This is a genomic window from Lonsdalea britannica, assembly GCF_002111595.1.
Lineage (GTDB): Bacteria > Pseudomonadota > Gammaproteobacteria > Enterobacterales > Enterobacteriaceae > Lonsdalea > Lonsdalea britannica.
Map to the genome: position 1 here is coordinate 115,343 of NZ_LUTN01000006.1, position 57,671 is coordinate 173,013.

Sequence of the window (57,671 nt, forward strand, 5' to 3'; positions counted from 1 at the left end):
TAAGTGTTATGTCGCCGCGGATATCTGTGATTTAGTCAACAATCTGCAGCAGGAAAAAGAGCAGGTTTTTCTCATTGAAGTATTGCACGACTGTTCCATCATCTCCTCGCTGGTCGACGTAATAAAATACGTCAATAGCGGTAACAAGATTGTCCTCTTTAAAGATAGTCAGCCTGACCGGATGTTTCGCTATATCAATTACGATGCGATCATCGATTTAAAAAGTCCGATTGTTGAAATCATCTCCAAGATACAAGACGTCACGCACCACGCATCAGGCCCTTCCTGGGACGTGCAACTGCAAAAGCTCTCTCCCAGAGAGCAACTGGTGCTTCAGTATCTGTTGAAGGGGAAAAGCAACAAGGAAGTCTCTGGCCTTTTATGTTTGAGTGAAAAAACGATTAGCTGCCACAAGCAAAGCATGCTGCGAAAACTCAATATTAAAAGTATTATGGAAGCGTCTCAGCGCAGATAATTATTTATGTCTATAAGCGAGTGATTTATTAGAGCCGACAACTACTCATATTCATATACACGCCAATAAAACGTTTTTCATCGGGTGTCAGTTAACTCTCCTTGTTTAGCTAACGTGACATTTTATTTACAATGTTTTTATAAGCGTGGAAAATAATATAATTAAACATTATCTGTTCTATTTAAATGGATATTTTTTATCTTTTACTTAAATGTATTGATGGTGTTGAAATAATTAACTAACAAAAATGTTATGGTGTCACTTTAGGTTTTAAACATACGCCCGGTTGTAAGAGATGTGGTCAGGTTAATCAGACTTTCACATCTTATTCATACGTAACGAAAAATCCGTTCCTCTCGACCTATCCGAAGCGACAACACGCCGACGACATTCCATCGTCGGCGTGTCGCAGAGGGCTATCGCTGCATTCCCCAACGTTTGATCGTCACGCGTTCGATGGTGGCGAAGATCAGTGTTTCTACCAATAGCCCAATGATAATCACCGATGCCAGACCGGCGAAAACGCGGTCGGTGTACAGTTCGTTGCGGTTCTGGAATATGTACCAGCCCAGTCCGCCTTGCCCGCTGGAGGCGCCAAAAACCAGCTCGGCGGCAATGAGCGTACGCCAGGCGAACGCCCAGCCGATTTTGAGACCGGAAAGGATAGAAGGCAGCGCCGCCGGGATCAGAATATGCCAGACGTAGCGCAATCCTTTCAGTCCATAGTTGCGCCCGGTCATGCGCAGCGTCTCCGAAACGCCCAGAAAGCCGGAATAGGTATTTAATGCCATCGGCCATAAAACCGAATGTATCAGTACGAAAATGAGACTCTGGGTGCCTAGCCCAAACCACAGCAAGGCCAGCGGCAACAGCGCGATGGCGGGGAGAGGGTTCAACATTGAGGTCAGCGTAGACAGCAGATCGCGTCCCAATCGGGTGGAGACGGCCAGAGCGCTGAGCGCCAACGCCAGCGCAGTCCCAATCAGATAACCTTTCACCAGCGTACTCATGGAGATGGCGATCTTGGCGGGCAATTCACCGTTGCGGATATCCTCGACGAAAGCAGACGCCGCCTGAGTAAACGTAGGCAGCAGCAAATCGTTATTTTGCCAGCGAGCGGCGCCTTCCCACACTAATGCCAGCAGGATCAGCAATAGAGACTTGCGAACGGCGCTCAGATTCCACAGGCGGTTAAGCAGTGGCAATGGCTGGGCGACATTAATATCGGTCAGCGGAGCCAGCTCTCTCTGGTACTCCGGGCGAACAGGGGGAAGTTGACTCATCGTAAAACCTTTCATGTTATGAAGAGAAACATCAGCGCGAGTGTTGTCCGGCCAGCGCTCGAACGGGCGAGTGCGTCGACGAGGCCGGCGCCGGGGCTATTGGATGACCCGCCGGAAACAGCAGATCGTGAATGCGCCGCGCCGCCGCCTGAAACTCCTTGCCGCCCTCATCATGGTGGGAGAACTGATGACAATTCAGCTCTGCGCGCACCCGTCCCGGATGTGGTGAGAGCAGGAGAATACGATTACCGACCACCAGCGCTTCTTCAATGGAGTGGGTGACGAACAGCAGGGTAAAACGCACCTCCTCCCAGAGCTCAAGCAGCTCCTGCTGCATTTTGCGGCGAGTCAGCGCATCCAGCGCCGCAAACGGTTCGTCCATCAGCAGCACCTTGGGTTTCATCGCCAACGCGCGCGCAATCGCGACCCGCTGCTTCATGCCACCGGAAAGCGTATGCGGCCAGGCGTTGGCGAAGTCCGCCAGTCCCACTTTTTCCAGATAGTACATCGCCTGATCGCGCGCTTCAGCGGCGGAGAGTTTGCCGGTCACACGCAGCGGAAACTGCGTATTTTCGAGCACGGTTTTCCATGGCGGCAGTTGGTCGAACTCCTGAAAGACCATCATCCGTTCCGGACCCGGCTGCGTAATCGCCTTTCCTTCCAGCAGGATACGGCCGTCAACCGGCGGCAGAAAACCGCCGACGGCCTTCAACAGGCTGGACTTACCGCAGCCGGAGGGGCCGAGCAGAATAAAGCGTTCGGCCGGGAAAATATCGAAGCTGACGTCATGGGTCGCGCGTACCCGGCGCTCGCGGGTGGCGTATTCCAGTCCGACGCTCTCCACTTGTAACAGTGGGACGTCGGGGTGGATCGCGGCGTCACGATCCTGCGATAAATGCAAAGACATCTTGGTTTCCTCTCGTTGTTGTCCATCGCCGCTAAGGGCGTTGACCCCGCTTCGTTGCCCACATACGCCCGCCTGATCGCAAGGGTCGGGAGGGCGTAGACAGACGCCTCGGCAGCTTTTAGCTTCCCGAAGCGACGTGGGGATCGTCGAAGAAGTAATCCTTAACCGACTCAGGATTATTTTTCAGCGCGCCGACGCGGTACATGAACTGGCCCAGAGACAGCGTATTTTGCGGCGTGATGCTGAATTTGGATTCAGGGCTTTTGAGAATGCTGAGTAGCAGTTTGCGGTCAATTTTTGACTTGGTGATGCGGATAAAAGCGTCTGCCGCCGCTTCCGGATTTTTGGCGGTGAAATCCGCCGCTTCGGCCAGCGCATCGACAAAAATCTTGTACGTGCGCGGGTTCTCTTGGCGGAATTTTTCCGTGGTGTAAAGCACGACCGGCGACGTCGGCCCGCCCTGAACGTCATAGGAGTTCAGGACGATATGGGCTTTGGGATTGCCTGCCAGCTCCTGCTCCTGAAAAGGCGCGTTGGCGAAGTGGGCGGAAATCTCGGTGCCGCCACTGATGATCGCGGCGGTGGCATCCGGGTGCGGTACGGCGACTTGCAGTTTATCCAGACGGTTATACGCCTTGTCGCCCCAGAGTTTGGCTGATGCCGCCTGGAGGAAGCGAGACTGCACGGAGACGCCAACGGCGGGGACGGCAATGCGATCTTTATCCGTAAAGTCGGCGATCGTTTTGACGTTGGGGTTGGTGCTCACGAGATAGTAGGGGAAGCTGCCGGTGGCGAGCACCGCTTTGACGTTTTGCCGATTTCTGGTGCGGTCCCACAAGGTAAACAGCGGGGCGATGCCCGCGCCCGCGATATCGACCGATCCTGACAGTAACGCATCATTCACTGCCGCGCCGCCGGAGAGTTGTAGATAATCCACTTTGACATCCAGCCCTTCCGCTTTGGCATGTTTCTCTATCAGCTGTTTATCCTGCGCCACGTTCAGCAGGAGATAAACGATGCCGAATTGCTGTGCGATACGCAGCTGTCCTTCCGCCTGTGCCTGTAAAGGGATGGCTAGCGCTGACGTTAACAGCGCGACTGTGGTGGTCAAACCCTTAAACGTGCGGGAAAAACGCCGGGGGCGGCGAATATGAGTCCTCTGGTTTTTCATTCTCTGTATCCATTAAAAGTGTTTATGCCCTTCGGCCGAATGCACCCGTTTTCAACGGCGCAGACTGGGTAAAATAGCGATGGCCAGACGTCATTATTCATTCCGTCGTCGCGCCGATAACCGTCATTTTATTCAGTCTGTGAATCTGGCCGGTATAATGGTTTTAATTAAATGTTTTTATTACTTTAGTTTAATATACCCCGTTTTTATTAAGGTATAAGGCGCAGCATAAATGACCGTCCCCGCCTCGCTAAATCGCGTTTTGTAATAAGCTAGAGGCAATGGTTATTTCCTGCGGGAAAGTCTGTTTTGAGAGTGAATGAACCTATTTGTTTTGAACAGAGCCGATGTTTTATCAGCAGGGCTTCTCGTGATAACAATTTTATTGCTATGAAATTTAAGGGTTTTATATCTTTTCTCTGATGGCAGAAATTTAAAGGAGCGATATTCTGGTTGTATGACGGTCGCTAGTGTTGCCTTTATCGACATTCATAAAGGTATTTGCTTATTTTGTTTTTAGTTATCTATATTCCGGCATTGAAAATAGCCGCAATACCTAATCGAGCATGGCTAGCTATTTTTACGATCAAACTCGCCGGTCATGACGCCTGAAGCGAAATAATGAAGGTGGGGCAGGCGAAGATTTCTGAGCGTCGGTAATGAAAATGGATTTTAGGTTTAAACGATGCATTTCCGCCTCGCCGGTCTTTATGCTTCCCCAGCCTGACTATAGACGGCTGTTTCAATAGAAGTCCGCTTAATCACGTCGGAAGGGGGAACAAATCAAAATGCAGACAAATATTTTCTCCGACTACGCAATCGCTTTATACGCAAGCATCACTCGCAGACAAAAATAAAAGCCATTTTTTAATCTCTAACTAGGACGAACTGATTCCGATAATTCAATATTCATCACGTCTAAATAAGCTCGTGTTTTTTTCGCCTCCGTAGAAATAAAAATGAAATAATAACCATGTGTAAACATCTTTTATTTGTGTCTAAGCTTTTATTTTTAAACGAAAGTTAAACCAATAGCTTTTTATAAGTTATCAACCTACGGTCATCTGAAAAAAAACGGGAGATTGCACGAAGTTATTTTACTAGAGGGGGATTGTTTCGGAGCGTTATTTAAGTTTGAAAGTGTAACGCAATATAAATAGGAAGTGTAAGGCGGAAATAAATTCTTAGGCTACGAAAATGTACATTTCAGAAATTAAAAACGCATGAAAATGCGATTAATCCCGTTGCTTTCAGGCTTTTGCCCCTGAGTCAGCGCGGTGGATAGAGAGTGGTGATTCGTTTGTTTTTATATAAAGAATTGAATTTATTGAATTAATTCAAGAGTGGCTTAAGTGGAAATATTCGCTGATCTGGATATTAATCAGATGCGGGCAATATTAAAAAAAAGGTGTTTTCGTAATAGAACAATCGCCGGTAATTAATGGTTTTCCAATATGGACTTTTATTAAAAATAATCAAAAATAAAATTTGACGATACTTTAATCAGGCATTCTATTTGCTCTTGCTTAAATAAGTTTTTTATACCTATCATAGAAAAATAAAAATGAAGGAGCATTGTTTCTTACCCCTTGGGTATTATTGTTTATGAGATTTCCTCGTGAAATTATTACACCGGGCTTTTAACTCCAAGTTATTAAGCTACATCAGTGGCGAAAATTGAGACCCATTAAAAACTAATTCCGTGACGAAATTAATGGGTGGAATCTGCGTGGTAATTAGAAAGAGGAATGTTTTATGCCTGAAAAGGAACCCTGTCCACTGAGCGCTGCCCAACAGGAAGTTTGTTTCGCGATCGCAAAAGCCGAGCATAATTTTAATTATCATCTTTGTGACGTGCTCGAATTTAAAGGGCAGCTTAATAGTGCCTTGCTTGTTCAAACCATCAATACGGTGTGCCGGGAAGTCGATACCACGCACACCCAATACGAAATAGACCCTGCTTCCGGGCAATATGTCCAATATATCGTGCCTTGCCTGACACACGAGTACGTCCAGTGTGTCGACCTCACCGCGGAAAGCGACCCTGAGCCAGCCTATCAGGCGCTGTTGGATAATCTTTTGGATCACGATATGGACCTGTCTCATGCGCCCCTGATCCGCTATTGCCTCGTTAAAATCGCTGACGACCAGCATCGTCTTATAGAGATGGGAACGCACCTGATTCTGGATGGCTACAGTCATGGCATATTGTTCCGCCTGTTGGCCGAACATTACGGACAGCTGTTGCGCCACGAGACGCCTGCGCCACTGGTGCTGGAACCGTTGAAACGGGTGTATGAAGTGGAGCAGGTTTACCGCGGAAGTACGTCCTATCTGAAGGATCAGGCATACTGGCGCGCATATTGTCTGGATTTACCCGAAGTCACGCAGCTGGTGCCGGGCAGCGTGCCGCTGTCCAAGCTCAACCGCCTGCGTAATCGCTACACCGGGGAAAATCTGGACCGCCTGAGAACCGTAGCCGCCGTCGAATATCCGGAATTACGTTTATCGAGCATCCTTATTGCAGTCTGCGCAGCCTACCTACATAAAATGACGGGGGAGGACGAACTGGTTGTCGGTATGCCTGTCGCCGCCCGAAAAATGAAAGCGCTGCGCAACGTGCTGTCTATGGTCGCCAACATTCTGCCATTACATATCTCTTTCGACGCCGATTCCACGATCGTCTCTGTCGCCGCGGCTGTCCAACGGCAGCTGCGCCACCATTTGTTACACCAGGGTTACCGTTCGGAATCCATGATCCGCGATCTTTACGCCGAGCGCGGTCATAAGCCGCTGTTTAATACCTTGATCAATGTGATTGCCTATGACCAAAGCGCCCATTTCGACGGCTGTGAAATGTCGGTGGATAATGTGGCCTGCGGGCCGGTAGAACATCTGAGTTTCAATATATTCGACCGTAACAGCGACGGACACCTGGACTTTGGGTTCGACGCCAATGCGGATTTGTATTCGATGGAAGCTCTCGAGCTGTATTACCAACGGCTGGTTTCTTTGCTGGAGCAGTTTGTGGACGCGCCGGAAACGCGGGTCGCGGATTTCGACCTGCTGTTGCCCGGAGAGCGTGAACGCGTCTACCCTCTGCCGCCCCGTCCGGATGCGTTGCCGCTGTTCCCCGAAACGTTTGCCGAGTCTGCCCGCTCTCATGCCAATGAGATTGCGTTGGTGCAGGATAAACGTCAGGTCAGCTACGCCGAGCTGGACGAGGCTTCGCATCGCCTGGCCGCGTATTTGCAGGAGCGCGGCATTCGATCCGGCGACGATGTCGCGGTCATTGTCGCGCGTAGCGTTGAATGGGTAGTGACGATGGCGGCTCTGTTCAAACTGGGCGCCTGCTATATTCCGATTGTGCCGGAGTTGCCGGAAGGGCGTATCAGCTACATTCTGGCCGACGCCAAACCGGCCGCGGTGATTGTGGTGTCGGACAGTCCGCTGAACGCCGACGTCGATCCGTCTATCGTACTGCGTTTAACGACGGAAAAATTAGCTTCGCTGCCGCCGGCGACGCGTCCTCTGGATCGTTTCGATCCCGCAACGCTGGCCTACCTGATCTACACCTCCGGTTCAACCGGTAAACCGAAAGGGGTGGAAGTCACCCATCGTAATCTGGTGTCGATCGCGGGATCGGCGATTGCCGCGGCAAAACTACAGCCCGGCGTTCGGGTGCTGCAGTTCATCGCGGCAGGGTTCGATATGTCCGTACTCGAAATCTTCATGACGCTGCTTTCCGGCGCGACGCTGGTGATTGCGGATAAGGTTTCCGCCACGCCGGGCCGGGCGTTGGCATTGCTGATCAAGAGCAAAAACATCCACGCTTTGGTCATGACGCCGAGCTTACTGGCCTATCATCAGACGGAAGATTTCCCGCAGGGCATGACGTTGCTGCTGGGCGGGGAAGCTTGCACGTTAGCGCTCTTGGCGCGTTTCTCTCACTGCCGGTTGCTGAACGTCTATGGCCCGACGGAAACCTCGTTCGCCACCTCGATCAACGCCCATTACGGCTCCGGCGATCTCTCCATCGGCGAACCGACGGCCAATACACGCCTCTATGTCGTCGACCGGAATCAGCATCTGTTGCCGCCGGGCGCCTGGGGTGAGCTGTATATCGCCGGGCCGGGCGTCGCCAGAGGCTACCGCAACCGTCCGGATCTCACGGCGGAAGGTTTTGTTCCCGATTTGCAGGACGCCGAACGCCGAATGTATCGAGCGGGAGACCGCGTCTTCTTCGACCATCAAGGGCTCATCCACTATCAGGGCCGGAAAGATAATCAGGTTAAACTGCGCGGTCTGCGCATCGAGCTGGATGAAATCAAGAATGCGCTGCTGAGCTGTCAGGGCGTGGAAGATGCGGTGGCGATGCTCAAAGAGCTGGCCTATGGTCCGGCGATTGTCGCCTACGTCGCCAACAGCCAGCTGGAGCTGGACAGCGAAACGCTGAAGCTGGCCGTCGGCCGTCAACTGCCGCAGTACATGGTGCCTAGCGTGATTATGGTGGTCGAGTCGTTCCCGCTGACGCCCAACGGCAAGCTGGCCGTCCGCGAACTGCCCGAACCTATCATGCAGGATAACGTTGAACTGTCGCCGCCGCGCACATCGGAAGAAGCGTCGCTATGCCGCCTGTTCGCCGAGATCCTCGAATGCGACAAGGTTTACGCCAACCAGAACTTCTTCACGCTCGGCGGGCATTCGCTGCTGGGACTTCAGTTGATTAACCTGATCCGCGACGAGTTCGGAGTGCAGTTGGGCATCACCGATTTTCTCTCTTCGCCGACGCCGCGACAGCTGGCGCAACGCCTGCGAATCGCAGGCTGCGCCGCCGACCCGTTCGATCCTATTCTGCCGCTGCGCACGATGGGCGACCGTCCACCGCTGTTCTGCTTCCATCCCGGCGGCGGGATTGGCTGGGCGTTTGCCGGTCTGCTGCCTTATCTGCCGGACGACCAGCCGGTCTACGCGTTGCAGTCGCCGATCCTCCAGGATCCGACGCGAGTCATTCATTCCATAGATGAAATGGCGGTCGAATATCTGCGACGGATCCGGACGATCTGGCCGCACGGCCCGTATCAACTGGCCGGGTGGTCGGTGGGCGGCAACGTCGCGCTCCGTGTGGCTAATCTGCTACAGGCGGCGGGTGAGGAGGTGAGTTTCCTGACGATGTTCGACAGTTATCCGCTGCAAAACGGGAGAGACTCGCTGAAACTGGATGACGAGACCATCATTACGCGGATGACCCGAGCTATCTGCGGCGCGGCGAGGGGCGGGATGAAAGGCTTGAAGAGCGCGATGGAAGAGGCGCTCGGCGATCGCAGCATTCGCGAAACTTTCCTGACGCGTCTGATCGGCGATGCCTCGCTGATGCTGGACCTGCTGGAGAAATGTCGCTATCAACCGTTCCATGGCGACCTGCTCTTTATTCGCGCCTCGACCGATGTGTTGAGATCGCAGGAGCAACAGCCGGATCTCTGGTGCCCGTACGTCACGGGAAAACTGATCCAGTACGATGTGGATGCGACCCATGAGTGCCTGATGCAACGTCAGTACCTGCAACAATTCGGGCGTCAGTTCGCCGACGAGCTGTTAAAACGTCAGAACTGCACTGCCTGAGACTTTAGGACCCGAGATCAATAAGGCTCGCGCCGTTCAGGTCTATACGATCTGAACGGCGCTTTTTTTAACGTTCGCCGGAGAAATGGACCACCGGCTTTTTTTCTCTCAGTTACTTAAGTCGATCATGCTTGCCGACGAACACCACACAGCGTCAGGTTCCAACGAGCCTGACGCTTTGCTTATTAGTGGCTCTTCATTCCTGCCGCGGTCATCATCATGCGAAACAGCAGTGAGACCACGCCTAACGCCAGAATGCTCCCCGACCAGATAAGTACCATCCACAGCAGTCGTTGCCACAGCGGCGCACGAGGAGGAGCGGTGTTAGTTTCAGCCATATTGCCTCCGTGATTCTGTCAGTGATAACCCGCATCCGGTTTAATTTTTCCCCGGAAGACGTAATAACTCCAGAAGGTATAGATCAAAATGATCGGGATGATGACCAGCGCGCCGACCAGCATAAAGCGCTGGCTCTGCGGCGGCGCGGCGGCATCCCACAGGGTAATGGACGGGGGAATGAGATGCGGCCAGATACTGATGCCGAGTCCGCTAAAGCCGAGAAAGATCAGCCCCAGCGTGAGTAAAAACGGCGCGTAGTGCGCGTGTCCTTTCACTGCGCGGACAATCCCCCATGAACAGGCCAGCACCAGCAAGGGAACCGGCAGGAAGTAGAGCAGATTCGGCATGACAAACCAGCGTTCGGCGATCGCGTGATGCTCCAGCGGCGTCCACAGGCTGATAATGGCGATGATGACCAGTAGCGCGGCTACCAGCGGCGTCGCCAGCGCGGACATTTTACGATGCAGCTCATGCTCCGTTTTCATAATCAGCCACGTACAGCCAAGCAACGCATAGGCGACGACCAGACCGACGCCGCAGAACAGCGGAAACGGCGCCAGCCAACCTAACGCCGGACCGCTGTAGGCGCGTTCCGTGACGGCGAATCCGTCGAGGAATGCGCCGACGGCGACCCCTTGACTGAAGGTCGCGAGCAGGGAGCCTGCGATAAACGATTTATCCCAGAAAGGGCGGTGAGCGGGGGTGGCCTTAAAGCGAAACTCAAAGGCGACGCCGCGAAAGATGAGTCCGATCAGCATAGCCGTCAATGGGATGGCAAGCGCATCGATAATCACGGCGTAGGCGAGTGGAAAAGCGCCAAACAGCGCCGCGCCGCCCAGCACTAGCCACGTTTCGTTACCGTCCCACACCGGGGCGACCGTGTTGACCATCATGTCGCGCTCGCCGGCATCCTGATTAAAGGGAAACAGAATACCAATGCCGAGATCGAAGCCGTCCATCACGATGTACATCAGGGTGGCGAACACAATAATGGCGAACCAGATAAATGGAAGATCGATAACCACGCTATTTCTCCTCTTCGGACGTTAACGGTTCACGACTGGCCGACAACGGCCTTGACGGCGTTTGCGGTTTGCCCGGTCCGCCTTCCGGCGTATGAGTGCCTTCACCCGGCTGCGGCCCTTTTTTGATCAGGTGCATCATGTAGACGTAGCCGATGCCGAAGACTGAGCAATAGACCGCGATAAAGGCGAGCAGACTGATGCTCATATGCAGATCGCCGTGCGCGGATACCGCCGCCGAGGTGCGCTGGAGACCGTAGACTACCCACGGCTGACGCCCGATCTCCGTGGTAAACCAACCCGCAAGAATGGCGAGCAGTCCCGAAGGCCCCATCAGCAACGTAAACCAGAGAAAAGGACGCGACTGATAAAGACGGCGTTTAACGCGTAGCCACAGGCTAATCACCCCCAGCAGGATCATCAGCAGGCCCAGCGCCACCATGATCCGGAACGACCAGAAAATTACCGTGGAATTGGGGCGATCCGCTTTGGGAAAGCTTTTTAACGCCGGTACTTGTTTGTCCAGGCTGTGCGTCAAAATCAGGCTGCCCAGATAGGGGATTTCCAGCGTATATTTCGTGCGCTCTTCGTTCATGTCCGGCAGGCCGAACAGGATCAGCGGGGTGGCTTCGCCCGCCTGATTTTCCCAGTGGCCCTCGATGGCGGCGATCTTGGCAGGCTGATATTCCAGGGTGTTGAGACCGTGCATATCGCCCAGCATCGCCTGAATCGGCGCGACGATCAGCGCCATCCACAGCGCCATCGACAACATAGTGCGGATGGCCGGGGTATCGTTGCGGCGCAGCAGATGCCACGCGGCCGAAGCGCCGACGAAAAAGGCGGTGGAGAGGAAGGCCGCCGTGGTCATATGCAGCAGCCGGTAAGGGAAGGACGGATTGAAGATGACCGCAAACCAGTCGACCGGTACGACGACGGTATTAATGATCTGGTATCCCTGCGGCGTATGCATCCAACTGTTCGACGCCAGTATCCAGAACGTGGACATCAGCGTCCCCAGCGCCACCATGCAGGTGGCGAAAAAGTGCAGCCCCGGTCCGACGCGGTTCCAACCGAACAGCATCACGCCAAGGAAACCGGCCTCCAGGAAAAAGGCCGTCAGCACCTCATAGGTCAGCAACGGGCCGGTAATACTGCCCGCATATTCGGAAAAACCGCTCCAGTTGGTGCCGAACTGATAGGCCATCACCAGCCCGGAGACCACCCCCATCCCGAAGTTGACGGCGAAGACTTTCGACCAAAAGTGGTAGAGATCGCGATAGTCCTCGTTGCGGGTTTTGAGCCATAGCGCTTCCAGCACGGCCAGGAAGCTGGCCAAACCGATAGTGATGGCGGGGAAAATAATGTGAAAAGATACCGTGAACGCGAACTGTATCCTTGCAAGATGAAATGCATCTAATCCAAACATGTCTCGCCTCTTACTGAATGAACATCTCCACTTCCCCCCTCTGGCCTGCGGTTTGTCCGTGAATATCCGCACAAACTGAAAGGGATGAGGGAGGGATAGCCTAATCTTAGGTCGGATTTGCCTATCCCGAGAGGGAAGTGTCTAAATACCCGTTTCAACGGTGGTATTCCATGAGCGGTAAACAAAGGCGAGGACGTGTGCGGTCAGGAAAATCGAAGCAAGTCCTGACCGGCGTGAGGCAAAAAGCTAGCGTAGAAAACGGCAGCACTCCAGATCTATATTGGGCACAATGGCGCCAGGCGAGAGAGACAGCAGCAACTGGACACAGTTCACCACATCGTCAGTCTGAATTTTGTCCTCCGCCATGACACCAGGAAAATCGCGTGTCATATCCGTGTCGACAAAGGCGGGGTTGATGTTGGAGACCTTGATGTTATACGGCAGCAGATCCAGCATCAGTGATTCGGAAAAGCCAAGCAGCGCATGTTTAGAGGCGCTGTAAGCGCCAATGCCGGGCAACGCTCTTCGCGCCGAGTTGCTGATGATATTAAAGATGTAGCCTGCCCGTTTTTTTTTCATGGCAGGCAGCACTGCCTGGATAAGCTGAACCGGCGCAAGAAAATTGATGGCGGTCAGTTCTGCCAACTGCGTAGGCGTGATCGCCTCGGTCCCGCCGTGAAATATTCCCGCGTTATTAATAAATACTTCAATATTAGGTTCGTTCTCGAGCCTTCGGCAGAGTGAAGTCACTTCCTCGCTATCCGACAAGTCCGCTTCGTGCAGTGTGATGCGACATGTCGGAGACAGACTTTCCCATTCGCGCTGTAACCGTTGACCGGCTTCGCGGTTTCGTACTATCGCGATGAGGTCATACTTCCCTTGCCGGATAAAGCGGGTCGCCAGCGTTTTCCCAATCCCGCGCGACGCGCCAGTGATGACAATGGATGAAGTCATGAACGACCTCCGTAGCTGTAACGCTGTATCCAGGATTGCAGTTGAGGAAATGCGGCCAGCAAATCGTCCTGCTGTGCGATGACGGAATCGAAGATCTCCCATCCAGGGAACACGACCTCGCTGACTAACCCGTATTCGGCATCGGCTGAGAGTTCTGTCGATTTCCAGACGCCGCCATCGGCTATCAGTTGCAACGTCTGTCCCTGTTCAATATCAGGACCCAGAATATGCTCTTCGGTCGTGCCGTTAGGGTGGATAAAACGATAAGTTAACGGTCCTCCTGAGTGATAAAAATGCATGATCGGCGATAAATTTTTGTGGAAGTAACCGATAGGACTCTCTTTGGTCAGAAGATAGTAGATGCAGGTCGACAGGTGTCTTAGGCCATCATTGTGTTCCCGGAGGGTCTTTATCCGCTCCTGACTGCGGTACGTCTCATTAAAGTAGCCGCCTTCGTCATGTTTTTTCAGCGACAGCTTTTGAATCAGCATTTTCGTGGTCATAGTGGACATGGCTGTTCTCCTGGTTAGCGCGCATGTAGCTGTCGTGTATTGGTCGAAGCCGCATCTAGCGGATAAGGCATGTCTTTAAATACCTGCTCGTGGTAAGGATGCCACCCGATGGTCTCAGCCAGAGCGCTGCGGAACGGGCGATTGCGCGCCAGGCAGTCAAGGGCATACGAGAATGTGTATTTGGGTTTCCAGTTCAGCAGCCGGACAGCTTTTTGGTTGACGTACACCCGGTCGATACGATCAAACAAGCGCCAGCCCAGCGAGTCATAGATATCGCGATAATGAGGGAACAATAAGCCGACGACCGCGTCCGCATCTTGATTGAGGCGCAGACAGTGCTCTTTGTTGAACGGGGTGCTGCTGCTTAGGATAAACGTGTCGAAGTGAGCCTTGGGCTGGTAGGTGAGGGCTGCGGCCAAATGGGCATTCACCGCATCTTCGATATCCACTCGCCGATATAACAATTCATTGACTTTGGCGTTGTCGTTGCAAAAGGTGTTGCGGACGTCGGGATTATCATCATCTTCATAGAAAAATCGAGAGACTCTGAGTACAACGCAGTTGAGCCGATAATTCCGAGAGAAAATGCGGCAGAGTTCTTCAGCGCCGAGCTTAGTCACTCCGTAGATGTTTTTGCTCAGGATCCGTTCGCTTTCATCGATCCAACTGGCGGGCGAATGGGCTTCCGGTGACAGAGTGTCGCCATACACGCTAGTCGTGCTAGAGAAAATAAATGATTTAACGTGATGGTTTTTGGCGCTTTGTAATAAATTATAAGTCCCTAAAGTATTGGTTTCGATAAATTCGCTGTGGGGGTGAGTCGCAATATGTGGCTTATGGAGTGCCGCAGTATGAAAAACGATGTCTACGTCTTTCATGCACCGGTCAATTAACGATTTATCTGTGATGTCACCGATGATATCGGTATTTTCGGATTGGCGCTTATCAAATCCAATAACGTTAAATCCTCGTTCTTTGCATTTAATTGATAAGGCTGCACCAAGATTTCCGCTACTTCCTGTAATTAAAATATTCATGCTTAACCTCAATTTTATTCTCGATAGATATCTATGAGTGATGTCTTGAAATAAGCAGTATTTCAAGATGGTAAAAATGAAGGCGTAATAAAGAGTTGATGCAGACAAGGGCGCGTGGCCAGCCCTTCTAATGTCAATAAATTTATCTTATGGCTGATTCTTATTTTATGGGTATCAGATTTATCTGAATGAATGCAACGGGATCAATTGCTGGCAAGGCTTCAATAGTGCTTCAAAAGGGGCGTTACCAGCTCTTTGTCTCTGGGTGTGAGGTTAAATGCGGAGAGTGTAAGAATAGGATAAACGTGAGTGGAATTTAAAGGTCTTGTTATCAGCTAATAAATAAAGTTTATGTGAAATAGGTATATTAAATTGATAAAAAATAAAATAACGTTTTCAATTTAAGGAGCGGAGCGGTCGAGTGCTGGGTTCTATTTTTTATTAATATATATTTGCGGATTTCATTCGACCAGTGCGATGGCGTAGTGATTAGGCACCGATATCTCCTTATGTCTTTGTTGCCTTCTACATAACCCATTATATTCACAACACAGTACTTTGGGCCTGAGAATGCCATAAGAAATCATCGGCGGGCGAGGGAATAACTTCGGAGACAGCATGCCCACGATTTATCCGTCTCAAGGACGGTAATCTTACATCTGAACGTGTCAGTGCTGTTTAACGGTATACCGCTCGCGTGAGTTCTGTGGTCAGGGGGGCTTACGCATCACAACTCCCGTGGGGATAAGCGCCAGGATCCCGATGACGCCTGCAATCAGCGCCAGCATAGAAACCCCACTTTGCGAAATGATCACCCCGCCCATTCCGCTTCCGACGCCAATGCCGATATAGATAACAGAGCTATTGAGCGCCAGCACCTGCTGGGACGCCGCGCCTGCGAGTCCCAGCAGCCGGTGTTGAATGGGAACCAGATACATATAGCTGACGATGCCCCATCCTGCGCCGATCGCGAGCGCCGCGACGGCGGACTCCCGCAGCAGGACCAGAGCGATAAGCCCGGCGGTTTGCAGGACGATGACGCTGCTGAGAACGCTGGCGGGGCCGCAACGATCGGTCAACAGCCCTGTGGCGATATTGCCGATCACCGAGCCGATGCCGTAGGCCATCAGCACCAGTGGCAACACCGGCATATCGCCAAGCCGCGTATTGGCCAGTATTACGCTGATGTAGGCGTAAACGATGAACTCCGATGTGACGACCAGCAATGTGACGCAGAACAGCCCCCAAATGGCGGGCGGAAAACGGCGCGATTTCTGGGTGACGCATAAGGTGGTGGGGTCAGGCCGGGAAGCGCGGTGTTCCAACAGGATGAATAGCAGGGCTAGCGCGACAAGGCCGAAGAATACGACGCAGTAAAACGCCCAGCGCCAGTTCAGGGCGTGCGAAATCCAGGTGGTCAGCGGCACGCCCAGCGCCTGCGACATTGTCATGCCGCCGAAGATCAGCGCCAATGCGACGCCTTTGCGTCCCGAAGGCATGCGCTGGGCGGCCAATGTGGTCGCGGTCGGCGTAAACATGGCGGCGCCGTAGGCAGACACAACGCGCCCTGCAATCAGGACGTTGAAGGTTGGACTGAGGGCGCTCAAACCATTGCCCGCGATAAAACACACCAGAGAGAGCAGCAGCACCCGCTGAGGCGGCCACGAGCGGAACCACCAGGCATTGAACGGTGCAAAGGCGGCGTAACAGAATGCGGAAATGGACACCAGCCTGCCGGCCGTTGCGGGAGAGACTGCCAGATCCTTCGCCATTTCGTGCAGCGCGCCGATGACGACGAACGTGTCCAGACCGATGGCGAACGCGCTCAGGGTTAATGCCTGCGGCAGCAGCCGAACGCGCATAGCGTCGCCGGAATGCGCGTGAGAGTCAGGAGACATGCGGCGACGCGTTCAGTTCGGGATACGGCATGGCGATTATCGATCCCCGATAGCGCGGCCGCGGACCGTAAAGCAACCACGTCGTGACCACCTCGCCTAAGGTTTCCAACAGTTCGATACAATCGGGATTCTCGGTAGCGACAAAGGTGTAGGCCAGTCCTGCGTCGTACTCGCCGGTCAGCAGTTTCGCCGCCACCACCGGTTTGGACGTTTCGAGAATAATTTCATTCCAGTCTTCGGGATTGATATAGCCGAGTGTCGGTTCCGGTAGGGCCAAATGGCGCGGGTGTTCGACGTCGCGGCGCTTGAGCAACGCCAGGGGTTGAGTGGGGAAAATAAATGTATCCACGACCGGAAGTCGTTCGCGAAAGCGCTCAGTGACTATATGCACCTGATGATGAGCGCTGCACTGTAGCAGGTAGGCATCGCCATCATCGACGGCCTGCTGGCCTGCGGCGACGAGATCGTCGACCAGGATGATCTCCGCCTCGGTCACGTTCTGGTAACGCAGATAGTTACGGAGGGCATTTTCATGGCAGGTGCCGGTGGGTCCCAGCGTGTAAATACGTATCATATTTCAAGCTTCCCTGTGGTGGCGCAAGGCGTTCAGGCTTTGATTATGGTGTCTTCCAGCCTGCACGCTTCATCAATGATGCGTTCGTAGAGTGCGACCGCAAATTCGGGGTCGAGCCCATGACGGGCTGCCCGCTCTGCACAGCGCTGTTTCACGGCGTCTACCCGTCCCGGTTGCATCATCGGGATATCATGTGTGCGCTTGTATGCGGCGACTTGGGTACACACATCAATACGCCGAGCGATGAGATTGATAATAGCGTCGTCCAGCTCGTTGATTTGGACGCGGAAGGGCTCCAACCCTCAAGCGGACTGGGTTGTTTTACCGGGGGGCGCTGGGCGGCGGGCGCACAAACGCCGTCAGCCAGCGCAAAGGCGCAGTCGGACAGGGCGTTCATGTGGTATCCGCCTTCCTGCACAAAGCAGATGGGCAGATGGGCTGCGGCAAAACGTTCGCCAATCGCGTGGAACACCTCGGGTGAAAGTTGCCAGATACCGTGAGGATCGCCCTCAATGATATCGAAACCGACGCTGACAACCAGCGAACGCGCTCCCGACGAGACGGCGTCTATTACGGCGTCATCCAACGCCGCCAGATAGGCGGCCGCATCGGGGGGCGTTGTAAACCCCGTATAGCGATGCGTCGGGTGGGCTGGCGCGATGGCGTGCTGATAAGGGAAAGTCTCTTCGCTCAAGGCATGCAGACTGTAAAAACGAATATCCGGATGATCAGCCAGTACGTCGCTCGTCCCGTTGCCGACGTGATGATCAATGTCGATAACGCAGACGGGTGACAGGCCCTCGTCAGCCAGCGTCCGTGCGGCGATGGCGGCATTGTTGAGAAAACAATAGCCGCCCAGAAAGGTCCTCCCGGCATGATGACCCGGCGGACGACACAGCGCATAGGTATAGTCCGCGTGGCCTTGCGTCAGACCACGCGCGGCAAGCAGGCTGACCAAGGCTGAAGCCTCCGCGCGGGGATAGCAGAAATTATCCAGCAGCGTGTTATGCATGATGCCCGGTGCGGTATAGCGTTGCGCCAGCGCCCTGGCGTGAGTCGGATCCCGCGGCGGCTCGACGTTGCGCAGTCCATCCAGATAGTCCGGATGATGGAGTTTCGGTAGGAGCGCTGCCAGCGTCCTCTTCGCCGCATGGATCTCCTCAAGAGACGGCGACGCGCAGGAGGTTCCCGGCTGGCGGAGCAGTCCGTCGCAGAGGAGGGCGGTTCGTTCAGACACTTCTTTGGAGGGAACGAAACGGCCGTCTGCCGTACCCAGCATCGCGACCGGCATCGGTTCCGTTTCTGGTACCTGATAAATTCGCATCGTTTTCATCGTCATCCCTGGCGTCTCCTGTAGCGCTGACCGGCGCGGGTGTAGCCCGCAGCTTGGTAAAATCGAGTCAGTTTTTCGAGGGCTGGATAGCCGTCCAGCGGCAACGTAGCTTCTATCATCGGCCATCCGCGAGACTGCGCTTCGCGGTCTATAGCCTCCAACAGCCGTTGGCCCAAACGGGCCGAACGGTATTTGGGATCGACCCATAGCTCCTGCAAAATGCCGTATTCGCTGCTGGCGCGCATCGCGTGCACTCTGGATACGGTCGCCAGTCCGATAATCGCGCGGCTGCCGGGGAGTTCGACGACGTAAGCAAAGCCCAAATCGGGAGCGGCGGTAATGCGAATCGCGGCCTGACGGGCGCCATCGTGGGAAAACTGCGGCCCCGGTCCGCCCAGCTCCCGCAGCAGTTGATATACCGCGTCCGTCATCGCCTGAGCATCGCTTGGTTCAGCCAGACGCAGCTTCGGCTCATCTGCCGGGGAGCCTGCCGCGTCGCTAGATTCACCTGCAATGGTGAAAGGCGCATCAGTCTGGCCGGTGACGGATTCGGCGATAGCGGCGAGCGGTGCCCTGGCTTTCAGCAGAATTTCGTCGAATTCAGCGACAGGATCGGAAAGCGCGACGACGGCGCCGCCGCACCCGACTGAGACGCGATTCGGCGTACAGACGATGGTGCGAATAACGATATTGAGATCCACCTCTCCCGACAGGGAAAGATAGCCAATGGCGCCGGAATAGACGCCGCGCGGGGCTTCTTCCAGCGCGTCAATGATTTCCAGCGTGCGAATCTTCGGCGCACCGGTCATGGACGCCGGGAAAACATGAGGCGATACAGCTCAGCGGGGTCTCGTGGGCGCCGAGGCGACCTTGAATGACGCTGACCAGTTGGTGAACGGTTTGATAGCTTTCAATATGCATCAGGCTAGGGACGTTGACGCTGCCGGGTTCGCAGACGCGGCCAAGATCGTTGCGCATCAGGTCAACAATCATTAGGTTTTCGGCGCGACTTTTCTCATCCAGACGTAGCGTTTCCGCAATACGGGCATCGCGAGCGGGATCTTTATCCCGCGGCGCGGTTCCCTTGATGGGTTTAGTCTCAACCATGCCGTCGCGATCGATGCGAAGAAAGCGCTCGGGGGATGAGCAGGCCACCGCCAGTTCACCGAAGCGGAGATACGCCGCGTACGGTGCGGGGTTGCGACGACGCAGCCGGCGGTACAGGTCGAGCGGATCGACATGCACCTGCGCGGAAATGTCATTGGTCAGGCAAACTTCATAGGTTTCCCCCGCCGTGATCTGTTCCAGACAACGCTCGATGTTCGCTATATAGCGTCCCGGCCCTGGCGAAGCGCGAAGTTCACCGGAGCACTGTCAGCGCCTCCTCCCGCCACGGGCGGAGCGGTCGGTAAAGTATCCAACGTCACTTTCATTTCCCTGGCCCAGATACGCGCCGCGTCCTCTTCCTGCGGGTTGTAAAGGGCGACGACATAAAGATGCTTTTTGACATGATCGAACGCCAGAAAGCGCGTACAAAACAGAAAAGCGGCGTCGGGATAAGGGGATAGAGGAGACGGGACATTGCAGGTCAGGCTTTTTAATTCATAGCCGAAATAGCCGACGTGGCCGCCAAGAAATGGGATGTCGGGTCGCGTTTGTCGTCTGTCGAGCGCGCACGCGGATCGGCTGCGTTCCAGATAGTCGAAAATAGACAGCGTCAGCGAGTCTTCACTGCAAACGGCGGGTCGTCTCACCTGAACCGCCTGCCGGTGGGCATCAAAGAGTGTGACGTTGGCGTCGGGGCCGGAGAGGTCGCCCATAAAAGACCAGCGCGACAGACCGGGGGCCAGGAGACTGCTGTCCAGCCAGAACGCATAGTCGCTGTGGCCGTAGACGTGCACAAAAACGTCCTCGGCGTCGACGGTTAGCGGCAGTGAGTCGCACAGCAGCGCGTAAGCTGTCGGTGAAGTGAACGCGGGGTCGCCGTTGTTAACACTAAACATTCAAGCCGTCCTTGTGTTGAATTGTTTTTGGGGCTGAGGAGAGGCTATGGCGTCGCAAAGAAAGTTGCTGAAGATTTCACGGCCATACTCCGAGCATATGGATTCCGGGTGGAACTGGACGCCCCAGTGAGGAAGGATGCGGTGGCGTAGCGCCATGACGATCCCGTCTTCCGTCTCTGCGATGAGTTCCAGCGCGCTTGGCAAGGCGCTGTCGGCCACCAGAGAGTGGTATCGCGTGACGTCGAAAGTTTCGGGGATGCCTCGGAACAATGGGGTGCCGTAATGATGGACGCGCCGAATGCGGCCGTGCATAGGCTCTGGCGCTGCGATGACGCGGCCGCCGTGATGCAACGTGAGGCATTGGTGACCGAGACAGACGCCGAGCACCGGTACCTCGGCATACGACAGTATGTCCATTGAGCTGCCGACATCTCGTCGCTGATACGGCGTGCCGGGGCCGGGGGAAAGGATGATACGATCATGGGGGATTTTATGAATTTCACGCCAGGAGACGGTGTTTGGCAATACAATAGCCTCTTGCCCATTCACCTCGCCGATCATTTGCGCAATATTAAACGTGAAACTGTCGAAGTTATCGATAATTAGAATGTTTTTCTGATGAAGCATCGAATATTCCTCCATGAAGATAGGAAAGGCTTGCTATCAGTTTGGACAGACTAGCTCCGCGCTGTTTGCCTAAGACGGTCCGTATTAGGTTCGTCTTATTCTAAATGATGGGCTTTAAAAGTGATGTGATGCCAAATTTTTATTCTTGAATAAATCATTCGTGATTTTTACCCATCTCCAGATGGCTTAATTACCTTACCACTTTTGTTTTGTCTTTTTGCATTATTTCTCAACTGTGCTGGAAATAATTTTTTTTGACATGGTATGGGAATCAACAAGCTTCCATTAAAAAGTGTTTTTCCTGTTGATTTTCTTTTAAATTTCTTATTTATAGTTATTTTTTATTATGTAAGGAATGAGGATTTTTCTAGAATATAAGTCAGTTTTATTGTTCGGTATAGATATCCTATGTGTAAAAATAATCCGGAAAACAGAATGTTATTAATTGCTGATAAAAAAGAATAATTATTATGTCTGTATCATTTCTTTCGTCATGGATAGAGATATTCGGTGAGCAGGTTATCGGGAAGGAATATTATAAAAAAGATTAGATAAAACAATGCCCGTCGAGAGCGTTGATTATTCATATTTGGTTTTTTATCGATTAATTTATCTTGCTCAGGGGAGAACACATCGTGATATTAGTCCCCTTTTTTTTCTTAAAAAAAGCTGTTTCTTCTTTATAAAACTGAAAGCGGCATAGTCTCGGAATATGGGTGAATAGGCGGGAGTTAAAATATGCAGCCCAAAGGGCTTACTCATTGAAAATGATTCGATAGTCGATGCTGAGTAAGAAATGGAGGTCTGGCATAAACGAAAAGAGAGATCCCTGTTCGCTGGACGAGTCCAAGCCGGGATAACACGTCAATAAGTCGTTGAGTCATGAGCTGGAGAGCGTGGCTGAAGCCGTTTCAGCGGAGGTATGTCAACCCTCGCAGGGTTGACGCTACACAAAGGCTGCTGGCGCGATAGAGATAGCGCCCGATATTTTCGGGCGTTAATGAACGTTGTCTTGCTGTGCCGTCAGCGATTTTCCAGTCCGGCTTCTTGGCGTTTGGCGCGAATTTCGGCTTCATTGTGGTGAATATAGTCACCCAGTTGCTCTAATCCTGCGCGTACCTTCTGCAATTCGGCGGCGTGCCGGGCCTTTGGCGTCACGGGGTTGGGGTGGGATGCGTCCCACGCCAGCGCCTGCTGAATAGAGGCATACCAGTTTTTGGGCGAGCCTCCGGCCCATTCGTTGATGGTCTGGCCCAGCGTAGCGTTGAGAGAAGCCATTAGCGCAGGCTCGCCGTCTGCCGGAAGGTTGGGGTTCGCCAGCAAATAGTAGCGAAAGCGCAGTTGACCGATGTAGAACCAGGTGACGGCTTTATCTCGGTCACCGGCTTCATAGAGCCGCTGGGCATACTGATAAAGTTCACTGGGATGGGCCTTCGCGAGCTGAGCGTCGGTCTCTGACTCAGCGGCGACGAGTATGGGATTGATCTCAGCGGCGAACGACGGGGGGCAGACACTGGCGGACAGCGCCGTCAAGAACAGTAAGGTGCGAATCCGATTCATGGAAACTCCTGTCAGCGCCGAATCGGCGGGGTAATTGTTATGGGCACGCGTCGGGACCTGACGCGGTAGCAATGCTGACTGAACAGTAGCAGAATTCCGTAAAAGGCACACGAGCGAGCTTCATCAATATCGATGCCCCAACCAATTAGTACCTCGAGTTTGACGCCACGTGACGTCCCGCCGATGAACAGTATGGCGATATTGGCTGCGTCTTGTGATGTCAGCTTGCAGGGCCGTGAGCAGGCGATGATCGACCCCGACAATACCTGCTTAACGCGATTGACGGGTTTCCCATTTATTCTCCGCGATCCTTCGACTCCGCTGGAACCACTGATGGCACCCAGAAGGGAAAACATCAGGTGACGTTATGGCACTCCTTGATCAGCTGAATGAAGTAGTGCAGCTCTTCCTCCTTTCGCTTTAAATAATAAATATGCGACATCTCAGCGGGCTGGTTAAGAAAAAGAGGCCGAGTCGCCAGGGGAATGTTCCGGGAGATTTCAAAGTTCATAAAAGAAGAGCAAGAGAAGGAATAACCTTTCCCGGCAGCGAGATATTCGACGACATGCGAGAAGTCGGGGAAAACATGGACTCTGGCGCGGGTATTTTCCATTCTGCGGTGCTGGATGGTTTTTTCCAGAATAGGGTGAGACAACATCGACGAGTGGGCGACGAGATCTTCATTCACGATCAGGGTCATGACATTTTCATATTTATCAATCACTTTTTGAGCACTAATGAGTGTACAGCTGTTGTTCATGAGCGGAATACAGGCAATACGTTCAAGATTATCCACGTATTTCGGGGAGGAGGAGATGAAGAAGTCGATCTCTTCCGATAACAGCTTGTTTTTGAACTCGGCATAGGAATGTTGCATGCAGAAAAGGTCGATACCTTTCTTGATTGAGTTCGAAAAAATGATTTTATAGAAACTGTCGTTGTAGGTATCCGTACCGATTTTCAGCTCACGAAAAAATTTGGTGTTTTTGGTGATCAGCTTGGTGATATTTTCGAGGTTCTCCCTGACGGGCAGCAGCTGTTGATAAAAGAAATCGCCTTCTTTCGTCAAGTTTATCCCTGAATTGGAACGATTAAATAGCCGGTATCCGAGAGAGTTTTCGAGATCGCCGATACTCTTACTGAGTGCGGGAGGTGTTACATGAATGCGTTCCGCTGCAGCTTTAAATGAGCCTAATTCCGATATGACGATAAAATGCTCAACTTTTTTTGAAAAAATCATATCCCACCTCTGTTGATTCCAGTGAATACAACTTATCTTCCTAATTGATATAAACGAAAATCTGTTCGTATAACCAGAACAGAACTTTTCTGTGTCCAGAGTGAATGAAATAGTGATTCAGTATCATCGGGTGACGAAATTTAGTGTACGTATTTTCCTTGCATTATCATAGGATTAATAGACAGCGTGTTATTGAAGGATTTTATGATCGTGAGAATAATCATGGGGGGTATTTCATCATTCTCAACTTAGTGACAAAAAATAATGCAATATGTACTCTTTCGCTCCGTGCTTAATCTCGATAGCAACATTTTGTGGCGGCATTCGGGAATATCCTGATGTTTTGTTTAGTTAAAAATAATTGTCTTTTATATTCTATACACCACTCTGAATTAATGGGCAAGCGCTGTGGCAGAGCAGGAATCTGCGGTCATACGCCCGAGCAGAATGCACATCGCTGACTTCGTGAGAGCCGCAGCGCCCGTGCTTATGGGGCGATATCGCCTGTCGTAATGCGTGCGCGGCGGCGTGAGTGTCGGCCAGCCAATATCACGGTGGTTTTATATCCGGAGACGTCAGGATGTCGCATTGGCGAAGAGATCGCTTGAGCAGGCGACATGTGTTTTGTCGCGAGAATCTTGCGCTAACACCATTTATTTCGAGAGTCTTATTTTTCGTTATGCGAGATAGTGCGATATTTTCTATTTTTTCAGGATGATATAGATGAAACTCCAGGATAGGTATCTTTATGTCAAGGCGGCAATTTATGGTGATTATTGATGACATTATAAATGGCGTAATAATGATGTTGTTGTTTTCCCAAATAATGTTTATTAATCACAAATGGAGTAAAAATAGGATATGAAATTATCGATAATAGACCGTATCTTCAGCGTTATGGAATTTATTACACTCAGGAACACGCCTTTCTATTTTCAGAAACTGGCGTGGTTTTTTTGAGCATCATGATAAAGGTTCGATGTCTACTATATTTAAATAGCAATGAATAGATATCACTCACAAGAGCATAGTGATCCCTTCAGCGTTCCATATTCGACGATGTCGACTTTCATTTCTGTCCACGTTCCAGCAGAGGAAGACGTCATTGGCTGTTTTCTATTATCCATCATAGCAACGGCATGAATGTGCCTTGGTTTTTTCAGACCTGCCGGTGGACAGGGCTAACACTCAGCGAAAGTATCCCCTTCGTACTGTTCGTTTGTCGGGACGATAGTCAGGTGGCGCGATGCAAGATCATCATCCGCTACCTAAACTGTAGGTCGTTGTATGCAGTAAATAGGGAATGCATTCCGCAGCGAACCGTGTCGTCAGAGAGGCATTGCGCATGCTGAAGCCCCCTCCAGAGGGGCTTGAACGCCTTCACTCATGTGGGCAACGTATCGTCATGGACCTTTCAGCATGTCCAGTGTCCAACATCGACGGCGTCGAGGCGAACGATGGTGAAATGCCGTCAGAATGCATTCCCTCTGGTGACTCAAACACGCAAATCACAGGAGATAGCATGAGCGTTAATACTCATCACGATCGGCGTTTGGCGGACAAAGTTGCCATCATTACGGGGGCGGCGAAAGGTATCGGACGCGCGACGGCTGAACTCTTTGCTTCGCAGGGCGCGCAGCTGATGCTCGCAGACGTGGATGCGGAGGGCGTCAAAGCGCTTGCCGCCCACCTGAGCGAGCAAGGCCATAAAGTCATCGCACAGGCCTGCGACGTACGGCATGAAGATGACATTCGCCGTACGATCGGCGCCACGGTCGCTGAGTTTGGACGAGTTGATATTTTGGTGGCTAATGCCGGCATTATTCCTGAAGCCACTCTGGAAGAGGCGACCGCTGAACTGTGGGACGAAACATTTGCCGTTGATGCGCGCGGCATGTTCCTGTCGGCTAAATATGCTGCCAGCGAGATGGTGAAAGCAGGCAAAGGGGCTATCGTTTTCCTTTCCTCTATTTCCGCTGCGGGCGGACAGCCGGGGCAGGCCGTTTATGGCCCCGCCAAATTTGTGGCGTCAGGCTTGACTAAGCATCTGGCGATAGATCTGGCGGGAAAAGGCATTCGCGTTAACGCCGTCGCGCCGGGCACGATCGATACCCCGGCCGTAGCGGGTCTGACCCAAGAAGGCATTGAAAAAGTGGTGGCGATGCATCCACTGGGACGCATGGGGAAACCCGAAGAGATCGCCTGGGGGATTTTGTTCCTGGCATCGGATGAGGCATCGTTTATCACCGGTGCCGTGCTGCCGATCGATGGCGGTTTCCTCGCACAATAAGAGACCGTGACGCGCTTCTGACGGGTTACCGCCGAGAGACGCCAGCCTCGTTCCCTTTGGGAAGCGAGGCTTTTTTATGCGCGGTTATCGAGAGTGGAGGATATAGAGCTTGTGTAAGGAGCCGCGGAAGGCAAGAGCTTTCTTCTGCCTTCTGCGGCAATGCTGGCGATGAGACAGCGCTGCTTTAGTCTGCGCCCACCCTCGAACGTTGCGTTGCAGGGCGGGACGGCGGGCGTTATTTTCCGCCGCTTTTCACTCGCGTCCAGGCGCGGGTACGAGCGCGGTCAAGCTTGGGTGACTTGTCCATGGTGATAAACAGCCGCGCGCGGACGGCATCCGACGGATAAATACCCGGATTGTTGCGCACCTCGTCGCTCAGCAGCGGCAAAGAAGCTTTATTGGCGCTGGCATAAAACACATGATCGCTGATTTTGGCAATGACGTCCGGGCGCATGAGGTAGTTAAGGAACTGATAGGCTTCGTCCACATGTTTCGCGTCCGCTGGGATAGCGAAAGTATCAAACGTGACCTGTGCACCTTCCTTCGGAATGCTGTAGCGAATATTCACGCCGTTCTTCGCTTCTTCTGCGCGCTGCGCTGCCTGCAAAACATCGCCAGACCAGCCGATAGCGACGCAGATATCGCCGTTAGCCAGATCGTTGATGTACTGCGACGAGTGGAAATAGCGGATGAAGGGACGGAGTTTAAGCAGGAGATCGGCCGCGCTTTGGCTATAATCATTTACATTGTCGCTGTTGGGATTTTTGCCCTGATAATTCAGCACGGCGGCGAAAACATCCTCCGGCGCATCCAGGAACGACACTCCACAACTTCTTAATTTTTCCAGGTTTTCCGGTTTAAATACCAGATCCCAGCTGTCTACCGGGGCATCTGCACCTAACACGGCTTTCACTTTATCGACGTTATAACCGATCCCGGTGGTGTTCCACAGATAGGGGACGGCGTATTGATTGCCCGGATCGTGTTGCGCGACCAACTTCATCAGATCGGGATCGAGATTTTTCGCATTCGGTAATCGACTCCAGTCCAACGGGCGAAATACGCCTGCGGTGCGAAGACGCGCCATAAAACTGTCCGAAGGCACGACCAGATCAAAGCCGGTGCTGCCCGCCATCAACTTACTTTCCAGCACTTCGTTGGCGTCGAACACGTCATAGATCACCTTGATACCGCTCTCTTTTTGGAAATTTTCCAGCGTATCCGGGGCGATATAATCAGACCAGTTGTAAATATGCAGGATCTTTTCTTGCGCGGACGCGATAGCGGAAACGGCTATCAGCAAGCTCGCAACCGTTTTAGAAAACCTTTTCATATAAAGGGTGAACATCCGTTGCTTCCTCCTATTGGGAGCGAATGAAACATTGACGAGCAGGATCGGAATTTTTTAACGTTGCACGACGACGGTTTGTAGGGTTTGGGCAATCAGGCCCCTTAAATACCAAGGGCGCGAGTGTCGTTTATTTTACCATAAGTAATTGTTTTAATTAATTATTTATAAGGTATTTCGTCAATAATGGAAAATAGGAAAAACAAATATCAGAGGGTGCGTTACGCCGTTACGCCTGATCCTTGAGATACCAACCCCACGGTTCTTCACTGACATATTCCGTAATCTGTTTCGTTTCCAGATAGTTGTCGAAACCCCAACGGCCGAGCTCACGTCCAATCCCGCTTTGTTGGTAACCGCCCCAGGGCGCCTGCGTGAATGTGGGCTGCGAACAGTTCACCCAAACAATGCCCGCGCGTAACGCCCGACTGACCCGTCGGCAGCGTTCTGCCTCTGTCGACATCACCGCCGCGGCGAGTCCGAAACGGCTGTCATTTGCTTGTTTCACCGCGTCTTCTTCATCGCGAAAGCGCCGAACGGCCAGTACCGGGCCGAAAATTTCTTCCGTCCACAGCGCGCTTTCCAGCGGAGTGTCTACAAAAATGGCGGGTTCAATAAACCAGCCCTGCGTCAGATGAGCGGGCCGTTCACCGCCGCAGACCAGACGCGCGCCTTCCCGTTTACCAAGTTCTATCGCCTGTCGCACTTTCTGGTACTGTTCGCCGCTGACCAGCGGGCCGAGCTGTACGCCTTCCTGCAGACCGTCACCGATACGGATGTTTCGCGTAGCGTCGATTAATCGCTCGATCAAACGTTCGTAGAGGCCTTCCTGCACCAACAGGCGCGAGGTCGCGGAACAGACCTGTCCCTGATTCCAGAAAATACCGAACAAAATCCACTCGACGGCGGCTTCGATATCGGCATCATCGAATACGATAAACGCCGATTTCCCGCCCAATTCCAGACTGACGTTTTTGATGTCCTGCGCGGCCGCCTGCATAATCGCACTGCCCGTCGGCACGCTGCCGGTGAAGGCCAGTTTGTCTACGCCCGGATGATGGGATAGGGGCGCGCCCGCTTCGCCGCCCAGACCGGTGACGACGTTGAGGACGCCGGCCGGCAACCCAGCCGCGTCAGCGATGGCGGCGAGTTCCAGCGCACCCAATGGCGTCAGCTCAGAAGGTTTGAGCACGGCAGTACAGCCCGCGGCCAGCGCCGGAGCGACTTTCCAGGCCGCCATCAGCAGGGGGTAATTCCAGGGGATGATCAGACCGGCGACGCCCAGCGGCTCGCGCACCACACGGCAGGTGAAACGGGGGTCTGGCAGGGGAATGATCTGTTCCTCGTCATCCAGTTCCTCGGCCAGTGAGGCGTAGTACTCGAAGCACCCGACGGCATCCTCGATATCCCACACGGCTTCCGCCAATGGTTTGCCGTTGTCTTTGACTTCCAGCTCGGCCAGTTCATGTTGACGTTGACGCAAGAGGTCCGCCATAGCGCGGAGGTAACCCGCGCGTTCTTTTCCGCTCATCCGCGGCCAGGGACCGTCATCAAAGGCGCGTCTGGCGGCGGTTACCGCCTTTTCGATATCGTCAGGCCCGGCAGCGGCAACCGTGCAGATGTGCGCTTCGGTCGAGGGATTAACGACCGCAAGACGGCCGCTTTGTATTGCCGGTTGCCATTGGCCATCGATGTAAAGCTGGTCATGCATCATGTTTGTCTCCCTGATGATGGTGAAGGTTCCGGTCAGCGGTAAAAGCCTCAGTCAGTCGCCATGGGGCGATGTTGCCCGTTGCGGCGAACGGCAGAAAATGACACGAACGCGTGGTGAGCGGCCGATGATAGGCGTGACGTCAATCCGCGTTTTCTGCGATTCTCTGCTGCAAATAGGATTTGGGTGACAGTCCGGTCTCCTCTCTAAAGCAGCGATAGAAGGTCGAGAGGGAGTGGAATCCGGCCGCTTTAGCGTCATCGTCGATGCGTTTGGAGGTATGTTTACCGTCATCCCATTGGGTTAACACATGACGAAGACGGAGCCGGTTAAGGTATTGGTAAAAACTGCATCCCATTACGTGATTGAGGAAAAACGAGATCTGATTGCGGGTGTAACCCGTGGCGGCGGCGACCTGAACCAGACTCAGTTCCGCATTCAAATGGGGGCGGTGCTGCGCGAAATATTGCTGGATGTCGTCGGCCATAATACTTAGCTGTCGGGCGGACAAGCCCAGCCGTTGCGAGGCCGCGCGGTGGTTCTGGTCGCTCGGCGAGTTTTTCCCTTGCGGTTGTGAAAGCAGCGAGGCGTATTCGTTGACGCGAATAATCACGCCGTCGCAGACCGTGACCACCTCACAACAGCAGATGATGGCTTGGCTATCGCTGCCGCTGAGCGGGGTCTGATATTGCAGGGTTGCCGTATCGCCATCGACACGCAGGCGGTCAGTATAATGAAGCGTATCCTCCGTCGTCGTCGACAGACAGGCGCTTAGGTAGTCGCGGAGCGCCTCGGGGGCGATGCGACATCCTTGAAAAAAGTCGTTGTACTCTACGGTGGGTGAGTAGAGGGCGAGAAGCCCGTCGAGGTCGCGTTGCCACCAGGCTTCGTAATAACGCATCATCACCTGCTGCGTGTGATGATTCGCCGTTTCGGGGGAATAGGGGGTCGTGCTTAATCGTTCAGGGGTGCGTATGCCATCATCCATAATTAATCCCATTGTAGATTCTTTCATTGAGAACCTAACCGATTTTAGAAAAAAACGCCGCCGTTTTTTGACATCTTTCAGGTGCCGTCAGGAGTCGAAGCCAATACCCAGAGCATCGAAGGTTTTCAGCAGCATATTGCGATGCCCATCCCGGTCCTCGCGGGCCAAAGAGTGAATTGCCGCCTGTACGCCGGCGAAACGCAGCGGTTCTGGTGGAAAGTGGATCGGGGCTCGGGAGAGCATGCGCAATTCGGTGCGCGGTGTTTTTTCTCCCGCGAGCTGGTCCAGCATATTCAGTGCGGCGAAACGACAGGCGGAGACGCCGAGTCCGGTATAGCCCAAGGCATAGGCAATCTTGCCGTCGGCTTCACAGCCCGTAAACATCGTCGTGCGTGCGGACGTATCGATGATCCCGCCCCAGGCGTGGCTGAAGCCGATGTCTTGAATGGCAGGGAAAACGTCGCGGAACTGTTCGGCCAGGCGGTTAAACGTTTCGGGACGTTGGGTCAGCGACTCGTCGCGGCGGCTGCCATAGTGGTAGATTGCGTCATATCCGCCCCACAGAATGCGGTTGTCCGCCGTTTTACGGAAATAGTGAAACTTATTGCCGCTGTCGGAGATGCCGTAACGTCCCGTCCAGCCGATATCGGCTAACTGTGCGTCGCTCAATGGATGCGTCACCAGCACGTAGTCGTAGACAGGGATGACCGTCGAAGCCAGATGGCGCAGCAACGGCACGGCAATGTTCGTGGCGAGTACGACCTGTTTGGCCAGCACTTCTCCTGAAGCCGTCCGCAACCGGACGTCTCCGCCGTGTTGCGTCAACGCGTTCACCTCGCTGTTTTCATATAGTTCGATGCCTTGTGACAGACAAACCCGTCGTAATTCACTGACCATTTTGGCGGGGTTGACCATGGCGTAGTTCGTTTCGAACAGGCCCGCTGTGTAGCGGGGGGAGTTCAGCTTCTCGGCCAGACTGTCGCCTTCCAGCCATTCGCACTCCAGGCCGAAGCGCTGATAATCCTGCTGCATCGAGCGTAGCCCTTCGATTTGCCAGGGCTGGCTCGCCAGATTTAATTGACCGGACAGCTCGAACTCGATTTCCATCCCAAACTCATGGAGGTCCGCTTCCAACTCTTCCAGATTGGTTTTACCCAACTCGATAAGTTTGTTTGCTTCTTTGGGCCAGCGATTGAGCGCGATGGACACCCCGTGGGAGATGCTTGGCGAGCAGAAACCGCCGTTGCGGCTGCTGGCTTCTGAGCCACAGCGTCTGGCTTCGATAATGACGATCTTTTTCTCGGGCCATTTGCGACGGGCCAACAACGCCGTCCACAGACCGGTATAGCCGCCGCCGACGATAGCAAGATCGCAGGAAACACTGTCTTGCAGCGAGGGCGCGGGCATCCCGGCGGTAAGGGTGTCCAGCCAGAACGGATAAGATTTTACGTCAGCAAATGCTTCTGGATTTGAATAGGTGGTCATGGGGGGCTCCTGAAACACAACGATTCTTTGTCTCTTTTGAGCTGAGTCTAAACACGCCCAAAAATGAAACAAAGACCACGGCTTTCCGTGCGGGTCCGCGAGAAAAAAACGGTGACACGACGGGAGGGGGAAACTGAGTCAGGAAAGTGAAAAATAGCTATCAATAATAAAGAGTTAGTGTTGCGTTAATGCCAAATAATGGCGCTATGGGGTCAACAGGAGGGGAAGCCGAACATATTGAAGAACAGGCGGTTTTGGGCTTAGTGCGACCATTAGGCAGGCAATTTTAGCACTTAGAATAAGAAATAATAAAAGGCGGATTAGTGAAAAGAAAAAGCAGGAATGGTGCGTTCTAATGGACTCGAACCATCGACCCCCACCATGTCAAGGTGGTGCTCTAACCAACTGAGCTAAGAACGCATTCCTGAAATGCTGCTGTCTGTGCGACAACGGGGACGGATATTAACGACCTGAACGGCGGCTGGCAAGGGGCAAATAAACCAAATTGCCGCCTTGCCGGTTCGATTGATGAGCTTATATCCAGTTCGCCGTTTTTTTCATCATTTCAGTGGCTTAATGCTCTGAACGCGCCAGCGTGACCGACGCAGGCTGGTTCTGTACCCAACGAATACGCAAACCCATCATAATGGCGGAAGCGGTCAGGCCAATGATAAATCCGCACCAGAATCCTGCCGGACCCATCGGCGTGACCAATAGATCCGTTAGCGCCAGCATGTAGCCGAAGGGCAGACCGAGCACCCAGTAGGCGGTGAAGGTGATAAAGAAAATAGAGCGGGTGTCTTTGTAGCCGCGCAAAACGCCGCTGCCAATAACCTGAATGGCATCCGACACCTGATAGATAGCGGCAAGCAGCATCAAATGCGAGGCCATCGCAACAACCTGAGGATTGTCATTGTAAAGCAAGGCGATCGGTTCACGCATTACAACGGTGAATATTGCCGTGCAGAGCGCCAGCGCAACGCCGCAAAAAATGCTGGTGCGGGCGGCAATGCGAGCATTAGGCACAGAGCCTTCCCCAAGCCGGTGCCCGACCCGAATCGTGGCGGCGACGCCAAGCGACATCGGCAGAACAAACATCAGCGAGCTGAAGTTAAGTGCTATCTGATGGCCGGCGACATCGATGACGCCCAGCGGCAACACGAGCAGGGCGACAACCGCGAACAGGCTGACTTCGAACAGGATCGCCAGGGCGATCGGCAGTCCAAGATTGAATAGCCGTTTGATGACGGGCCAGTCGGGGCGCAAGGGCGTGGCATAGCTGCTGATATCCTGTATCCAGCGGGCCCGGCGCATGTAGCCCGCCAGCAAAAACAGCATGGTCCAGTACACCGAGGCAGTGGCGACGCCGCAGCCGATCCCACCCAATTCGGGCATGCCAAGCTTACCGTGAATAAACACGTAGTTGATCGGGATGTTGACCAGCAGGCCGATGAAACCGACGATCATCCCCGGCTTGGTTTTGGATAGCCCTTCGCACTGGCTGCGCAGCACCTGGAAAAACAGGTAGCCCGGCACGCCCCAAAGCAGCGCACGCAGATACCCCACCGCCTTGTCCGCCAGCTCCGGCGACTCGTTGTGCATCAGATGAATGACTTTGTCGCTTGATAGAGCACGAGCATGGTGACGACGGAAACCGCGGCGGCCAGCAGAAAGGCCTGCTGCCGCTGATGCGCGATGCGTTCACGCCGGCCTGAGCCGTTGAGCTGGGCCACCACCGGCGTCAACGCCATCAATAGACCGTGGCCGAACAGGATGACCGGCAGCCAGATCGAAGTGCCGACCGCCACCGCCGCCATGTCGGTAGCGCTGTACGAACCGGCCATAATGGTATCGACGACACCCATGGATGTTTGAGACACCTGCGCGATGATGACGGGAATTGCTAGCGTTAACAGCTGACGCGCTTCGGATAGGTACTTTTGCACGCGAACACCTTTTGTAGATCGACAGTTCGTCATTCGAGATGACGCTATCATCCTATTTATTTGAAAAAAGTGGGGTATTGTAATGTTCTAACAACATTTTACCAATAACTTGTCTATATATAGCGGCTAAACCTAGCAGGTAAAACTGTCTGTCAAACTACCCATATCACACCATATCGTGCAAACTGACGTTAGCGCTTTTGTCGCGGGCCTGAGGTCTGCGACATTCTCTAATCGAATTGGATTTGTAAAGAGGCAGAATTAATGTTTACCGGTATCGTTCAAGGCACCGCGCCGGTGGTGTCTATTGATGAAAAAAGCAACTTCCGCACTCATGTCCTGCAGCTGCCGCATGAGCTGCTGCCCGGGTTACAGATCGGTGCGTCTATCGCTAATAACGGCTGCTGCCTGACGGTGACTAAAATCGACGGCGATCGGGTCAGCTTCGACATCATGAAAGAGACGCTGCGTTTAACCAACCTGGCTGATTTGCAGGTGGGTTCTTGGGTTAACGTCGAACGCGCCGCGAAATTTGGGGATGATGTGGGGGGGCATGTGATGTCCGGCCATATTATGTGTACGGCGGAGATCGTGAAGATTCTCACCTCGGAAAATAATCATCAGATCTGGTTCCGTCCGGCGGACGAAACGCTGATGAAGTATATTCTGCACAAAGGGTTTGTCGGCATCGACGGGATCAGCCTGACGGTCGGTGAAGTGACGAAAAGCCGCTTCTGCGTGCATCTGATCCCCGAAACGTTACAACGCACCACGCTAGGCAAGAAACGACTGGGCGATCACATCAACATTGAAATCGATCCGCAGACTCAGGCGATTGTCGACACCGTTGAACGCGTTCTGGCGAATCAGAACCTTTCTCTTTCCGTGGTTCCTACGCCTTCTCAGGCCTGATCGGGATAGCAGGTTGGCGGAAAATATAGCTCCGCCAACCTGAGTCCTCAACGTGGTGCGCGAATTCCGCCTTCCACGCCATTTGTGCTGAACAACACCTGCCATAACTGGATATTCCGCGCCCGGAAGGCGCCCGCACAGGCGTTCAGGTAATAGCTGAACATGCGCTGGAAACGTCCGGAATAGGCGTTGGCCAGCTCCGGCCAATGCTGATGGAAGCGTTCATGCCACGCCATCAGCGTGCGGTCATAGTCGGCGCCGAAGTTGTGCCAGTCTTCCATTACCATGTAAGGCTCGCTGGCGTGCGCGATATGCTGCACGGACGGCAGACAGCCGTTGGGAAAAATATAGCGGTCAATCCACGGGTCAACCGATAGGTCGGTTTTGTTCGCGCCGATGGTATGCAGCAGGAACAGGCCCTTGGGTTTGAGATTTTTGCGGACGACGCGGAAGTAGGTGTCGTAATTTTTGGGGCCGACGTGTTCGAACATGCCGACGGAGACGATGCGGTCGAACTGACGATCTAAATCGCGGTAATCTTCCAGCAGGATAGTGACGTCCAGATCCCGACATCGCTCTTGCGCCAGTCGCTGCTGTTCACGAGAGATGGTGACGCCAGTCACCGATACGCCATAGTGCCTGGCGGCATATTCGGACAATCCCCCCCAGCCACAGCCGATATCCAATAGCGTCATACCGCGCTGCAATTGCAGTTTTTCGCATATCATGCGCAGCTTGTTTTCCTGCGCCTGCTCCAGCGTCTCGGCTTCCTTCCAATAGCCGCAGGAGTACTGCATGTAAGGGTCAAGCATGAGTGAGAAAAGGTCATTGCCGAGATCGTAATGCTCTTTTCCGACGATCCAGGCTCGTTTTTTGGACTGTAGGTTGGTGAGACGGGCGATAACAACGCGGGCGATATCACTGACATGTTTGGGGAGCTTATTATCAAGCCCGGCCCGGAGTACGCGGTGAAAGAAAATATCCAATCTTTCACATTCCCACCAACCGTCCATGTAACTCTCTCCAAGACCGAGAGAGCCTTCTCGCAACACGCGTTTATAGAGGTCAGGGTTTTTCACCTGAATATCGAACGGGCGAGAGCCGTTAATGGCGATGTCCGCCGATGACAACATTTCTTTTACAATCTGGAACCAGGACGTGTTATGGGTGCCCAGTTCCTCCACATAAGATGAACTCATAACCTCTCCCTATCTTGCTGTTAGCGGTCAGCGCAAGAAACAGCTTAGATAATATTTACCTGTAGAAGGTGTCGGTGGACGTGATCCATCGTCTATCCCCCGAAAAAGGGACTGGGGGAAATTAAGAGAAAAGCCGGTACGAAAGGCATCTATCCGTGCCACAAAAGCCAGAGTAGGCAATATGTTATATCGGCACGATAGTAAACTGCTCAGTATGTCTTGTTCGTAGGTTATTGTCTTAGAAGACAATGACAAGTTTATGACTGCTTCAACCAGGGTACAAGCTTTAAATGGCTGAAGCAGGAGAAAAGGCGAGGGTAATTATTTCACGCGAAATAGATGTAATAACTAACGACGATAATCACGGAATGGGCCGTCAGCCACGGATCGACGCTCAATTAATCGCGGGTGAACTTCGATCACCTGAGACGTTTCCCGCTTGCTGGTAATTCGGTCAAGCAGCATGGCAAACGCGGATTGTCCTAACCGTTCTTTTGGCTGATGAATGGTGGTCAGCGCAGGGGTGAAGTAGCGGGAATGACGAACATTATCGTAGCCGATAATGGAGATATCCTGAGGCACGCGCAGCCCAAGTTCATCCGCGGCGCAGAGCGCGCCCATCGCCATGATATCGCCGCCGCAGAATACGGCCGTCGGTCTATTTTTCTGCGCCAAAATCTTCTGCATGGCTTGGTAGCCTGATTCCGGCTCGAAGTCGCCCTGTACAATCCACTCTTCACGGAGATCAATACCCGCTTCTTCGAGCGCTTTTCTGAACCCAAGATAACGGCCGCTGCCGGTATTGCGCTCCTGCAACCCCGGAATAGCCCCGATGTCCCGGTGGCCGCGTTCAATAAGGTATTGCGCGGCGAGGTATCCGCCTTCGAAAGCGTTATCGATAACAGTATCGGTGAAGTCGCTGTGTGCCTGGCCCCAGTCCATCACCACCATCGGGATGTGACGATAGCCTTCCAGCATCGACAGAAGCTCTGGCGGGTATTCCGCACACATCACCAGCAGCCCATCCACGCGCTTTTGCGCCAGCATGGCGAGATAGGCTCGTTGTTTGTCCAGATCGTTATGGGAATTGCAGAGAATCAGCGTGTAGCCTTTGGCATAGCAGCTGTTTTCGACTGATTCGATAATCTCCGCGAAATAGGGCGCTTCGCTGGATGTCGCCAGCAGGCCGATAGACTTGGTGTTATTGACTTTCAGGCTGCGTGCGACCGCGCTCGGAGAATAATGCAGTTCGTCAATGGCGGCGCGAACGGCGGCTTTAGTCTCTTCGGCGACGAATCTGGTCTTATTAATGACGTGGGATACGGTTGTGGTTGAAACGCCAGCACGTTTTGCCACATCTTTAATCGTTGCCATCTAAATGACTCCTAAACCTACTTCCTGCAGCAGTAAGTAACTTGTTAATCGTTTGCCTGCGCGAATTCTTCTCTTTCTGAAGATAGGTGTCATTCAGAAGGAGGGTGTCGACGGATATACCTGAAGATAGGAAATGATGCTCGACCAACGGAGTTCGTACAGCAGTAAACCGGCAATTCTGTCCGATCTGGCCTGAAAGTGGAAGTGTTTATTCTTATCCTGTAACGATTAACGCACCGTACTGCTGGAATGGAACAGAAAGGTCACTTTCCCATAACATTATATTCATCGTTTGAGTGCTGAACGTCGTCGGTTCCCCTATAATGAACCGGCATTGCGACCTTGTGTGTTGTGCTGAAAAATTGAGGAGAGAGTGATGGATACGAATTTGAAAATGTCGCTGTTGACGACGGTAGCGGCATTGGCGGTGATTGTTGCCTTTAGCTTTACCGCGGTATTTGGCGCATAAACTGTTCTGCCAACAATGGTGCTCACCGGACTTCTTTCGCGTGAGTACGTGGGAAAAAAGGGACTTCGGTCCCTTTTTCTATTTGCTTCAGTTCGAAAGATTGCCGCAGATTATCGGACTGTCTGAGGCATGACGACCCGACGTGCGCCTATGTAATGTTCCTGCCAATAATCTTCGCTGAGCTTGCTGATTTTAATATCTGATCCGGCGCGCGGAGACTGAATGAATTTCCCGTTTCCAACATAAACGCCGACATGATCCGCCGTCCCGCGGTGGTTGATACGGAAGAACACTAAATCACCGCTTTCCAGCTCGTTTTTCTTGATTGGCGCGGCATCACGCAGATGAAACATTTCATTGGCGGTACGAGGAATGGGGATTTTCACAATATCTTTGTAGGCGTAATAAACCAAGCCGCTGCAATCGAAGCCGGTGTATGGCGATGAACCGCCCCAGTGGTAGGGTTTGCCGATTTGGCTCATTAGCTTGTTCATCGCGGTGACTTTAGCGCGCTGCGAGCGTTGTTTATGCGCGGCGCTTAGCGTCAGACCGTCGGTTTCGACCACATCGTCTTTTCTGCTACGGGTGATACGACTGGCGGTTGTCTTTTCTTTTTTCATGCTTGCTGGGTGGGCCCGTTTCGACATTTTCTTAGTCGACGCCAGTGTGGTTAGGGGCCTGGATATTTTTTTGACGTTCTTTTGCGTGGATTGACGGGGAGAAACGTCTTTATTTGAAGTGGTGCGGGTCACTGCCGATGCATGTTTTACGCCGCGTTTGGCATTTTTGTTGTTATTGGCATCAACGGTGGTTTGAGTCTTCGGCGGTTTACTGCGGATTTTTTTCTTGTCTTGTGTGGATGTTCCGGATTTTTTAGCGTTTTTGGTTTCTTTATTTTTCTTCGTATCGGCGGCATCCGAGGGATCGACGGTGGATTTACGGGGCGTTATCGCCGGATCGTGGGGGGCCGATATCGCCTGGCTGAAAACCAAGCTGCTAAAAACCAATACGAAAAAAGTCGCAAGTAAACGCATTATAGTCTGACCGATGGTTGTTCTTGAACGTCCGATTTCCACAGTATTCCTCAAATCAGCATGATTACAAAGCGCGAATAAGCAGTTAATGAGTACAGAATAGTGAAAAATCGTTAATACGTATTTTTTTCTCGGTATTAATGCTTATTTTTGTTGATCATTTAACCGGTTACCGTTTCTAAAAACCATTCGTCGATAACCTTACAAAAGATGGCGTTTTTTGTGGTTATCGCTATCGTTAAAATGTGTCAGAGTAGTTGGGGTGAGCGTATGCCCTTTACTGATGCTATGGCTAGTGGCTTATCATTAGCCATCACGTGCTTTAAGGAAGCAATAGAATGACGACAACGACAATTGAGAAAATCCAGCGTCAAATCGCTGAAAACCCGATTCTGCTGTATATGAAAGGTTCCCCAAAACTGCCGAGCTGTGGTTTTTCTGCTCAGGCGGTTCAAGCGTTGTCGGCATGCGGCGAGCGTTTTGCTTATGTCGATATCCTGCAGAACCCGGATATCCGTGCGGAACTGCCTAAATATGCCAACTGGCCGACGTTCCCACAGCTATGGGTCGATGGTGAGCTGGTCGGTGGCTGTGACATAATAATCGAAATGTATCAGAGCGGTGAGTTGCCGAAGCTGATCAAAGAAACGGCTGAAAAGCATAATGCTCAGCAGCAGGACCAAGAGTAAGTCAGAGGTTGGGACGATGGCGGGATTGACCGCGCGTCCGGCACTGAATAGGGCGGCTTAGGCCGCCCTTATTGTGTCTAAATGAAGTTTAACGCTGAGCCTCGGCGGTATTGTCTTCTTCGGACTCATTAAGCGGCAACGGCCATCCGCCCATTTTTTTCCAACGATTAACCAGTTCACAGAACAGCAGCGTGGTGCGTTGGGTGTCATACAACGCGGAATGCGCCTGCGAAGAGTCAAACGGAATTCCGGCGGTGATGCAGGCTTTAGCCAACACGGTTTGCCCAACAACCAGTCCGCTTAAGGCGGCAGTATCAAAGGTGGCGAAGGGGTGGAAAGGGTTACGCTTGAGGCTGCAACGTTCGGCAGCGGCCATGAGAAAACTGTGATCGAAAGTGGCGTTGTGCGCCACCACGATAGCGCGATTACAGCCTTGATCTTTCATCCCTTTCCGCACCATTTTAAAAATTTCGTGCAGTGCATCGTATTCTTTGACGGCGCCGCGGAGCGGATTACTGGGATCGATGCCGTTGAAGGCCAGCGCTTCGGGCTGCAGGTTGGCGCCTTCGAAAGGTTCTACATGGAAATGTAGTGTCTGGTCCTGCTGCAACCAGCCGTTGTCATCCATTTTCAGCGTGATGGCTGCAATCTCAAGCAGCGCATCCGTTTTAGCATTGAATCCAGCGGTTTCCACGTCGATGACGACAGGATAAAACCCGCGAAAACGGGCGCTCAGTGCGTTCAGATTAATTTTCTCAGCCATCAGTCTCTTTTCTTTAGCAAAAATGCAGTGCGTATTATGGCAAACTTTTGAAGGGGATGCAGTAATGCGGAGGCGACGGACGCGGTGGCGCGCCCGTCAGTGGGATAGGTTAGTTGCCCAAGCCCTGGCCGGCATGTTTGTTTTCAATCAGCTCGATTTTATATCCGTCAGGATCTTCAACGAAGGCGATAATAGTCGTTCCGCCTTTAACCGGGCCTGCTTCACGCGTCACCTTGCCACCGTCCTGGCGAATGCGGTCACAGGTGGCTGCCACGTCATCTACGCCCAGTGCGATGTGCCCATAGGCTGAGCCCAAATCGTAGCTATCGACGCCCCAGTTATACGTCAACTCAATCACAGCGCCTTCGCTCTCTTCCGTGTAGCCTACAAAAGCCAATGAATAGCGGTATTCCGTATTTTCGCTCGTGCGTAACAGTCGCATGCCCAATACCTGGGTATAAAAGTTAATGGAACGTTGTAAGTCGCCAACACGCAGCATGGTATGAAGTAAACGCATAATTTCCTCTCATTCGGCTTTTGTCAGTCACCATCACCGTGGACCACGGAAAATAGTCTGCAAAGTATAGCGTTCATAAAACTTTCAGTCCAAATCATTATTTTTCAATGTGTTAACACTCTGTTTAATGAACGGAAACGTGCATTTGTGATTTTAGGGTTTTCATCGACAGAAGACTATCGGACCTGTTATGGTCTGCTAAGAATTGGGTTGCGGTTAGTCAATTACCTGAACTATTTTACGGATATCGGCAACGAATGCTTGCCTGCTATTGCTAACAACGGTTCAATAAAGGGATCCGATGAGGAGGTCCCGTGGCTGAGCAGCTCGAACTTTTTCCTGTACCTAATCCCTGTCGTGGTATCTGCCAAGCGAATGAACGTGGTTTTTGCCGCGGATGTTTCCGTAGTCGGACAGAACGTTTTACCTGGACTCAGATGAGCGATGCTGAAAAACAGAATGTTTTGAGGCTATGCCGACAAAGAATGAAGCGGTACGAGAGAGTAGAACAACCATTATCATCTACAGAGCCGGAACAACCGCCCTTGTTTTAATGTTTGTTGTGATGTTTAATGCCAAAAATTAAGTGTAAGATCATTTTTAATTAATTATTATTTGGTAAAATCTCTTGCGCTTTTAGAACAAAATTTAACTTCTTATTTTCTTTTCTATTAAATCAGAAATGGTTGCAATCCAGGGATATAACTTAGTCTGCTAATTATAAGGAGAGGTGATGGAATTGCCATTAGGATCTGATTTAGCTCGGTTGGTACGTGTTTGGCGCGCTTTGATTGATCAACGTTTAAAGCCTTTGGACTTGACTCAGACACATTGGGTCACTTTGCATAATATACATGAACTGCCCCCCGGACAGTCTCAAATCCAGCTAGCGAAAGCGATTGGTATTGAGCAGCCTTCATTAGTCCGTACGTTGGACCAGCTGGAAGATAAAGGGCTGATCACGAGACATATTTGTACACACGATCGACGCGCAAAGCGTATTCTTTTGACTGAAATGGCTGATCCAATCATTGTGGCGGTGAATGATGTTATACAACAAACGCGCAGTGAAATACTGGATGGCATTACGCCAGAAGAAGTAGATAAATTAACGGTAATTATATCTCGATTGGAAAAAAATATACTGTCATTACATGAGAGCCAATCCTAATTAAATGCATTTCTAAAATGGATAAGTAATAGAGAGTTATTTGCGCCATCGTTTATTGACGAGAGTTGGCTGAACGGTTTATCAACAATTAATTGAAGTGCCAAATCACCACCCCTATGGGTGGTGATTGTGTTTGTTTAGCGTTAACGAGGGGAAACTGTCAGGGTTCGGCCATTGTTTGCCATGGCTACACGTTGGCCCGAGTAAAAGCGGGTATTTCCTTGTTTTTGGACCACCATGATGGTGCTGCCGTCATCGCGGCGAATTTCGAGCTCAACGCCTTGAGTACGATTCGCTGCGCCTTCAATGCTCGACCCAGCCACGCCGCCTGCGACCGCACCCGCGGCCGTCGCCAGACTACGTCCTGCGCCTCCGCCAATGGTATTCCCCAGGAAACCACCGAGAACCGCGCCGCCTACCGCGCCGATGACGTTGTTGTCCTCACCAGCTTGAATCTGCACCGGACGGGTGGAAACGACCGTACCGTAAGTCACGGTTTGAACCTGCTTGGCTTCGGATGCGCTGTAGACATCGCCTGATAACGTGCTGGTGTTTGCGCAGCCAGCCAGTGTGACGCTTGCGATGGCAATGACAATGAAACGCTTCATCATAAAAAACTCCTAATGACTATGTCGGGCTGGCACAGCCGGGTGCCGGCGAAAAAGAGGTGTGTTTAGATTATGGTCTGTTCCCAGCGCCATTCCACTTTAAACACCAAGTTAAAACACTGCGCTTAAATTGATGATAAACACGCTACAAAGTTCCCGCTTGAACTGCCTGTCGTCATCATCGCGGTCAATTTTAGACGTGTTGCCCGGAATGACGGTATCGGAATACTGTATTTCATGTCATCAAAAAAGGTAACCTGCTTTTTTGATTGACTATTTCTCTAAGACTCTACGTTAGTGATAAGACTCACTTACTGTTAACTATAGGCGCAGGTAAGCAGACATGCAGTCAGGAAGATATATAGGAGTCATGTCAGGCACTAGCCTGGATGGCGTCGATGTGGTGCTGGCCGAGATTGGCGAAGGGCATGTGGTTCAGCTCGCCAGCCATTGCCACCCCATGCCGGAAATGATGAAACAGGCGATTCTCGGTATGTGCCAAGGCCAGGCGGTGACATTGTCAGCGGTGGGGCAGTTGGATACGCAATTGGGGAGCTATTCGCCGAGGCGGTTCAAACGCTGTTGGCGCAGACTTCGCTGCGGGCCGGAGACATTACGGCCATCGGCTGCCACGGACAAACGGTGTGGCATGAGCCTCAAAGCCCGGTTCCCAGTACGATGCAAATCGGCGATAACAACCAGATCGCGGCCCGGACCGGTATCACGACGGTGGGGGATTTTCGTCGACGAGACATGGCATTGGGTGGGCAGGGCGCGCCGTTGGTCCCGGCTTTTCATCACGCGCTGCTTAGCAACGAAAGCGAACGGCGAGTCATTCTCAATATCGGCGGTATCGCGAATCTTTCTCTGCTGTTGCCGGGCCAGCCGGTCACCGGTTTTGATACCGGACCCGGCAATATGCTGCTCGATGCATGGATTCGCCAGCATCAGTCACTCGCCTATGACAAAGACGCCGTGTGGGCGCTGAGCGGCAGAGTACATCACGGGTTATTGCAGCGCATGCTGAGCGATCCCTATTTTTCGCTGCCTGCGCCGAAGAGCACGGGGCGAGAATATTTCAATCTACGTTGGCTTGAACAACAGCTGGAGTCTTTTCCTGAGATCGAACCGGCTGATGTCCAGGCCACGCTCGTGGAACTCTCTGCGGTCAGCATCATCCGGCAGATTACGCAGTCCGGTGGGGCCGAACGATTACTGGTTTGCGGCGGTGGGGCGCGTAACCCGCTCTTGATGCAACGGCTAGCGGCATTGTTGCCTGAGACAGCCGTTAGCCCGACTGATGCCTTTGGCATTAGCGGCGATGACATGGAAGCGTTGGCTTTTGCCTGGTTGGCCTACCGCACGCTCTCGGGCTTGCCCGGGAATCTGCCCTCGGTGACCGGCGCTAGTCAGGAAACGGTATTGGGCGCGATTTATCCTGCAATGTCCGACTAATCGGACTTTCCTGAGCTCATCCCATCCGACCGGTTGGTAGACTGCTTTCCGGTTCAACAATCACGATGGGAGATAGCGATGAACAGAATGTGGCTGGCGGGGATGGCGCTGGTGCTTTTGAGCGGCTGTAGTCAATTCAGGCATGCTCAGGATAACGTGATGCACTATCAATGTGGGACGATGCCGCTGACGGTGACCCAGACGCAGCAGCAGGGTCACGAGCAGGTCGCGTTCTTGCTCGATGGCGAACGGCTTCGCTTATCAGAGATCGCTGATAGCGCGGGAGCACGGTACAGCGATGATAACTATACCTTTGAGCGTACCGGCAATCGGGCTGCAATCCAACGAAACGGCAAACTGATCGTCGATGACTGTGTGCTGAAGTAACGGACAGATTGGGGGCTATCAACATTGAGATTTTCACCCGGCGGGCGCAGAATGATTTCACGTAGATCCCCGTTTGTGTGATGGAAGGACGCAATGACAACGGAAAATGAACCCTCACGTAATACGGTTGCGATAGCGCCCGAAGCCTCAGCTGTTCAAACTGATATCGCGGATTTACGCCGCGAATATACCCAGGGCGGGCTGCACCGTCGCGATCTGACGGAAGATCCGTTAGATATGTTCGAACGCTGGTTGAAGCAGGCCTGCGACGCTCGGTTGAGCGATCCCACCGCGATGTGCGTCGCCACGGTGGATGAAACGGGTCAACCTTATCAACGTATTGTCTTGCTGAAACATTTCGACCGTCAGGGCATGGTGTTTTATACCAACCTCGGTAGCCGCAAAGCCCAGCAGTTGGCCAACAATGCCCGCATCAGCCTGCTTTTCCCGTGGCAGATGCTGGATCGTCAGGTGGCGGTCATCGGCCACGCTGAAAAACTGCCGACGCTGGACGTGTTTAAATACTTCAATAGCCGCCCCAAAGACAGTCAGATCGGCGCGTGGGTGTCGAGACAGTCCAGTCGTATCTCCGCGCGCGGTATTCTCGAAAGCAAATTCCTGGAGTTGAAGCAGAAGTTTCAACACGGCGAAGTGCCGCTCCCCAGCTTTTGGGGCGGTTACCGCGTGCATATCGACAGCATGGAGTTTTGGCAGGGCGGTACGCATCGATTGCACGACCGTTTCCTTTATCAACGTCAGGAAAATGGATGGCAAATAGACCGTCTCGCGCCGTAACGGACGAAAACCTGCACAAGCCTCTGGCGCTCCCGCTAACCGCGCTTTATTCTATGGCGTTTTCTGCCGCTCACCGCGAACGGCGGCTTATTGTATAGCATCAGATTCGACGGTTATCCTTTGTTCCAACGTGGTTGGAATTATGGCACCAGTACGTTTCCCGGCGGCCAAACGCCGGGGATACGACACGATTTTCTATAAAATGGAGTTCCCAATGGCGAGTAGTAACCTGGTAAAACAATTGCAAGAGCGGGGCCTCGTGGCTCAGGTGACGGATGAGGAAGCGTTAGCAGAGCGACTGGCGCAAGGGCCGATTGCACTGTATTGCGGTTTCGATCCGACCGCCGACAGCTTGCATTTGGGGCATCTGGTTCCGCTGCTTTGCCTGAAACGTTTCCAGATGGCGGGCCACAAACCGGTGGCGCTGGTGGGCGGAGCGACCGGCCTGATCGGCGACCCGAGCTTTAAAGCGACCGAACGCAAGCTGAACACCGAAGACACTGTGAACGAGTGGGTGGAAAAAATTCGACGTCAGGTCGCCCCGTTCCTGGACTTCGACTGTGGCGAAAACAGCGCCATTGCCGCCAACAACTACGACTGGTTCGGCTCCATGAACGTACTGACGTTCCTGCGTGATATCGGTAAACACTTCTCTGTGAACCAGATGATCAACAAAGAGGCGGTCAAACAGCGTCTTAACCGCGACGACGTGGGCATCTCCTTCACCGAATTCTCCTACAACCTGCTGCAGGGTTACGATTTTACCTCTCTGAACAGCGCGCATGGTGTTGAGCTGCAGATTGGCGGTTCCGATCAGTGGGGTAACATCACTTCTGGTATCGACCTGACGCGCCGTATGAATCAAAAACAGGTCTTCGGCCTGACGGTTCCGCTGATTACAAAAGCCGACGGCACGAAATTCGGGAAAACCGAAGGCGGCGCGGTATGGCTGGATGCCAGCAAAACCAGCCCGTACAAATTCTATCAATTCTGGATCAACACTGCGGATGCAGACGTCTATCGCTTCCTGAAATTCTTTACCTTCTTGAGCATCGAAGAGATCAACGCGCTGGAAGAAGAAGACCGCAACAGCGGCAAGGCACCGCGCGCGCAGTACGTGCTGGCCGAGCTGGTCACTCAGATGGTGCATGGCGATGAAGGTTTGGCCGCGGCGCGTCGTATCACGGACAGCTTGTTCTCCGGCGCGTTGCAGGATATGACGGAGGAAGACTTCTCCCAGCTGGCGCAGGACGGGATGCCGACCATCGAACTGGAAAAAGGCGCCGACCTCCAGCAGGCGTTGGTCAGCGCTGAGCTGGTGCCATCACGCGGTCAGGCGCGGACGATGATTTCGTCCAACGCCGTTTCCGTGAATGGCGAAAAGCAGAGCAATGCGGAATACACCTTCAGTGATGAAGACCGTTTATACGGTCGTTACACGCTGTTGCGCCGCGGTAAGAAACATTACTGTCTGGTTTGCTGGAAAGCGTGATCGTTTTTGAAGGGAGCGCGATGCTCCCTTTATTTTTTTATAACGGGAAAAATCGCAATACAGGGGCAAGGGTAGCAATCGTTCATGAAAAATATACTGTCGATCCAGTCTCACGTCGTCTTTGGCCATGCCGGCAACAGCGCCGCCGAATTTCCGATGCGCCGTATGGGCGTCAACGTCTGGCCGTTGAACACGGTGCAGTTTTCCAATCATACCCAGTACGGACAGTGGACCGGCTGCGTCATGCCAGCTGAACATCTGACCGAAATTGTACAAGGTATCAGCAACATCGACCGACTGAAGGACTGCGACGCGGTATTGAGCGGTTACATCGGTTCTCCCGAGCAGGGCGCGCACATCCTGGATATCGTTCGTCAGGTCAAAGCGGCCAACCCGAATGCGATCTATTTCTGTGACCCGGTGATGGGGACGCCTGAGAAAGGCTGTATCGTCGCCCCCGGCGTGACGGACTTCCACTGTAACCAGTCGTTATTGGTCAGTGACGCCATTGCGCCCAACCTGCCTGAACTGGAACTGCTGAGCGGACGCACGGTGCACAACGTTGATGAGGCGGTCTCGGCGTGTCGAGAACTGTGTCAGCGCGGTCCGAAACTGGTGTTGGTGAAACATTTGAGCCGCGCGGCCTACCGTCAGGACAGCTTCGAAATGCTGCTGGTGACGGCGACAGAAGCCTGGCATATCAGCCGCCCGCTGGTGGATTTTGGCGAGAAACAGCCCGTGGGCGTCGGTGATTTGACTAGCGGTTTGCTGTTGGTGAACTTGCTCAAAGTCGTTGCGCTGGAGAAAGCGCTGGAGCACACCACGGCCGCCGTATACGACGTCATGCTGATGACCAGTGAAATGAAACAGTACGAACTACAGCTGGTGGCGGCACAGGATGGGATCGCACATCCTCGCCATCATTTCCAGGCCGTCCGACTCGGATAAGGCGTTATCTGCAAAACAAAAACGGGGAACGCAATGCTCCCCGTTTTTGACTCCAGAACGGCTGACTCAGGTAATAAGCTCCAGTCCTTCCGCCGTCATCGCTTTTTCTACCGACGGCCGGTTCCCGACGCGCTCAATGTAATGGTTCAACGCTGGGAATGCGCTCAAGTCGAACTTCAACTTATGCGTCCAGCGGGCGATAGTGAACAAATAGGCATCGGCGACGCCAAACCGATTGCCGATGAGGTAGTCATGCTCGCTCAGCACCATGTTCAGGTAGTTGAACCGCTGCTTCAGGTAGCTTCTCATCAGGTCTTTATACGATTCCGGGGTGCCGGGGCGAAACAGCGGCGAAACCGCCTTGTGCACTTCCATTGCGATGTAGTTCAACCACTCGATGGCATGGTAATGATGGATCGTATCGGGAGGCGCGATGAGGTTACATTGCGGGGCTTTGTCCGCCAGATAGAGCCCGATGGCGACCGCTTCGGTGAGTACGCTGCCGTCGTCCAGCTCCAGTGCCGGGACTAAACCTTTAGGCGCGATATGCAGGTAATCCCGGCCTTGTTCCGTTCTCTTGGTGTGCAGGTCCACCCGTTCCAGCGTGAAGTGCGCGCGCGTTTCGCACAGGATGATGTGAGGAAACAGCGCGGAACTGCCAGGGGTGTAATAGAGTTTCATACGTCGTTCCTTCCGTAAAAACTGCCATTCGGTTCGGTGTGTTGTTCTTGTTGTAGGCTGTTGCATTATGGTGAGAAATCGTTGAGGCGTGATGTGCGTTGCCTCGCATATTATTTACAGTAAAAATTAATTCGCGTCTGCCTTTCTCCGCACTTATCTGCGTGCTCTTCGACCGATTTTTCTCTCACATTTCTCACGCGATACCGCAGGTAGCGCCGTGTTTTTAGCTCATGCCTATCGTTATAATAACGGCCGTTGTTATGGAAACGTTATTTTTTGTTTGTGTTATCTTTAAATAAAACCACAAACAGATGCCGGTTATTGTCTGCTGGCGGCCATCAGTTATGGCACTCCTGCCCGCTGGCGCGGACGTCCTGTTTGCCATCACGGCGCCTCGCAGGGTAGGTCCGCATTAGCCCGGAGGAAGCATGTCAACACAACATCGCACTGCCTGCATGGAAACGCTGACCGCGGGTCAGCACACCTATCATTTCTTTAGTCTGGCGTTGGCCGCCGATCGTTGGGGCAACATTGACGCCTTGCCCAAGTCCCTGAAAGTGTTATTCGAAAATGTTCTGCGATTCTACGACGGCGATAGCGTCGGTGATGACGATCTGCGTGCGCTGGTCGCGTGGCAAGTCAGCACCCACGGCGATCGAGAAATCGCCTACCGACCTGCACGTGTGCTGATGCAGGACTTCACCGGCGTACCCGCCGTGGTTGATTTGGCGGCGATGCGGGATGCCGTGCGTCGGCTCGGTGGCGATGTCGACAAGGTTAATCCGCAAGCCCGGTCGATTTGGTGATCGACCATTCGGTGACGGTAGACCACTTCGGCGAACAAAACGCGCTGGAGGAGAATACGCGACTCGAAATGATGCGTAATCATGAGCGCTATGCGTTTCTGCGATGGGGGCAGAAAGCCTTCCGCCACTTCAGCGTGGTGCCGCCTGGCACCGGCATCTGTCATCAGGTGAATCTGGAGTATTTGGCGAAAACCGTCTGGTTTGAACAGGATGGGGAGCAGCGAATCGCCTATCCGGATACCTTGGTCGGTACTGATTCTCATACGACGATGGTGAATGGTTTGGGCGTATTGGGCTGGGGCGTCGGAGGCATTGAGGCTGAGGCGGCGATGCTGGGTCAGCCCATCTCCATGCTGATCCCGGACGTTGTCGGATTCAAGCTGACGGGACGAATGCGCGAAGGCATCACCGCGACCGATTTGGTGCTGACGGTGACCCAGATGCTGCGCAAACACGGCGTGGTCGGCAAATTCGTGGAGTTTTACGGTGATGGTTTAGCCCATTTGCCGCTGGCCGATCGGGCGACGCTGGGCAACATGGCGCCAGAGTATGGGGCGACCTGCGGCTTTTTCCCCGTCGATGAAGTGACCCTGGATTACCTGCGCCTGACCAACCGCAGCGAAGAGCAGATTGCGCTGGTGGAAAGCTACTCCAAGCGTCAGGGGCTCTGGCGCAATCCGGGGGATGAACCTCGTTTTTCCAGCCAGCTTGAGCTGGATATGGGCATGGTGGAAACCAGTCTGGCCGGTCCTAAACGACCTCAGGACCGGGTTGCATTGGCGGATGTGCCTGCGGCTTTTCAGGCCAGTCGGGAGCTGGATCTGAATACCAACCCGCCGTCGCAGAGCGTCGCGCCGACGTTCAAATTGGCTGGTGAAACGCATGCGCTGCGGGAAGGCGCTGTCGTCATCGCGGCCATCACTTCTTGCACTAATACCTCTAACCCGAATGTGTTGATGACGGCGGGCTTGCTGGCACGCAATGCCGTGGCGCGCGGACTGCGGACTCGTCCGTGGGTGAAAACCTCACTCGCGCCCGGTTCTCGGGTGGTGACGGAATATCTGGCTCGCGCCGGGCTCACCGAGGCGTTGGACCGTCTGGGCTTTAATCTGGTGGGGTACGGCTGCACTACCTGTATCGGTAACTCCGGGCCACTGCCTGCGCCGGTTGAAGCGGCGATTCGGCAAGGTGACTTGACCGTCGGCGCCGTGCTGTCCGGCAACCGCAACTTTGAGGGGCGCATTCACCCCTTGGTAAAAACGAACTGGCTGGCGTCTCCGCCGCTAGTGGTGGCCTACGCGCTGGCGGGCAATATGACGGTAGATCTGAGCCGCGATCCGCTGGGCGAGGATGACCAGGGCCAGCCGGTTTATCTGCGCGATATCTGGCCTTCTGCAAAAGAAGTCGCTGACGCGGTGCAAATGGTCAGTAGCGATATGTTTCGTCGCGAGTACGCCGAAGTCTTTTCGGGAACGGCGGAGTGGCAGGGGATCGCGGTCGGCAACGAACCGACTTATCGCTGGCCGGCGGACTCGACCTACATCCGTCAAACGCCGTTTTTCAATACGATGCAGATCGTGCCGGAGCCGGTCAAAGACATTCACAACGCCAGAATCCTTGCCATTTTGGGCGACTCCGTCACGACCGACCACATTTCTCCTGCGGGAAATATCAAAGCTGACAGCCCGGCGGGCCGCTATTTGCAGGCGAATGGCGTGGAGCCAGACGCGTTCAACTCCTATGGCTCTCGTCGTGGAAATCATGAAGTGATGATGCGCGGGACGTTCGCCAACATTCGTATTCGCAATGAAATGGTCCCAGGCAAGGAAGGGGGTTATACGCGACATATTCCCTCGCAGGACGTCCTGGCGATTTACGATGCCGCGATGCGCTATCAGCAGGATCAGGTGCCGTTGGCCGTGATCGCGGGCAAGGAGTACGGCTCGGGGTCGAGCAGAGACTGGGCCGCGAAAGGACCGTGCCTGCTGGGCGTTCGCGTCGTCATTGCCGAAACGTTCGAGCGTATTCACCGTTCCAACCTGATTGGCATGGGGATTCTCCCTTTGGAATTTCCGGTAGGCGTCACTCGCAAAACGCTGGGACTGAACGGGGGAGAGCGTATCGATATTGCTGGACTGACCGATTTGCAACCCGGCAGTACGGTGGCGGTGACGATCGTATCCGACGAGGGAGAAACGCAAACGGTAAATACCCACTGCCGGATTGATACCGGAAACGAGCTGACCTACTACCGTCACGGCGGAATTTTGCATTATGTCATCCGCAATATGCTAAACGACAAGTGACATTGTCACTTTGTGTCGACCATACGTACGTCCTCTTGTTCGAGGTGAGAAAATCGCGTATCACTGAGGCCGCAGGTTTTTACCATCACATCGTGTAAGAGGGAAACACAATGGCAAAGGAACATATCAGGCTGGCGGTGATGCTGAGCGCATTGAGCATGGTGACATCAGCGGTAGAAGCGGCGATCGTGCCGGCTGGCACCGTCTTAGCGGATAAACAGGAGCTGGTGCGCGGTAATGGATCGGAACCCGCGACGTTGGACCCGAATCGCGCGGAAAGCGACGTTGAGGCCAATATCATTCATGACTTCTTCGATAATCTGATCTGGGCGAACGATGACGGCAGCTTCAGCGGGGGGTTAGCCGAGCGTTGGGAAAACAAGGACTATCAGGTGTGGACGTTTCATTTGCGGCCCGGCCTGATGTGGTCGGACGGCAGTCCGATCACGGCCGACGATGTGGTGTTCAGCTGGCAACGCCTCAGCGATCCGAAAACGCTATCGCCGTACCAATCGTTTATTCAAAGCATGCATCTGCTGAATGCCAAGGCGATTACGCGAGGCGAAAAAGGCCCTGAGACGCTGGGCATCAAGGCGCTGGATCCGCAAACGGTGCAGATCACGCTCGACCAGCCGCTGTCTTACTTTTTGTCGATGGCTTCGCATTATGTGTTATCTCCGTTGCCGAAAGCGGTGGTCGAAAAGTATGGCGACAGCTGGACGCAGCCGGGGCACTTTGTCAGCAGCGGGCCGTATACGCTCAGCGAATGGGTGGTCAATGAACGGCTGGTGGGAAAGCGCAATACTCGCTACTGGGACAATCCGCACACGGTGATAGACAAGGTCACCTATCTGCCGATCCCATCGCCGACCGCGGAAACCAATCGCTATAAGTCTGGCGAGATCGACATCACGAATACGCTGCCGCCCCAGCTGTTTAAGTTTCTACAGCAGTCGCTGCCGGGGCAGGTCAGAGTGTCTCCGTTCCTCTCGACCTATTTCTATAAATTAAATACCCAGAAACCGCCGTTTAATGACGCGCGTGTGCGGCGAGCGCTCGATCTGGCGCTGGATAAAAATGTGATCGCGGAGAAGGTGATGGGGATGGGGGAAAAACCCGCCTATAACTATATCCCCAGCGGAATGGCGGGCTATACCAGCCATCAGCCCGTCTGGGCTAACTGGACTCAGCAGCAGCGTATTGCGGAGGCCAAAAAACTGCTGCAGGAGGCCGGTTTCGGCAAAGACCATCCTTTGCGTTTTGAACTGCTCTACAACACGTCAGAAGCGCATCAGAAACTGGCGATCGCCGCCAGTGCGATGTGGAAACAGTCTTTGGGCGTAGAGGCGACGCTGGCCAATCAGGAGTGGAAAACGATGCTGGATACGATGCGTGACGGCCGTTTTCAGGTGGTCAGATCGTCATGGGTCGCTGACTACAATGAGCCGTCAACTTACTTCAATACCATGCGCACCAATGACAGCAACAATCAGGGTAAATTCAGCGATCCCGCCTTCGACGCACTACAAGATAAGGCGATAACAGCAGGTAGCCTGGAGCAGCGCAACGCTTATTACCATCAGGCGGAAGCGATTTTGCAGCAGCAAATGCCGCTGATTCCGATGTACTACTACGTGCGTAGTCAACTGGTCAAACCTTACGTCGGAGGTTTCAAAACCGATCTGATGGGGAATTTCTACACACGGGATTTTTATATTACTAAACACTGAGAAGAGGGCGTCAGGGACTTGCCCTGACGCCCTTAGGGCGCTATTTGCCTTCCAGCAGGTGGCCCATCTTGGCGGCTTTGGTCGCCATGTAACGTTCGTTTTTCGGATTTTGCCCCACAACCAGCGGCACGCGTTCGACGATGTTGATGCCCGCTTCGGTCAAAGTTTTTACCTTCTGCGGGTTGTTGGTGAGCAACCGAACCTGCGCGACCCCCAACAGCTTGAACATATCCGCACAGGGTGTGAAGTCGCGTTCATCCGCGGCGAAACCTAACTGATGATTCGCTTCAACGGTATCTGCGCCTTTGTCCTGCAAGGCGTAGGCGCGGATTTTGTTCAGCAGACCGATGTTGCGGCCTTCCTGACGATGATAGAGCAGTACCCCGCGGCCAGCTTCGGCAATCTGATTCAGCGCGGCTTCGAGTTGAAAACCACAGTCGCAGCGCAGGCTAAACAGCGCGTCGCCCGTCAGGCATTCAGAATGAACGCGGGCCAGCACAGGCTCGGAGCCGGAGATATCGCCATACACCAACGCAAGGTGGTCATGCCCGGTCGCGGTTTCTTCAAAGCCTACCATCAGGAAATCGCCCCACGGCGTGGGTAATTTGGCTTCGGCGACCCGTTTTAGCTGCATGTTAATCTCCAACATAAAAAAGACAGAGTGCATCCTACTACTTTTGCTCAAAACCTCTATAGCAGGCTAACAAAAGACCGGATGAATGGCGGTTTTTTAGGCTGGTGGGACTTATCAGAGGCAAAACAAAGCCTACACTTACTCACTTAGCCGTTGACGTAACCGAAAGGTATTTTACGTCATACTAAACGCCTATGCCTTCTTTTCTGGTAATATCGGAAAAATTTCATTGGTTTTATATCCCTCTGAATTATAGGGAGAATTGATGTACGGAATCACTAAAAGAGTCACCATTGGCGCGCTGTTGCTGCTAATAATGCCCCTTGTGGTCTGGCTGAGCGGTTGGCAATGGCATCCACACCTCACCGGAGGGTGGCTACGTGTGCTGTTCTGGATCACGGAAACGGTGACCTCGCCGTGGGGCGTGGTGACGAGCGTTGTACTGTCGCTTTGGTTTTTGTGGTGTCTGCGTTTCAGCCTGAAACCAGCGCTGGGCGTGTTCGCGATTCTTATTGTGACCATCTGCATCGGGCAAGGGGTGAAGTCGGCGATCAAAGGTTGGGTTCAGGAACCCAGACCCTTTGTGGAGTGGCTTGAACAAAGTCATCAGGTCGATGAGCGTCATTTCTACTCTTTGCCGCGATCCGAACGGTCTTCTTTGATAAAAAACCAGCTTCAAGACGATCAACAGCTACCGAAATGGTTACGTCACCACTGGCAGGCGGAGACCGGGTTTGCTTTCCCGTCAGGACATACGATGTTTGCAGCCTCCTGGGCGTTGTTGGCGGTCGGCCTGCTGTGGGCGCGTCGTCACTATATCACCGTCGCGATCGTCATGATCTGGCTACGGCCGTCATGGGAAGTCGTTTGGCGTTGGGGATGCACTGGCCTCAGGACCTAATGATGGCGACGGCGATCAGCTGGTTGCTGGTTTTGGTCGCGACCTGGCTGGCCTCACGCTGGTGTGGTCCTCTGACCGCAGCCGAGGTTGATGCTGAGCAATCTCAGCAATCTGTGACGTTGTCACATAAGGGCGACATTTAAGTTTACTATGGCATAATCGGAACCCCTCAGGTCAATCGAAGAGGGGCTTTCCCGTGGCACTCCCACCGCTGTTTTTCTCGTGAGTTTCCCACGTCGGGGCGGAAGTGCTAACTTAAATGGGGTCCGATGCCATTTTTGGCATAATTCATTTATTTCAAGCGATATCACAGGAAAAAGACGTGAAATATTTGCTGATTTTTTTACTCGTGTTGGCGATCTTCATTGTGGCTATCACGCTGGGAGCACATAACGATCAGGTCGTTACCTTTAGTTACCTTATCGCGCAGGGGCAATACCGTCTGTCAACGCTGTTAGCGACGTTGTTTGCCGCTGGGTTTGTGCTGGGATGGGTCATTTGCGGACTGTTTTATCTGCGTTTACGCATTGCGCTAGGCCGTGAACAACGTAAAATCAAACGTCTTGAGCAGCAACTGCCCGACTCGGATGAGAGCAAAACGGTCTCTCCCGAGCCAGTGACCCACTAAGGAATGATTTTTTATGCTTGAACTGCTGTTTCTGTTGTTGCCCGTTGCTGCCGCATACGGTTGGTACATGGGCCGCAGGAGTGTACAGCAGGACAAACAGGATGAGGCGAACCGCCTGTCGCGCGAGTACGTGACGGGCGTGAACTTCCTGCTATCCAACCAGCAGGATAAGGCCGTTGAACTATTCCTTGATATGCTCAAGGACGACAGCAACACCTTCGAAGCACATCTGACGCTCGGTAATCTGTTTCGCTCCCGCGGCGAGGTGGACCGGGCTATCCGTATCCACCAGGCGTTGACCGAAAGCGCCTCTCTCAGTTTCGAACAACGCCTGCTCGCCGTGCAACAGCTGGGCCGTGACTATATGACGGCTGGGCTGTATGACCGTGCTGAAGAGATTTTTAATCAGCTGGTGGACGAGGAAGATTTTCGTCTGACGGCGCTCCAGCAGTTATTACAGATCCATCAGTCGACCAGTGACTGGCAAAATGCGATTGAGACGGCCGAAAAGCTGGTCAAGCTCGGAAAAGAACATTTGCGCAGCGAGATTGCACATTTTTACTGTGAGCTGGCGTTGCAGGCGATGGGCAGCGACGATCTCGAAAAAGCATTGTCTTTGCTGAAGAAAGCGGCGGCGTCAGACAAGCTTTGCGCGCGAACGTCCATCATGATGGGACGTATTTACATGGCGCAGCAGCAGTATGCCAAAGCGGTGACGGCCTTACGACAGGTGCTGGATCAAGATAAAGACATCGTGACGGAAACGCTGCCGATGCTTCAGGAGTGTTATCAGCATCTGGATCAGCCACTGGAATGGGCGATGTTTCTGAAACGCTGCGTTGAGGAAAATACCGGTGCGACTGCCGACCTGATGCTGGCGGATATTCTGGAAAATGAAGAAGGGCCTGAAGTGGCTCAGGTCTATATCAACCGGCAGTTGCAGCGGCATCCAACCATGCGGGTTTTCCACCGGCTGATGGATTTCCACTTGAGCGAAGCGGAAGAAGGGCGAGCTAAGGACAGCCTGATGGTGCTGCGCGACATGGTGGGTGAGCAAATTCAGACTAAACCGCGCTATCGCTGTCACAAGTGCGGATTCGCCTCCCAATCGCTGTACTGGCATTGTCCGTCCTGCCGATCCTGGGCCACCATCAAACCCATTCGCGGGCTGGACGGTCAATAACCTTCTTGTCGCAATATCTTGTTGGGTTAAACCCTTATATAGTTACAACATCCTGATTTCATCCCCTCACGGCGCCGAATATCAGCCTGAATGCATTGTGGTTCAGCAGCCGCTGGGATTTGAGTGTTCGGACATGTAGAATGCGGCGGGAAATTAACGCTCAGTCTCTTGTCGAGGGGAGAGGCTTTCGCCGTGCGTTGATGTGCTGTGCGGCGTTTTCTCCTCGCGATGCTGAATACATATCGACACCTCGGGGGTAACGCCAGTGACAGGCCAAAACGTAACGCAGAAACAGAATTCCCACTCCTCGCCGATTCTGGTTGCCCTTGATTACGCTTCTCAGCGCGATGCCTATGAGTTTGTTGATCGCATCGATCCTCAAAGCTGCCGGTTAAAAGTCGGCAAAGAGATGTTTACGCTATTCGGGCCATCTCTGGTCAAAGCGCTGCAACAGCGCGGCTTCGATATTTTTCTCGATTTAAAATTCCACGACATTCCCAATACGACGGCGCGTGCGGTAGCCGCGGCGGCGGAACTGGGGGTATGGATGGTCAATGTGCATGCCAGCGGCGGCGCGCGCATGATGCAAGCGGCTAAAGAAGCATTACTGCCGTACGGCGCTGACGCACCTTTGCTGGTTGCCGTCACGGTATTGACCAGTATGGACGAGGACGATCTGCGCGGATTGGGGATCACGCTGTCTCCGGCCGAGCAGGCCGAACGGCTGGCGGTGCTGACACAGCAATGCGGGCTGGATGGCGTCGTCTGTTCGGCGCACGAAGCCGAACGCCTCAAACAGCGCTGCGGCGCCGCATTTCAGCTGGTCACGCCGGGGATTCGCCCGGTCGGTAGTGCGGCAGGCGACCAGCGCAGAATTATGACCCCAGAACAGGCGAAGCAGGCCGGAGTAGACTATATGGTGATTGGTCGTCCGATCACCCAGTCGGCCAACCCGGCGCAAACGCTGAAAGATATTCTGGCGACGTTAGGAGAGTGAATATGAGTTTTCGTGACGATAACCCACTGGTTTATTCGACGGAGAGCGGACGCATTGCGGAAAAAACGGTGCCCGCCGAACGTCCAAAAGGCGATGGCGTCATACGTATACAGCGTCAGACCAGTGGTCGTAAAGGTAAGGGCGTGTGCGTAATTACGGGTATTGACCTTGATGATGACGCATTGCAAAAACTGGCGGCAGAATTGAAGAAAAAGTGCGGTTGCGGAGGCTCGCTGAAAGA

The 57,671-nt window shown here is 53.3% G+C and carries 48 protein-coding genes, 1 tRNA gene and 4 pseudogenes (2 of these 53 running past the window's edge); 20 read left to right on the forward strand and 33 right to left on the reverse strand.

Annotated features, from left to right (window positions below):
* Nucleotides 1-475: the 3' portion of a response regulator transcription factor gene (locus AU509_RS07105; protein WP_085650821.1), read on the forward strand. It extends 86 nt beyond the left edge of the window; 475 of the gene's 561 nt are visible here — the last part of the coding sequence; its start codon lies beyond the left edge, outside the window; it ends in the stop codon at nt 473-475.
* Nucleotides 476-891: 416 nt separating this feature from the next.
* On the opposite strand, the gene AU509_RS07110 is transcribed toward AU509_RS07105, so the two are convergent.
* From AU509_RS07110 to AU509_RS07120, 3 genes are all read right to left on the reverse strand, one after another.
* Nucleotides 892-1,758 (reverse strand): ABC transporter permease, encoded by an 867-nt coding sequence (locus AU509_RS07110; RefSeq protein WP_085650820.1) that lies wholly within the window; start codon nt 1,756-1,758, stop codon nt 892-894.
* Nucleotides 1,759-1,789: 31 nt separating this feature from the next.
* The gene (locus AU509_RS07115; protein WP_094117997.1) at nt 1,790-2,665 is read right to left on the reverse strand and encodes an ABC transporter ATP-binding protein; all 876 of its coding nucleotides are present in this window, start codon (nt 2,663-2,665) and stop codon (nt 1,790-1,792) included.
* Between the two features lie 118 nt (nt 2,666-2,783).
* Entirely contained in the window at nt 2,784-3,836 is a 1,053-nt protein-coding gene (locus AU509_RS07120; RefSeq protein ID WP_094117998.1) for an ABC transporter substrate-binding protein, read from the reverse strand.
* Between the two features lie 1,755 nt (nt 3,837-5,591).
* On the opposite strand from AU509_RS07120, the gene AU509_RS07125 reads away from it, so the two are divergent.
* A complete protein-coding gene (locus tag AU509_RS07125; protein WP_094117999.1) occupies nt 5,592-9,458 on the forward strand; it encodes a non-ribosomal peptide synthetase in 3,867 nt (1,288 codons plus the stop codon).
* A gap of 185 nt (nt 9,459-9,643) precedes the next feature.
* Here AU509_RS07125 and AU509_RS07130 read toward each other — a convergent pair whose 3' ends face one another.
* The 16 genes from AU509_RS07130 to AU509_RS07210 form a co-directional block, all read right to left on the reverse strand.
* Entirely contained in the window at nt 9,644-9,796 is a 153-nt protein-coding gene (locus AU509_RS07130; RefSeq protein WP_071999765.1) for a DUF2474 domain-containing protein, read from the reverse strand.
* A gap of 18 nt (nt 9,797-9,814) precedes the next feature.
* Nucleotides 9,815-10,822: a cytochrome d ubiquinol oxidase subunit II gene (gene cydB / locus AU509_RS07135; RefSeq protein ID WP_094118000.1), complete on the reverse strand. Its 1,008-nt coding sequence runs from the start codon at nt 10,820-10,822 to the stop codon at nt 9,815-9,817.
* 1 nt (nt 10,823) lies between these two features.
* Nucleotides 10,824-12,245: a cytochrome ubiquinol oxidase subunit I gene (locus tag AU509_RS07140; RefSeq protein WP_094118001.1), complete on the reverse strand. Its 1,422-nt coding sequence runs from the start codon at nt 12,243-12,245 to the stop codon at nt 10,824-10,826.
* Nucleotides 12,246-12,491: 246 nt separating this feature from the next.
* Nucleotides 12,492-13,199 (reverse strand): SDR family NAD(P)-dependent oxidoreductase, encoded by a 708-nt coding sequence (locus tag AU509_RS07145; RefSeq protein ID WP_162896358.1) that lies wholly within the window; start codon nt 13,197-13,199, stop codon nt 12,492-12,494.
* Nucleotides 13,196-13,711: a cupin domain-containing protein gene (locus AU509_RS07150; RefSeq protein ID WP_208640006.1), complete on the reverse strand. Its 516-nt coding sequence runs from the start codon at nt 13,709-13,711 to the stop codon at nt 13,196-13,198. Before AU509_RS07150 ends, AU509_RS07145 begins: the two co-directional genes overlap by 4 nt.
* Before the next feature lie 14 nt (nt 13,712-13,725).
* The gene (locus tag AU509_RS07155; RefSeq protein ID WP_094118002.1) at nt 13,726-14,748 is read right to left on the reverse strand and encodes an NAD-dependent epimerase/dehydratase family protein; all 1,023 of its coding nucleotides are present in this window, start codon (nt 14,746-14,748) and stop codon (nt 13,726-13,728) included.
* A gap of 710 nt (nt 14,749-15,458) precedes the next feature.
* Nucleotides 15,459-16,646: an MFS transporter gene (locus AU509_RS07160; protein WP_208640007.1), complete on the reverse strand. Its 1,188-nt coding sequence runs from the start codon at nt 16,644-16,646 to the stop codon at nt 15,459-15,461.
* Nucleotides 16,636-17,220 carry a type 2 periplasmic-binding domain-containing protein gene (locus AU509_RS07165; RefSeq protein WP_094118003.1) on the reverse strand — a complete coding sequence of 195 codons (585 nt, stop codon included), beginning with the start codon at nt 17,218-17,220 and terminating at the stop codon, nt 16,636-16,638. The genes AU509_RS07160 and AU509_RS07165 overlap by 11 nt, the downstream gene beginning before the upstream one ends.
* 32 nt (nt 17,221-17,252) lie before the next feature.
* A complete protein-coding gene (locus AU509_RS18560) occupies nt 17,253-17,498 on the reverse strand; it encodes a chorismate mutase (RefSeq protein WP_244201048.1) in 246 nt (81 codons plus the stop codon).
* Entirely contained in the window at nt 17,399-18,559 is a 1,161-nt protein-coding gene (locus AU509_RS18290; protein ID WP_094118005.1) for an arginase family protein, read from the reverse strand. Before AU509_RS18290 ends, AU509_RS18560 begins: the two co-directional genes overlap by 100 nt.
* Nucleotides 18,556-19,362, reverse strand: coding sequence for a GNAT family N-acetyltransferase (locus tag AU509_RS18295; protein ID WP_217809656.1), 807 nt, complete (start codon nt 19,360-19,362; stop codon nt 18,556-18,558). Before AU509_RS18295 ends, AU509_RS18290 begins: the two co-directional genes overlap by 4 nt.
* Nucleotides 19,322-19,882, reverse strand: coding sequence for a chorismate-binding protein (locus tag AU509_RS07185; RefSeq protein WP_217809657.1), 561 nt, complete (start codon nt 19,880-19,882; stop codon nt 19,322-19,324). Before AU509_RS07185 ends, AU509_RS18295 begins: the two co-directional genes overlap by 41 nt.
* On the reverse strand, nt 19,879-20,556 hold the full coding sequence (locus AU509_RS07190) for a hypothetical protein (protein WP_094118006.1): 678 nt from the start codon (nt 20,554-20,556) through the stop codon (nt 19,879-19,881). Before AU509_RS07190 ends, AU509_RS07185 begins: the two co-directional genes overlap by 4 nt.
* Nucleotides 20,557-21,183, reverse strand: a complete 627-nt coding sequence (locus tag AU509_RS07195; protein WP_176223463.1) for an anthranilate synthase component II — start codon at nt 21,181-21,183, stop codon at nt 20,557-20,559.
* Between the two features lie 1,023 nt (nt 21,184-22,206).
* Nucleotides 22,207-22,743, reverse strand: coding sequence for a hypothetical protein (locus AU509_RS07200; RefSeq protein ID WP_094118008.1), 537 nt, complete (start codon nt 22,741-22,743; stop codon nt 22,207-22,209).
* A 355-nt stretch (nt 22,744-23,098) separates the two neighbouring features.
* Nucleotides 23,099-23,983, reverse strand: coding sequence for a LysR family transcriptional regulator (locus AU509_RS07210; RefSeq protein WP_085652816.1), 885 nt, complete (start codon nt 23,981-23,983; stop codon nt 23,099-23,101).
* A gap of 1,522 nt (nt 23,984-25,505) precedes the next feature.
* Here AU509_RS07210 and AU509_RS07215 point away from each other — a divergent pair.
* Nucleotides 25,506-26,273: an SDR family NAD(P)-dependent oxidoreductase gene (locus tag AU509_RS07215; protein WP_094118010.1), complete on the forward strand. Its 768-nt coding sequence runs from the start codon at nt 25,506-25,508 to the stop codon at nt 26,271-26,273.
* A gap of 235 nt (nt 26,274-26,508) precedes the next feature.
* Here AU509_RS07215 and potF read toward each other — a convergent pair whose 3' ends face one another.
* The 6 genes and pseudogenes from potF to AU509_RS07245 all read right to left on the reverse strand — a co-directional run bounded on the left by potF (nt 26,509) and on the right by AU509_RS07245 (nt 33,751).
* On the reverse strand, nt 26,509-27,621 hold the full coding sequence (potF, locus tag AU509_RS07220; protein WP_085652818.1) for a spermidine/putrescine ABC transporter substrate-binding protein PotF: 1,113 nt from the start codon (nt 27,619-27,621) through the stop codon (nt 26,509-26,511).
* Between the two features lie 229 nt (nt 27,622-27,850).
* Nucleotides 27,851-29,335 (reverse strand): aldehyde dehydrogenase family protein, encoded by a 1,485-nt coding sequence (locus tag AU509_RS07225; protein ID WP_208640009.1) that lies wholly within the window; start codon nt 29,333-29,335, stop codon nt 27,851-27,853.
* 139 nt (nt 29,336-29,474) lie between these two features.
* Nucleotides 29,475-30,347, reverse strand: a complete 873-nt coding sequence (locus tag AU509_RS07230; RefSeq protein ID WP_208640010.1) for a helix-turn-helix domain-containing protein — start codon at nt 30,345-30,347, stop codon at nt 29,475-29,477.
* 60 nt (nt 30,348-30,407) lie between these two features.
* Nucleotides 30,408-31,805 (reverse strand): NAD(P)/FAD-dependent oxidoreductase, encoded by a 1,398-nt coding sequence (locus tag AU509_RS07235; protein ID WP_094118011.1) that lies wholly within the window; start codon nt 31,803-31,805, stop codon nt 30,408-30,410.
* A gap of 343 nt (nt 31,806-32,148) precedes the next feature.
* Nucleotides 32,149-32,225: transfer RNA gene (locus AU509_RS07240), tRNA-Val, on the reverse strand.
* Between the two features lie 153 nt (nt 32,226-32,378).
* Nucleotides 32,379-33,751, reverse strand: a pseudogene (locus AU509_RS07245) (MATE family efflux transporter).
* 264 nt (nt 33,752-34,015) lie between these two features.
* On the opposite strand from AU509_RS07245, the gene AU509_RS07250 reads away from it, so the two are divergent.
* Complete coding sequence (locus AU509_RS07250) at nt 34,016-34,663, forward strand: riboflavin synthase subunit alpha (protein WP_085652821.1); 648 nt, start codon at nt 34,016-34,018, stop codon at nt 34,661-34,663.
* Between the two features lie 47 nt (nt 34,664-34,710).
* On the opposite strand, the gene cfa is transcribed toward AU509_RS07250, so the two are convergent.
* Nucleotides 34,711-35,862 (reverse strand): cyclopropane fatty acyl phospholipid synthase, encoded by a 1,152-nt coding sequence (gene cfa / locus AU509_RS07255; protein ID WP_085652822.1) that lies wholly within the window; start codon nt 35,860-35,862, stop codon nt 34,711-34,713.
* Between the two features lie 348 nt (nt 35,863-36,210).
* Nucleotides 36,211-37,236: an HTH-type transcriptional repressor PurR gene (gene purR / locus AU509_RS07260; protein ID WP_085652823.1), complete on the reverse strand. Its 1,026-nt coding sequence runs from the start codon at nt 37,234-37,236 to the stop codon at nt 36,211-36,213.
* A gap of 376 nt (nt 37,237-37,612) precedes the next feature.
* Here purR and cydH point away from each other — a divergent pair, with 376 nt between their 5' ends.
* A complete protein-coding gene (cydH, locus tag AU509_RS17795) occupies nt 37,613-37,705 on the forward strand; it encodes a cytochrome bd-I oxidase subunit CydH (RefSeq protein WP_099045404.1) in 93 nt (30 codons plus the stop codon).
* A gap of 110 nt (nt 37,706-37,815) precedes the next feature.
* On the opposite strand, the gene AU509_RS07265 is transcribed toward cydH, so the two are convergent.
* Nucleotides 37,816-38,739: a C40 family peptidase gene (locus AU509_RS07265; RefSeq protein ID WP_094118012.1), complete on the reverse strand. Its 924-nt coding sequence runs from the start codon at nt 38,737-38,739 to the stop codon at nt 37,816-37,818.
* A gap of 338 nt (nt 38,740-39,077) precedes the next feature.
* Between AU509_RS07265 and AU509_RS07270 the strand changes: the two genes are divergently transcribed.
* Nucleotides 39,078-39,428, forward strand: coding sequence for a Grx4 family monothiol glutaredoxin (locus AU509_RS07270; protein WP_085652825.1), 351 nt, complete (start codon nt 39,078-39,080; stop codon nt 39,426-39,428).
* Between the two features lie 88 nt (nt 39,429-39,516).
* Here the strand turns inward: AU509_RS07270 and rnt are convergent, their stop codons facing one another.
* Together rnt and gloA are read right to left on the reverse strand one after the other, a co-directional pair.
* Nucleotides 39,517-40,191, reverse strand: coding sequence for a ribonuclease T (gene rnt, locus AU509_RS07275; protein WP_085652826.1), 675 nt, complete (start codon nt 40,189-40,191; stop codon nt 39,517-39,519).
* Between the two features lie 109 nt (nt 40,192-40,300).
* The gene (gene gloA, locus AU509_RS07280) at nt 40,301-40,708 is read right to left on the reverse strand and encodes a lactoylglutathione lyase (RefSeq protein ID WP_026742642.1); all 408 of its coding nucleotides are present in this window, start codon (nt 40,706-40,708) and stop codon (nt 40,301-40,303) included.
* Nucleotides 40,709-41,022: 314 nt separating this feature from the next.
* On the opposite strand from gloA, the gene AU509_RS07285 reads away from it, so the two are divergent.
* Both AU509_RS07285 and slyA read left to right on the forward strand, forming a co-directional pair.
* A complete protein-coding gene (locus tag AU509_RS07285; protein WP_085652827.1) occupies nt 41,023-41,262 on the forward strand; it encodes a DUF1289 domain-containing protein in 240 nt (79 codons plus the stop codon).
* A gap of 179 nt (nt 41,263-41,441) precedes the next feature.
* A complete protein-coding gene (gene slyA, locus AU509_RS07290; RefSeq protein ID WP_085652828.1) occupies nt 41,442-41,879 on the forward strand; it encodes a transcriptional regulator SlyA in 438 nt (145 codons plus the stop codon).
* Between the two features lie 143 nt (nt 41,880-42,022).
* Here the strand turns inward: slyA and AU509_RS07295 are convergent, their stop codons facing one another.
* Nucleotides 42,023-42,490: an outer membrane lipoprotein gene (locus AU509_RS07295; protein WP_085652829.1), complete on the reverse strand. Its 468-nt coding sequence runs from the start codon at nt 42,488-42,490 to the stop codon at nt 42,023-42,025.
* A 367-nt stretch (nt 42,491-42,857) separates the two neighbouring features.
* On the opposite strand from AU509_RS07295, the pseudogene anmK reads away from it, so the two are divergent.
* The 5 genes and pseudogenes from anmK (at nt 42,858) to pdxY (ending at nt 47,564) form a co-directional block, all read left to right on the forward strand.
* A pseudogene (gene anmK, locus AU509_RS07300) lies at nt 42,858-43,942 on the forward strand (anhydro-N-acetylmuramic acid kinase).
* A gap of 78 nt (nt 43,943-44,020) precedes the next feature.
* Entirely contained in the window at nt 44,021-44,329 is a 309-nt protein-coding gene (locus AU509_RS07305) for an MliC family protein (protein WP_094118013.1), read from the forward strand.
* 93 nt (nt 44,330-44,422) lie between these two features.
* Nucleotides 44,423-45,124, forward strand: coding sequence for a pyridoxamine 5'-phosphate oxidase (pdxH, locus tag AU509_RS07310; RefSeq protein ID WP_094118014.1), 702 nt, complete (start codon nt 44,423-44,425; stop codon nt 45,122-45,124).
* Nucleotides 45,125-45,338: 214 nt separating this feature from the next.
* Complete coding sequence (gene tyrS, locus AU509_RS07315) at nt 45,339-46,616, forward strand: tyrosine--tRNA ligase (RefSeq protein WP_094118015.1); 1,278 nt, start codon at nt 45,339-45,341, stop codon at nt 46,614-46,616.
* An 84-nt stretch (nt 46,617-46,700) separates the two neighbouring features.
* Nucleotides 46,701-47,564: a pyridoxal kinase PdxY gene (gene pdxY / locus AU509_RS07320; protein WP_094118016.1), complete on the forward strand. Its 864-nt coding sequence runs from the start codon at nt 46,701-46,703 to the stop codon at nt 47,562-47,564.
* A gap of 66 nt (nt 47,565-47,630) precedes the next feature.
* Here pdxY and gstA read toward each other — a convergent pair whose 3' ends face one another.
* A complete protein-coding gene (gstA, locus tag AU509_RS07325) occupies nt 47,631-48,245 on the reverse strand; it encodes a glutathione transferase GstA (protein WP_094118017.1) in 615 nt (204 codons plus the stop codon).
* 428 nt (nt 48,246-48,673) lie between these two features.
* Here gstA and acnA point away from each other — a divergent pair.
* Nucleotides 48,674-51,357 (forward strand): annotated as a pseudogene (gene acnA / locus AU509_RS07330) (aconitate hydratase AcnA).
* Nucleotides 51,358-51,467: 110 nt separating this feature from the next.
* Nucleotides 51,468-53,087: an ABC transporter substrate-binding protein gene (locus tag AU509_RS07335; RefSeq protein WP_094118018.1), complete on the forward strand. Its 1,620-nt coding sequence runs from the start codon at nt 51,468-51,470 to the stop codon at nt 53,085-53,087.
* Nucleotides 53,088-53,127: 40 nt separating this feature from the next.
* On the opposite strand, the gene ribA is transcribed toward AU509_RS07335, so the two are convergent.
* Complete coding sequence (ribA, locus tag AU509_RS07340) at nt 53,128-53,721, reverse strand: GTP cyclohydrolase II (protein WP_085653299.1); 594 nt, start codon at nt 53,719-53,721, stop codon at nt 53,128-53,130.
* Nucleotides 53,722-53,986: 265 nt separating this feature from the next.
* On the opposite strand from ribA, the pseudogene pgpB reads away from it, so the two are divergent.
* From pgpB to yciH, 5 genes and pseudogenes are all read left to right on the forward strand, one after another.
* Nucleotides 53,987-54,765, forward strand: a pseudogene (gene pgpB / locus AU509_RS07345) (phosphatidylglycerophosphatase B).
* A 179-nt stretch (nt 54,766-54,944) separates the two neighbouring features.
* Complete coding sequence (locus AU509_RS07350; protein WP_026740275.1) at nt 54,945-55,250, forward strand: LapA family protein; 306 nt, start codon at nt 54,945-54,947, stop codon at nt 55,248-55,250.
* Between the two features lie 13 nt (nt 55,251-55,263).
* Nucleotides 55,264-56,433 carry a lipopolysaccharide assembly protein LapB gene (gene lapB, locus AU509_RS07355; protein WP_094118019.1) on the forward strand — a complete coding sequence of 390 codons (1,170 nt, stop codon included), beginning with the start codon at nt 55,264-55,266 and terminating at the stop codon, nt 56,431-56,433.
* Nucleotides 56,434-56,698: 265 nt separating this feature from the next.
* Nucleotides 56,699-57,430, forward strand: a complete 732-nt coding sequence (gene pyrF, locus AU509_RS07360) for an orotidine-5'-phosphate decarboxylase (protein WP_094118020.1) — start codon at nt 56,699-56,701, stop codon at nt 57,428-57,430.
* 2 nt (nt 57,431-57,432) lie between these two features.
* A protein-coding gene (yciH, locus tag AU509_RS07365; protein ID WP_085653274.1) for a stress response translation initiation inhibitor YciH crosses the window boundary here: on the forward strand, nt 57,433-57,671 show its 5' portion. Its footprint extends 91 nt past the window's final position; 239 of the gene's 330 nt are visible here — the first part of the coding sequence; the start codon lies at nt 57,433-57,435; its stop codon lies off the right edge, out of view.

Coding starts and splice junctions, on each gene's coding strand:
- AU509_RS07200 (WP_094118008.1), bottom strand. CDS start 22,743: ATGAATCGGATTCGCACCTTACTGTTCTTGACGGCGCTGTCCGCCAGT.
- purR (WP_085652823.1), bottom strand. CDS start 37,236: ATGGCAACGATTAAAGATGTGGCAAAACGTGCTGGCGTTTCAACCACA.
- AU509_RS07335 (WP_094118018.1), top strand. CDS start 51,468: ATGGCAAAGGAACATATCAGGCTGGCGGTGATGCTGAGCGCATTGAGC.
- cydH (WP_099045404.1), top strand. CDS start 37,613: ATGGATACGAATTTGAAAATGTCGCTGTTGACGACGGTAGCGGCATTG.
- tyrS (WP_094118015.1), top strand. CDS start 45,339: ATGGCGAGTAGTAACCTGGTAAAACAATTGCAAGAGCGGGGCCTCGTG.
- lapB (WP_094118019.1), top strand. CDS start 55,264: ATGCTTGAACTGCTGTTTCTGTTGTTGCCCGTTGCTGCCGCATACGGT.
- AU509_RS07270 (WP_085652825.1), top strand. CDS start 39,078: ATGACGACAACGACAATTGAGAAAATCCAGCGTCAAATCGCTGAAAAC.
- AU509_RS07265 (WP_094118012.1), bottom strand. CDS start 38,739: ATGCGTTTACTTGCGACTTTTTTCGTATTGGTTTTTAGCAGCTTGGTT.
- cfa (WP_085652822.1), bottom strand. CDS start 35,862: ATGAGTTCATCTTATGTGGAGGAACTGGGCACCCATAACACGTCCTGG.
- AU509_RS07120 (WP_094117998.1), bottom strand. CDS start 3,836: ATGAAAAACCAGAGGACTCATATTCGCCGCCCCCGGCGTTTTTCCCGC.
- pdxH (WP_094118014.1), top strand. CDS start 44,423: ATGACAACGGAAAATGAACCCTCACGTAATACGGTTGCGATAGCGCCC.
- rnt (WP_085652826.1), bottom strand. CDS start 40,191: ATGGCTGAGAAAATTAATCTGAACGCACTGAGCGCCCGTTTTCGCGGG.
- AU509_RS07130 (WP_071999765.1), bottom strand. CDS start 9,796: ATGGCTGAAACTAACACCGCTCCTCCTCGTGCGCCGCTGTGGCAACGA.
- AU509_RS07125 (WP_094117999.1), top strand. CDS start 5,592: ATGCCTGAAAAGGAACCCTGTCCACTGAGCGCTGCCCAACAGGAAGTT.
- AU509_RS07210 (WP_085652816.1), bottom strand. CDS start 23,983: ATGATTTTTTCAAAAAAAGTTGAGCATTTTATCGTCATATCGGAATTA.
- AU509_RS07115 (WP_094117997.1), bottom strand. CDS start 2,665: ATGTCTTTGCATTTATCGCAGGATCGTGACGCCGCGATCCACCCCGAC.
- AU509_RS07165 (WP_094118003.1), bottom strand. CDS start 17,220: ATGATACGTATTTACACGCTGGGACCCACCGGCACCTGCCATGAAAAT.
- AU509_RS18290 (WP_094118005.1), bottom strand. CDS start 18,559: ATGACGATGAAAACGATGCGAATTTATCAGGTACCAGAAACGGAACCG.
- gstA (WP_094118017.1), bottom strand. CDS start 48,245: ATGAAACTCTATTACACCCCTGGCAGTTCCGCGCTGTTTCCTCACATC.
- AU509_RS07110 (WP_085650820.1), bottom strand. CDS start 1,758: ATGAGTCAACTTCCCCCTGTTCGCCCGGAGTACCAGAGAGAGCTGGCT.
- AU509_RS07145 (WP_162896358.1), bottom strand. CDS start 13,199: ATGACTTCATCCATTGTCATCACTGGCGCGTCGCGCGGGATTGGGAAA.
- AU509_RS07305 (WP_094118013.1), top strand. CDS start 44,021: ATGAACAGAATGTGGCTGGCGGGGATGGCGCTGGTGCTTTTGAGCGGC.
- AU509_RS07140 (WP_094118001.1), bottom strand. CDS start 12,245: ATGTTTGGATTAGATGCATTTCATCTTGCAAGGATACAGTTCGCGTTC.
- AU509_RS07250 (WP_085652821.1), top strand. CDS start 34,016: ATGTTTACCGGTATCGTTCAAGGCACCGCGCCGGTGGTGTCTATTGAT.
- slyA (WP_085652828.1), top strand. CDS start 41,442: ATGGAATTGCCATTAGGATCTGATTTAGCTCGGTTGGTACGTGTTTGG.
- pdxY (WP_094118016.1), top strand. CDS start 46,701: ATGAAAAATATACTGTCGATCCAGTCTCACGTCGTCTTTGGCCATGCC.
- AU509_RS07155 (WP_094118002.1), bottom strand. CDS start 14,748: ATGAATATTTTAATTACAGGAAGTAGCGGAAATCTTGGTGCAGCCTTA.
- AU509_RS07225 (WP_208640009.1), bottom strand. CDS start 29,335: ATGATGCATGACCAGCTTTACATCGATGGCCAATGGCAACCGGCAATA.
- ribA (WP_085653299.1), bottom strand. CDS start 53,721: ATGCAGCTAAAACGGGTCGCCGAAGCCAAATTACCCACGCCGTGGGGC.
- AU509_RS07295 (WP_085652829.1), bottom strand. CDS start 42,490: ATGATGAAGCGTTTCATTGTCATTGCCATCGCAAGCGTCACACTGGCT.
- AU509_RS07230 (WP_208640010.1), bottom strand. CDS start 30,347: ATGAAAGAATCTACAATGGGATTAATTATGGATGATGGCATACGCACC.
- potF (WP_085652818.1), bottom strand. CDS start 27,621: ATGTTCACCCTTTATATGAAAAGGTTTTCTAAAACGGTTGCGAGCTTG.
- AU509_RS07190 (WP_094118006.1), bottom strand. CDS start 20,556: ATGTTTAGTGTTAACAACGGCGACCCCGCGTTCACTTCACCGACAGCT.
- AU509_RS18295 (WP_217809656.1), bottom strand. CDS start 19,362: ATGACCGGTGCGCCGAAGATTCGCACGCTGGAAATCATTGACGCGCTG.
- gloA (WP_026742642.1), bottom strand. CDS start 40,708: ATGCGTTTACTTCATACCATGCTGCGTGTTGGCGACTTACAACGTTCC.
- AU509_RS07195 (WP_176223463.1), bottom strand. CDS start 21,183: ATGCTTCATCAGAAAAACATTCTAATTATCGATAACTTCGACAGTTTC.
- AU509_RS07150 (WP_208640006.1), bottom strand. CDS start 13,711: ATGTCCACTATGACCACGAAAATGCTGATTCAAAAGCTGTCGCTGAAA.
- AU509_RS07160 (WP_208640007.1), bottom strand. CDS start 16,646: ATGTCTCCTGACTCTCACGCGCATTCCGGCGACGCTATGCGCGTTCGG.
- AU509_RS07235 (WP_094118011.1), bottom strand. CDS start 31,805: ATGACCACCTATTCAAATCCAGAAGCATTTGCTGACGTAAAATCTTAT.
- AU509_RS07215 (WP_094118010.1), top strand. CDS start 25,506: ATGAGCGTTAATACTCATCACGATCGGCGTTTGGCGGACAAAGTTGCC.